The organism is Mesorhizobium sp. M0590 (assembly GCF_040320905.1).
GTDB lineage: Bacteria > Pseudomonadota > Alphaproteobacteria > Rhizobiales > Rhizobiaceae > Mesorhizobium.
Genome location: NZ_JAMYQN010000010.1, coordinates 53,263 through 110,001, shown reverse-complemented (window position 1 = coordinate 110,001; position 56,739 = coordinate 53,263). Strand labels below are relative to the sequence as shown.

Genomic DNA, 56,739 nt, shown 5'->3' with positions numbered 1-56,739 from the left:
CGACAGGGGAAAACTCGTTCATGGCTCACTCCTTGCCGTCCGGCAGGACGTGAGCCTGTCGGGTCACGTCAAGCGGACGGCGGTTTCGTTCGACTGTGACTGTCGCCAGGCATGGCGCGGTGACCTTTCTGCTCGCGGGTTTGAGTTGAGATTCTGCAAGCCGGCGCAACATAGGAGCGCGCCTTGCCGAGTCAAACGCGAGAGCGGGTTAAAGCGGCGGCAAACCGACTGGATCGCGAGACTGTGATCGGGCGACGTGGCAGGCTGGCTGGATGCCGGCAGTGGTGCCCGCGGCTATCTCTGCTTCAGCCGGCGGGGAAAGCGCAGCCATTTGTCCTCGGCCGGCCGCGTCGGCTGCGTGAGGATGGTGGTGAGCTCTACCGGCAAGCTCGGAACCAGCGGCTTCTTGGTGGCGACGCCGTCGGCGATCGCAACCACGCTGTGGTAGAATTCGGTGCCCGCGAGCGATCTCGGCGGCGTCGCCTCATGCATGATCGAGATCACAGTTGCATCAGGGCAATTGTCCTTGATCGCCTGATGGAAGGCGATCCGTCCATCGGGGTCGAGCGCGCCGGTGGCTTCATCGAGGAACAGCAATCCCGGCTGCTGCAGCACGATGCGGGCGACAACCAGCTTCTGTTTCTGCCCACCCGAGAGAACCTGATCCCAGATCTTTCCTTCACGACTCTCATCGGCCAAATGCTCGATGAAATCGCCGAGGCCGGCCTTGTGCAGGGCGGATGCGACCTGCAGGTCGGCGTAATCATGCTCGGAACCGGGCAGGCAGACCAGTTGCTTCAACGAGACCTGCTGCAGCTTCACCTCCTGGGCGGCGTAGAAACTCCTGACCCCTTCCGGGAAGACGATGGTACCGCGGCCATAAGGCCACAGCCCGTTGATCGCCTTAATCAGCGAGGTCTTGCCGCAGCCGGATTCGCCCTTGAGGAAAGTCCACTCGCCACGCCGGAAGCGCAAATTTGCAGCACTCAGGAAGGGCGTTGCGTCCTCGCCCTGATGCGCCAGTTCGAGCTTCTGGATGGTCAGGCCGAAAACCGGGTTTTGGCGGTCGTAGCGAAAATCGGAGCGGCCGGTCTGCTGATAAAATTCCTGCGGGTGCTGGACGTTTTCGATCGCCTGCGCCAATTCAATGACGCGCAAGCTGTTGGCGCGCAACGTGGCAAGACTTGGCATGACATGGATGAACCACGAACATTTGCTGATCAGCGCGTTGACCTGTTCGGAACCTGTTATGTAACCCTTGAGGTCGAGGCCGTTATGGATGAACGGCACAAGGCCAGGCCCGAAGGCGACAATTTTGGCACCGACAAAGTTATAGACCGATTCGAATCCCGAATAGATGGTGTTGACGATGTTGAACTTCGACCAAGTCCTATCGATGTCGAGATAGAGCCGGCTATGTATCGTCTTCTGCACGACTTCGCCTTGCGAGGCCGCCACATGAAAGCTGCGGCGCAATAACGTGATCAGTTCGCCCCGATAGCTGCCTTCAGCCTTCTGCATCCTGATGTTGAGCCACTCCAGCATTCCGCCGATTTTGACTGCGATCCAGGTGTTGAACGGCACGTAGAGAGCGACCGCCAGCAGAGCAAGCACGACACTCCCGTAGCTGCCGAGGAACTCGAGTCCTTTTACCTCCACAGAATTTGCCAACAAAGCTCCACCGACAAAGTAGAGCGAGGTAAAGACACTGAATACGCCCATGGCAAGCCCAATAGCGCCGCCTGTCATGTCCTTGATCGATTCCTGCACGCGCTGGTCGATGTTGTCGGGCGCTGCCGTGCCGGACGAGCCATGCTGGGCGTGGTAGTGTGAATGGTTGGGGTCGAGTAGCGCCGCATTGAAGCGGCTATCTAGCCAGCCGCGCCATTTGCGATGCAATGTCGCCGATACAAACTTGCATGTACTGGTAATGCCCATGTCCTTGAGCACGACCAGCAGCACGAGCAGGCCGGCATTGGTCAGCAACGTTTTGAGCGGCGTGGTATTCGCGGCGTCGTGAAAAAAAGCGATTGAGGTATATAGTTCAGCCGCCGCCACGGTAAACCAGACGTCGGCTTTGCTAGAGAGCCCTGTCAGCAAGCCTATTACCAAGGTGAGCGTCCAGGCTTCGACCCACTTGTCCGAGAACCAGTAGGCCCGCATCAGTCCCCAGAAGCTGCGCATCGACGATACGGGCGTCAGGGGCGACTGCCTTGCGGCACCGCGGAGCCATTTTTCCGATATTGAATGTCGCGTTGGTCTATCGACCCGAATCACTATCCCGCCCAAACGATTTTTCTTTTGTTACGGACAGTAACACCAATTGATCATTTTCCATTAGCTTTTCACCAGTCGCAGGTGGCTTAGCTCGCCGGCCGTTGCAGTGGAGCAACAGAATGAATGATCACGGCGCTATGTCGTCATGCTTCGAGAGGCGGAATACCAACGCAATTTCAAATAGTTACTTGCCTGCGCCGGAGCAAGTAGAGACCTTCCCCTGGGGAAGGTCTTCACACAGCTTTGTGAACATAGAAGCGCCGTCCAGCGGTCGATCTTCACAGCCTGACTCGCCTTCACGGCCAGTCCGGCCTCGTCGGCGGCCAGAACGTGACCGTATGATTCGTGGTTGAAGCCGCCTTGTCAGGACCCGTAGTCGGCCAAGCAATGACTTTGCCGACACAGTCCAGGATGAAGATCAATATCAATTAGCCCGTGCCTTTTTAAGAGCGCGCACAAACCGCGTTTGACAAACACGCGCTTCGGATTGAACCTGCCGGACGCATCCAGGTTTGAACCGGGGGGAAGTTCGCCATGCTTGCACGGACATTTTTTGTCGCGACGCTCGCAACATTTTTCTGGCTGCCGCAAACATATGCCGGCAGCCAGACCGTTCCCGCAAACGCCGAGGGACAGATCGAGTTCAACACGCCGTCCGGCAATATTGGCTGCATCTACACGCCGAACGGCGGCACCAGCACCTACGAGCCACAGGATGGCGGACCGGAACTGAGCTGTTCGCGCGTCGAGCCCAGCTACGTCACCGTCATCCTCGGCCCGAAAGGTCCGGCGACGCTGATCAAGAATCCGGGCGAGCAAGGCTGCTGCGGCGGCGTCACCAGGCTGGCGTACGGCGCCAGCTGGAGTAAGGGCCCGTTTTCCTGCCAGTCATCCACCAAGGGATTGACCTGCACCGGCAAGCATGGCCATGGCTTTTTCATCAGCAAGGCCAAGGTGACGGTGAAGTAGCCCGACTCAGTTCGCTGTTTCCAGTTCGCCGCGTGCCTTGGCCGCGGCGACCTGGCGGAGTGCATCGGCGAGCGTATCGGCGTCCTGGGCGCCCATCACCGCATATTTGCCTTCAAGCAGAAAGCACGGCACACCCGATATGCCCATGCGCGAAGCGGTGGCGATTTCGGTGCGCACCGCCTCGACATCGGCGTCGGTCGGCAGAAGCGTTTCGACCACGGAGGCATCCATGCCGGCTTCGCGCGCGGCTTCGATCAGCACGGCATGATCGCCGAGATTGGCGCCTTCCTCGAAATTCAGCTGGAACAGCCGACGCACCACCCGGTTCTGAATGGCCTCGCCGGCCGTCCCGGCCCAGCGAATGAGACGGTGCGCATCCAGCGTATTGGGCGCGACCTTGATAGCGTCGAAGGCGAAGGAAATCCCTTCAGCCTCGCCCAGCGGCTCGATCCGGGCATGGATTTCGCGGATGCGTTGCTCGCTGCCGAATTTCGCCACCATATAGTCGCGGCGGTTCTTGCCTTCGGGCGGGATTGTCGGGTCGAGTTGGAAGGGCCGCCAGTGTATGTGAACGTCGATATCGACGGCGGCAATCGCCTTGTCGAGCCGTTTCTGGCCGATAAAGCACCAGGGGCACACGACGTCGGAGACCACATCGACGGTAATCGAGTTCTCGTCGTTCATCTTGATCTCCTGTTGTGAAGAGGTCACTTCGGTTTGCGCCACCAGGTCGGCAACTGATAACCGTATATGGGCGTCTTTTGCGGATGTTCCAGATAGTTCCAATAAGCGAGCCATTGCTGGTTGTTGTGCTGCGTCGGCACCATGTAGTTGCCGGAGATCAGCAGCCGGTCGAGAACGCGGACGGCGGCGACGGAGTCCTCCTTCGAACGAGCTCTCAGCATCGCCTCGATCGCCGCATCCACCGCCGGATCGGCGACGCCGGCGAGGTTGAACGATCCTTCGGCCTTGGCGGCAGCGGATCCCCAGCGCCCGGTTTGCTCGATACCGGGCGACAGCGAGTTGTTGAAACCGGTCGAGCCGACCAGCACCTCGAAATCGAAACGCTGCTTGCGCGACTGGATCTGATCACCGTCGAGGCTGCGGATGCCGACATCGATGCCGAGCTTCTCAAGGGTGCGCTGATAGATAGCGGCAAGTCGCTCTTCGTCCTGCGAGGCGGTCAGGATCTCGAAACCGAACGGCTTTCCCTCGGGATCGAGCATCGCGCCGTCCTGCACCGTATAGCCCGCGCCCTTCAGCAGCTCGAATGCCGCCTTCAGCACCTTGCGGTCCTGGCCGGAGCCGTCGGTAACGGGCGGCCTGTAGGTGCCGTCCATGACATCTGCGGGCACGCGGCCGGGGTAGGGGGCCAGCAGGGCCTTTTCCTTTTCGCTGGCCGGGTGGCCGAGCGCGGACAGTTCGGAATTCTGCCAAAAGCTCATCGTGCGCGTGTATTTGCCGCCGAACAGATTCTTGTTGGCCCATTCGAAATCGTAGAGCATGCCGAGCGCGCGCCGCACGACCGGATTGGAAAATTTCGGCAGCCGCGTGTTGAACAGGAAACCGTTGACCACCGGCGGAATGCCGGTATCGAAAGTTTCGGCGATGACCTCGCCCCTGTGGAAGGCCGGAAAATCGAGATCGCGCTCGCGTTTGACCGGGTCGCTGTCGTCGTCGATGGCGCAGATGCCTTTCTTGAACGCTTCCTGCTTGGCGTTGGCGTTGAGGAAATATTCGATGGTGATCTGGTCGTAATTGTCGAAGCCGCGCTTGGACGGCACGTCCTTGCCCCAATAGTCCGGATTGCGCTTGAACACGATGCGCTGACCGGGCACGACTTGCGCCACCGTGTAAGGCCCGCTGCCGATCACCGGCTTTAGCGTCGTCCTGTCGAAGGTGTCCTTGTTGAAGGCGTGTTTCGGGATGATCGGCGTCAGCGCAATGATCAAAGGAAATTCGCGGTCGGCCTTGTCGTTGAAGGTGAAGCGCACACTGCGGTCGCCGGTCTTTTCGAGCTTGGCAATCGCTTTCATTCGCTGGCTGTAAGGTGGGCGGCCCTTCTCGGTGAAGACGTCATAGGTAAACAACACGTCTTCCGGCGTCACCGGCTCGCCGTCCGACCATTTGGCGTTGGGATCGAGGTGGAATTCGATGCTCTTGCGCTCGGGATCCATGTCGGCGGTATCGGCGAGCAGGCCGTAGAGACTGAAGGCCTCGTCGTAGTTGCGCTGCATCAACGGCTCGAAGACAAGATTACCAAAGGCTTGATCCATCATGCCGCGCGCGGTGGTGCGCAGGCTTCTCAGGATGAACGGATTGAGATTGTCGAAGCTGCCGACGACGCAATAGGTAATGCTGCCGCCTTTCGGCGCGTCGGGATTCACATAGTTGAAATGCTTGTAGTCGGATGGCAGCGCCGGCTCGCCCTGCATGGCAAGCGCGTGCTTCGGTTCCGACAGGCCCGGCTGCAGGGAAAGGCCGACAAACAACATTGTGGCGATCAGCCAAACGACAACGCGGCCCATGACTGTCTCCTTCCCGATTCGATGCGCAGCATACATGAGCCGGTCGTGCACCGGCCAACCCCTTGAGCCTATCCCTCGGCCAAGATTCGCGAGACCCGGGCTGGATTCGGCACCGCTTGCAGTGTAACACGCCGTCCGAAGTCATTCTGTTGCCTCATTTCGGCAACAGGTAGCTGGACCACACGGCATGAAAAAAGCCGGTTCCGGGATCATTTGAGAGGAATGCACGACATGACGAGCCTGAACAGCAACGCGTACCGCCTGTCGGTCATGGCCGCTGGCGTAGTCGGCATTCTGGGCGCCGGGATTCCCGCTGCTTCCGCGCAGCAGCAACAGCAGATTCCGCAAGGCTGGTTCAAGGCCTGCACCAAGCAGGAAGACGTCGACATCTGCAATGTCCAGAACATCACCACCGCCGGCAACGGCCAGCTCATCACTGGCGTCAGCCTGATCGAATTGAAGGGCAAGGTGAACCGCAAGGTGTTCCAGGTGACGGTTCCGACCGGCCGTCTCGTTCCTCCCGGCATCGGCCTCCAGATCGACGGCGGCAAGGCGCAGAAGCTCGACTATGTGATCTGTTTTCCGGATCGCTGCGTGGCGGAAGTGCCGCTGACCGATCAGCTCGTCGCGTCCTTCAAGAAAGGTTCGAACCTGACGCTGACCTCGGTCAATTTCCAGAACCAGCCGAACCCGATCAAGATCGCGCTGACCGGCTTCAGCGGCGCCTTCGACGGCCCGCCGCTGCAGCAGTCGGACATCGAGGACCGACAGAAGAAGCTCCAGGAGTTCGTCGCCAAGAACAATCAGGACTTTGCCAAGAAGCTCAAGGAAGAGCAGGAAAAGGCGAAGGCCGCCAACTGATCGACGGGTTTTCGAACCAACAAAAAAGCGGGGGCTTATACCCCGCTTTTTTCGTTTGGACCGGCTGTTTGTCGGGTCCAGCCATGTCTCAAGCCTGTCCCAGTCCAGCCAGATTCCGACTAAGTCAATGTCTCAATTGGTGCTTCGGCTCGTAGCGCCCGTCCGGCTTCTTGTCGAACATTTCACCAATCTGCGGATGCCGGACCGGTTCGCCCGACCGGTCCTCGAGTAAATTCTGCTCGGACACATAGGCGATGTATTCCGTTTCGGAATTCTCGGCGAGCAGATGATAGAAAGGCTGGTCCTTGCGCGGCCGCACGTCAGCGGGGATCGCCTCGTACCATTCGTCAGTATTGGCGAATTGCGGATCGACGTCGAAAATGACGCCGCGGAACGGAAACAGCCGGTGCCGAACCACCTGTCCGATCGAGAATTTGGCTGTCTTCATCGCACTCACCACTTGAACTTCTTGAACGCCACGCATCCTGGAACACGCAAGGAACGCTCCAGGACTTTAGATTCTTACGCACCGGTCCGGCAAAGATTGGCCCAGACCTTAAGGTCGACATCGTCATTATTTGGCGCAGACGCCGCGTCAATTCAATCCCGATCCCCTTGATGCCGGGTTGAGCATCGCGAGATGCGGATCAAGGGCGGTGGCCAAGATCGCTATCGCTCAGCCGGTTTTCGCAATCCGCCAAAAAACGCCGCAAAACCGCTGCCGGGTCGAAGACCCTCGCGCATGAAAAACGCCCGTAACGGCGCAAACCCCTCAAGCGCGCCAAGGCCAGCGCTGCGCACCATCTGAGCCGGCAGCATGTCGGAAAGCAACGACATGTTGAGCAGGTTGACCGCGCTGCTGCGCGCCAGAATGTCCGGCCGCCGCTTGAAATCATAGGCTGCAAGCGCCTTGGCGGCGCCCGGGTCCGCGCGGTTTCTGCTTGCGGCACCAATCAGGTCGTCGATGTCCCGGATGCCGAGATTGAGGCCTTGCGCGCCAATTGGGGGAAACACGTGGGCGGCTTCACCGACAAGTGCCACGCGGCGCTGCGCAAACCGCCACGGGCTCACCGCTGAAAGTGGGTAGATCTGCCGGCCGGGCTCAACCGACACGCGGCCCAACATCGATTGCATTCGCTGTTCGACCCGCGTCGAAAGCTCGGCGTCGTCGAGTGCTGCAAGGTCCTTGGCGATATCGGGTTCGAGCACCCAGACAAGGCTGGACCGGTTGCCGGGCAGGGGAACCTGTGTGAACGGACCGGTCTCGGTGTGGAATTCGGTCGAGGTGAAGGCATGGTCGCTGCGGTGACCGAAATTGAGCACCAACGCCGCCTGCGGATAGGATCGGATCGAGGTCCGGATGCCGGCTGCCTCGCGGGCCGGCGACTGACGGCCATCGGCGGCAACTGCCAACGATGCCTCAACCTCGCTGCCGTCGGCGAGAACGGCATGGGCATGGTCGGCATCGAGGCGCCATGCCTCCACCATCGACTTTCGCCATTCGATGCCCGAATGCGCGACAGCCTCGGCTAGCGTGCGGTTGAGAACGCTGTTGGGCAAGTTCAGCCCGAATTGCTCTTCGTTGATCTCGCTGGCGCGAAAGGTCACTGTCGGGCTGCGGATCAGCCGGTTGGTTGCGTCAACGATACGCATCACCTTGAGCGGCGCTGCGTGCGGCCTGATTCCGTCGAAGATCCCTAGCCGTTCGAACATCTTCAGGGCAGGGTTCATCAAGGCTGTCGTACGGCCGTCGGGGCCGGCTGCATCGGGTCCGACGAGCGTCACGGGAAAGCCCGCCTCGGCAAAGCCAAGCGCCGCGATCAGCCCCGCAGGGCCGCTGCCGGCGACCAGTATCCGTGCTGTTTCCCGATGGTTCAAATTCGGCTTCCGGATTGCGAGGTGAGGCCCGTCCGACCTGCTGGTCCATATAGGTCAGGTGATGCGGCTTGATCAACGCGGCGATTCGGCCCATTCGGTTGCCATGACCGGCCAACAAGACGATTTCAGCCACCTCGACGGCACCGGCCGCGCGATGGCGAGCGTTGCGCGCAGCCCTCGACTGACGGTGAGCGTCGTTGCCGGCATGGGCATCGCCCTTGCCTGGCTCCTTCTCGGCGCAATGGCAGTTCGTGGTGCCGTAAGCCGGCTCCCGGGCACCGATGCACCCGGCGACACGATGCTGGGGAACCTGCCGCAACTGCCGCTGCCGGATTTCCTTGCGCGTTTCTTCGCCCTTTGCCTTGCGCCGGCGCCGCTTCGCGCAAGCGTAGGCGCGCAAGGCGGGGCACTCACCGCGATGTGGCTGTTGATGGCCATCGCGACCATGCTGCCCTCCGCGGCGCCGATGATCCGCACCTATTGCGAGATCGCAGATACCGCCAGGATCAAGGGGGAACCCGTTGCCCATCCGCTGATCCTTGTCGCTGGATATTTGAGCGTCTGGCTTGCCGCCTCGGCAATATTCGCTGCCCTGACGCTCGCAGTCCATGCATTCGTGTCATCCGGGCAGATGCTCGATCCGCTGCTTGGAATTGCCGGAGCAGCCGCGCTGTCGATCGCTGGTCTCTATCAGTTCAGCTGGCTGAAGGAAGCCTGTCTGGAGAAGTGCAGAAATCCGTTCTCGGTCCTGTTCGCCAACTGGAGCGCCAGGCCCATTCGCATTTTCCGGCTCGGTATGGAGCAGGGCCTGTGGTGCCTTGGATGCTGCTGGGCGCTGATGCTGGTAATGTTTGCCGTCGGTGTGATGAACGTGTTCTGGATGGCGCTGATCGGCTTGTTCAGCCTGGTCGAAAAACAGACGGCAGGCAATCTGCCGACGCGGTTGGGCGGTGCGATACTGCTTGTCTGGGCAGCCGCGCTACTAGTAGTCTCGGCATGAGGGGGAGAATTCGATGACAGATCAAAACTGGGCAATGAAGGGAGAGCTCATCCTTTCCTGCAATTGCACGGTTTTTTGCCCTTGCGTTCTGTCGCTCGGCAATCATCCGCCTACGGAAGGCTATTGCCAAACCTGGGCGGGGTTCCGGATCGATGCCGGCCATTTCGGCGAGTTCGACCTGTCCGGTCTCAATCTTGGGCTGGTCATGGAAATCCCCGGTTATATGAGCCGCGGCAACTGGACGGCGGGCCTGTTCATCGACAAGCGCGCCTCGGTTTACGCTGTGAAGGGACTGACGAAGATATTCACCGGCAAGGCCGGTGGAACCACATCGCTGCTCTCCATCCTGGTCGGACAGTTCCTCGGCGCCGAGCAGGTGCCGATCACCTACGAGACGCGTGCGAAAACACGCATCTTTCAGATACCGAAGATCATCGATGGTGCGGTGACGCCAATCACCGGCAAGGATCGCGACAAGGATACGGTCATCAGCAATTCGGAATACTGGATTGCGCCGGAAATCATCGTCGCCAAATCCGACAAGAGCAAAATGCGGGCCTTTGGCCGCAACTGGAACTTTGCTGGCCGTTCGGCCGAAATCTGCAAGCTGGACTGGCGGGGCCCGTGAGCAAGAAGACGACGGCCAGGAAAATCGCCGACCGGATTCCGCGGCCGAAGAAGAAAGTCACATGGCCTCAGGCGCGGGCGTTCTCGGTCCATCTCTTGACCGCGTCGGGCTCATTCCTGGCGTTTCTGTCGCTAGTGGCAGCAAGCGAGCAGCGCTGGACGGCAATGTTCTGGTGGCTGGGGCTGGCGCTTTTCGTCGACGGCATCGACGGGCCGATCGCCAGGAAGCTCGATGTCAAGGAAATCCTGCCGACTTGGTCGGGCGAACTGCTCGACAACATCATCGACTACGTGACCTACGTGTTGATTCCGGCCTTCGCGCTCTATCAGCGCGGCTTCATGGGCGAGCGCCTGTCGTTCCTGTCGGCGGCGATCATCGTGGTGTCGAGCGCAATCTACTATGCCGATACCGGCATGAAGACGAAGGAGAATTTCTTCAAGGGATTTCCGGTCGTCTGGAACATGGTGGTGTTCACGCTGTTCGTCATCGAGCCCGGACAATGGGTTTCTTTCGCCGTGGTCGTGGTGGCCGCCATTCTCACCTTCGTGCCGATCAATTTCATCCATCCGGTGCGGGTGAAGCGGCTGCGGCCAATCAATCTCGGCATGACGCTGCTTTGGTGCGCTTTCGGCGCGCTGGCGCTGGCGCAGGCCGCACTTGCCTCCTTCTACGACCAGATCGGCGTGCTGGGCGAGCAGGTCAGCGATTTCATCAAGTTCGGGATTACGTTCACCGGGCTTTACCTCGCCTGCATCGGCGCTATCATGCAGTTCTTCCCAAATCTCGGCGCCAAGCCGGATAAGAAAGCCTGATCCCAAGAGAGCCAGAAAATGTCCAAAGCGATCCGCATCCATGCCCATGGCGGCCCGGAGGTCCTGACCTATGAGGATGCCGATCCCGGGCAGCCGGGCTCGGGACAGATCCTGGTCAAGCATACCGCGATCGGTCTCAATTTCATCGACGTCTATTATCGCTCTGGCCTTTATCCGCCGCAGGGCGGATTTCCGCTGATCCCTGGCGGCGAGGCGGCCGGCGTGGTCTTGGATGTCGGCTCGGATGTCGACTGGCTCAAACCCGGCGATCGCATCGCCTACGCCGTGACGACCGGCGCCTATGCCGGGCAGCGTGTGATCGCCGCCGACCGCGTGGTGGAGGTGCCCGACGGCATCAGCGACGAACAGGCCGCAGCCATGATGCTAAAGGGCATGACCGCCGAATATCTGTTGCGCCGTACATTCAAGGTGAAAGCCGGCGACACGATCCTGTTTCATGCGGCGGCCGGCGGTGTCGGGCTGATCCTCGGCCAATGGGCCAAGCATCTCGGCGCGACAGTGATCGGCACGGCGAGTTCCACCGACAAGATCGAGCTCGCCAAGGCGCATGGCTTCGACCACGTGATCAACTATCGCGAACAGGATTTCGTGGCCGGCGTTGCCGCTATCACCGGTGGCAAGAAATGCGACGTTGTCTACGATTCAGTCGGCAACGACACATTTCCAGCCTCGCTCGATTGCCTGCGGCCGCTCGGCACTTTCGTCAGCTTCGGTCAATCGTCTGGGCCGATCCCGCCCTTCAGCATCTCGTTGCTGGCGCAGAAGGGCTCGCTGTTCGCAACGCGGCCGACGCTGTTCGTCTATAATGCCAGGCGCGAAGACCTCGAGGTTTCCGCCGCCGCCTTGTTCGACGTGGTGCTCAGCGGCGCCGTCAAGATCAAGATAAACCAGCGTTACGCGCTCAGCGAGGCCGGCAAGGCGCATTCCGATCTCGAAGGGCGCCGGACCACCGGGACAACAATACTTATCCCTTAGGCGCGGCAGTTTCGGGCCGCCGACGCCGCCGTTCTTGCGAACTGCTCTTTACCGCTTGAGTTTCCGCTGAAATTCTTGAAGCTCTTTCAAGTCGTGAGGCGCTTACCGTAGAGAGCAGCCCGCGCATACGATGCTTGCGGGAACACTGAACATGTCTGGCAAACCAGATGGAGGCACCGTGAGTGCAGATCAGGACGGCGCAAAGCTGCTTGAGGTTCGCGGCCTCACAAAGATATTCGGCACGTTGACGGCGTGCGACCATGTCGATCTCAACATCGCCAAGGGCGAGATCCATGCGTTGCTTGGCGAGAACGGCGCCGGCAAGTCGACCCTGGTGAAAATGCTGTTTGGATCGCTTGAACCGAATTCCGGCGAGATTTTCTGGAATGGCCAGGCGGTCAGGATCACCAGCCCCGGCACCGCAAAAAAGCTCGGCATCGGCATGGTTTTCCAGCATTTTTCCCTGTTCGAAGCGCTGACGGCGGCGGAGAACATCGCGCTGTCGCTGGATGACGGCTCGCCGATCAGCACGATCGCGGCCAAGGCGAGGGCGCTCTCCTACAGTTACGGCCTGCCTCTCGATCCGCTATCGCTGGTCGGTGATCTGTCGGTCGGCGAGCGTCAGCGTATCGAAATCATCCGCTGCCTGCTGCAGACGCCGCAACTCATCATCCTCGACGAACCAACTTCGGTGCTGACGCCGCAGGAGGCCGATAAGTTGTTCGAGACGCTCGAACGGCTGCGTTCGGAAGGAAAGTCCATCCTCTACATTTCGCACCGGCTGGAAGAGGTCAAACGGATCTGCGACCGCGCCACCGTGCTGCGTCACGGCAAGGTGGTCGGCCATTGCAATCCGCGCCAGGAAACCGCGTCTTCGTTGGCGCGGATGATGGTCGGCAACGAGGTGCAGGCCGTGGTGCGGGCGCCGGCCGAGGGTATCGAGACCGCGCCGGCGCTGCTTCAAATCCGCGAACTCACCCGCAAGCCGGCGACCCCGTTCTCGATCCCGCTCAGGAACATCAATCTTGAAGTCCGCGCCGGCGAGGTGATCGGCATTGCCGGTGTCGCCGGCAACGGCCAGGGCGAATTCTTCGAATCCGTTTCCGGCGAGGTGCTGCAGCAGGATGCCGGCTCGGTCCGCATCCGCGGCAAGGATGCCGGCGGCCTCACCATCACCGGCAGGCGTCTGATGGGCGCTGCCTTCGTCCCGGAAGAGCGGCTCGGCCATGGCGCAGCACCGCGCATGAAGCTTTCGGAGAACCTGCTTCTGTCGCGCCACGCCACCGATGGCAAGATGTTTGTCGGCGCCGGTGGAATGGTCAAGGGCGATGCGATCCATACCGCTGCCCAGCGCATCATAAAGGCGATGGACGTGCGCAAGAGCGCGCCGGATCCGGAGGCTGCGGCTCTTTCGGGCGGCAATCTGCAGAAATTCATCGTCGGCCGCGAACTCGACCGCCGGCCGAGCGTCTTGGTGGTCAATCAGCCGACCTGGGGCGTCGACGCGGGTGCGGCGGCCCACATCCGCCAGGCGCTGATCGAACTGGCGCGCAGCGGCTCGGCGGTGCTGGTGATCAGCCAGGACCTCGACGAGCTGTTCGAGATTTCCGATGCGATCACGGTCATGCACAATGGCGAATTGTCGAAGCCGCTGCCGATAGCTGAAGCGACATTCGAGAAGATCGGGCTGCTGATGGGCGGCGCCGAACCCGGGCATGCCGAACATACGCTGGAGACGGCTTGATGCGCCTCGAACTTGTAAAACGCCCGCAGCGCTCGATGCTGTTTTCGGCACTCTCGCCTTTCATCGCTTTCGTTTTGACGATCATTGCCGGTGCCATCATGTTCGCGCTGCTCGGCGTCAACCCGTTGACTGCGTTCCGCATCTACTTCATCGAACCGATCAGCCAGGTGTGGCAGCTGCATGAGCTGGCGATCAAGGCCGCCCCCCTGATCCTGATCGCGGTCGGACTGTCGGTCTGCTACAAGGCCAACATCTGGAACATCGGCGCCGAAGGCCAGTTCATCCTGGGCGGCATTGTCGGCTCGATCATCCCCGTGCTGTTTCCGCAGTTCGAAGGCCCATTGGTGCTGCCGCTGATGCTTCTGCTCGGCATGGTCGGTGGGGCCGCCTATGCTGCAATCCCGGCACTGCTGAAGACGCGCTTCAACACCAACGAGATCCTGACCAGCCTGATGCTGGTCTATGTCGCCCAGCTCTTCCTCGATTGGCTCGTACGCGGGCCGTGGCGCGATCCGCAGGGCCACGGTTTCCCGCAGACCATCCAGTTCAACGACTCGGCCATACTGCCGGAACTCCTCCCGGAATCCGGCCGGGCAAACTGGGGATTTGTCTTCGCGCTGATCGCGGCGATACTGATCTGGATCCTGATGAGCCGTATGCTGAAAGGCTTCGAGGTCCGCGTGCTCGGCTCAAGTCCGAGGGCAGGGCGCTTCGCCGGGTTTGGCCTTAACCGCATGGTCTTCTTTGCCTTCCTGCTGTCGGGCGCACTGGCCGGACTTGCAGGGATTTCGGAGGTCTCGGGAGCCATCGGACAATTGCAGCCGGTGATCTCGCCCGGCTACGGATTTACCGCTATCATCGTGGCATTTCTCGGCCGGCTCAATCCGCTCGGCATCGTCGCCGCAGGCCTTGTGCTGGCGCTGACCTATCTGGGCGGCGAGGCAGTGCAAAGCGCGCTCGGCATCTCCGACAAGGTGGCGCGCGTGTTCCAGGGCATGCTTTTGTTCTTCGTGCTCGGCTGCGACACGCTCATCCATTACCGCATTCGCCTGACCGGCTTTTCCGCGCCGAAGCTCAAGGCAGCGCCGAAGCTGGAGGAAGCCCGCTGATGGACATCACCGTCAACATCCTCTTGACCATCGCGACGGCGGCGACGCCGCTGCTGATCGCGGCGATCGGCGAACTGGTGGTCGAACGTTCGGGTGTGCTCAATCTCGGCGTCGAAGGAATGATGATCATGGGTGCCGTCGGCGGTTTCGGCGCCGGCTATCTCACCGGCTCGCCTTGGATAGGGCTGTTGGCGGCAATCACCATGGGGGCAGTGTTCTCGCTGCTGTTCGCCGTCATGACGCTCTCGCTGGCCACCAATCAGGTGGCCACCGGCCTGTCGCTGACACTGCTCGGCCTCGGCCTTTCCGGCATGATGGGAACGAATTTTGTCGGCCAGCCCGGCGAAAGGCTGCCAAACCTCGATATTCCCGGCCTGACCGCAATCCCGGTCGTTGGCAGGCTGCTGTTCGGCCAGGATCCAATCTTCTACATGTCGATCGCGCTGACCGCCGCCGTCATGTGGTTCCTGTTCAAGACCCGCACCGGGCTCACGCTGCGCTCGATCGGTGACAGCCACACATCCGCCCATGCGCTTGGCATCCACGTCATCCGCTACCGCTATCTCTCAGTGATTTTCGGCGGCGCTTGTGCCGGCCTCGCCGGCGGTCACCTATCGCTGGTCTACACACCGCAATGGGTGGAGAACATGACCGCCGGCCGAGGCTGGATCGCGCTGGCTCTGGTCGTCTTCGCCTCCTGGCGGCCATGGCGGGTGCTGGCCGGCGCCTATATTTTCGGCGCGATCTGGGTTGGCCAGCTTCACGTCCAAGCCATAAATCTGCAGGACTTCGTCGACGCGCCCTGGTTGCTCTACAAGTTAATTGCGTTCTTAAAATCGTTTCCCTCGCAACTGCTTTCTTCGCTGCCCTATCTGGCAACCGTCGTGGTTCTCGTTCTAATCTCGCGCAACAAGCGTTTGACGATGATGAACACGCCGGCCTCCTTGGGCCAGCCATTCGTTCCGGATCGTTGACAACAAAAAGACGGAAGCTCCAAGGCTTAACTCAGAGAGGTAACACAATGAAAAAACTGCTTATTGCCCTGATGGCGACGACGGCCGCATTGTCGCTGGCGGCATCAGCCCAGGCGGCGGACAAGCTGAAGGCGTGCTGGGTCTACACCGGCCCGATCGGCGATTTCGGCTACTCCTACCAGCACGACCAAGGCCGCCTCGAGGTGGAAAAGGCACTCGGCGACAAGGTCGAGACCGCCTATCTCGAAAACGTCTCCGAAGGCCCCGATGCCGACCGCGCCTTCGAGCGCCTGGCGCGCGAGGGATGCAAGATCATTTTCGGCACGTCCTTCGGCTTCATGGACCCGGAAGTGAAGATCGCCAAGAAATTCCCCAAGGTGATGTTCGAGCACGCCACCGGCTACAAGACGGCCGAAAATCTCGGCATCTACAATGCGCGTTTCTATGAAGGCCGCTACGTGCTTGGCCAGATCGCCGCCAAGCAATCGAAGTCGGGCGTCGCCGGCTACATCGTTTCCTTCCCGATCCCGGAAGTGGTGATGGGCATAAATTCCTTTATGCTCGGCGCACAGTCGATCAACCCGAACTTCAAGGCGAAGATCGTGTGGGTGAACTCCTGGTTCGATCCGGGCAAGGAGGCCGATGCTGCCAAGGCATTGTTCGACCAGGGCGCCGATATCATCGTCCAGCACACCGACTCGACCGCTGCCTTGCAGGTGGCGGAGGAGCGCAAGCTGCACGGCTTCGGCCAGTCCTCAGACATGATCAAGTTCGCGCCGCACGCGCAGCTGACCTCGCTGACCGACGAGTGGGGTCCCTACTACATCAGCCGGGTCCAGGCGGCGCTCGATGGCACCTGGAAGCCCGACAATGTCTGGCTCGGTATTAAGGACGGCGCCGTCAAGCTGGCGCCGTTCACCAACATGCCCGACGACGTCAAGGCGATGGCCGAAGCCACCACCAAGAAGATCGCCGACGGCTGGAACCCCTTCACCGGGCCGATCGCCAAGCAGGACGGCACACCTTGGCTGAAAGAGGGCGAGGTCGCCGACGACGCCACGTTGCTCGGCATGAATTTCTACGTGAAGGGCGTCGACGACAAGCTGCCGCAGTAGGTGGTCGGAAACATATCGAACGAAAGGGCGCCGCGCGGCGCCCTTTTCATTTTGGACGGAATATCAGACTGCTGAGCCGTAAAGGTCGTAAGCGTCGGCGCGCTCGATCTTGACCGTGACGATGTCGCCGGCGCGCATTGGCCGCCGCGACTGGATATGGACCGAACCGTCGATTTCGGGCGCGTCGTATTTCGTCCGGCCCTTGGCCGAATTGCCATGCGCCTCGTCGATCAGGACCGGCAGGCGCTTGCCAATTTTCTTGGTTAGCTGCGTTGCCGAAATCTTCTGCTGGCGCTGCATGAAGCGGTGCCAGCGGGCTTCCTTGATCTCCTGCGGCACTTGCTCGAGGCCGAGCTCGTTGGAGCGGGCGCCTCTGACCGGCTCGTATTTGAAACAGCCGGCGCGGTCGATCTTGGCCTCGTCCAGCCAGTCGAGCAGCATCTCGAAATCGTCATCCGTCTCGCCGGGGAAGCCGACGATGAAGGTGGAGCGGATGGCAAGGTCCGGGCAGATGTCGCGCCAGCCGCGAATACGCTCGAGCGTCTTTTCGCCATGAGCGGGCCGGCGCATGTTCTTCAGCACCTGCGGCGAGGCGTGCTGGAACGGAATGTCGAGATAGGGAACGATCTTGCCTTCGGCCATCAGTGGGATGACGTCTGCGACATGCGGGTAGGGATAGACATAGTGCATGCGCACCCAGACACCGAGCTTGCCCAGTTCTTCCGATAGATCGAGGAATTTCGCCCGCACTTCGCGATCGCCGAACATGCTGGTCTGGTATTTGATATCGATGCCGTAGGCGCTGGTATCCTGCGAGATGACGAGGATCTCCTTGACCCCGGCCTTGGCCAGCTTCTCGGCTTCGCGCAACACGTCGGCCGCCGGCCGCGATACGAGGTCGCCACGCAGCGCCGGGATGATGCAGAAGGTGCAGCGGTTGTTGCAGCCTTCCGAAATCTTGAGATACGCATAGTGGCGCGGCGTGAGCTTGACCCCTTGCGGCGGCAAAAGGTCGATGTGGGGATCATGGCTCGGGGGGGCAGCCTCATGCACCGCCGCCATCACGCTTTCATAAGCTTGTGGTCCGGTGATGGCGAGGACGTTCGGATGTCTTTCACGGATGACGTCCGGCTCGGCGCCGAGGCAGCCGGTGACGATAACTTTGCCATTCTCCGAAAGTGCGGAGCCGATGGCGTTGAGCGATTCGTCGCGAGCCGAATCGAGGAAGCCACAGGTGTTGACGACGACCAGGTCGGCGCCGTCGTGCTTGCGGGCGATCTCGTAGCCTTCGGCGCGCAGGCGGGTGATAATGCGCTCCGAATCCACAAGGGCTTTCGGGCATCCAAGGCTGACGAAACTGACTCGAGGGGCGGACATCTAAGCTTTTCCGGATTTTCAGGATTGGCGGCGCAGTATCACACTTGTCGCGGCATTGGTATGGGCAGCGGCTGCGGCGAAACGCAACCGCCAGCGTCGCCGAAGGCTCGCCGAAGCTGAAAGGCCGACCGATGAGAATTCGAGTCGGCGTGTCAGCTCACCGCACTGCTGACATGCGGCAAGACTTCCACCGCGCCCCGGTAGATCATATCGAGTGCGACATAGAAGATGATCAAAAGGCCGATATAGGCGATCCAGCGATGGCGGTGCAGCAGCTTGGCGATGAAGCTCGCGGCAAGGCCCATCAGCGCGATCGACAGGACGAGGCCTATCACCAGCACCTGGAAGTGATCGCGCGCCGCGCCGGCGACCGCCAGTACGTTGTCGAGCGACATCGACACGTCGGCGATGACGATCTGCAATGCCGCCTGACCCAAGGTCTTCTTGCGCGCCTTGCCGGCCACCATATCATCGCTGTTGATATCGGAATTGGACAGCGCTTCGGTCGCCTCCACCTCGTCGGCATACGACGTGCGCAGCTCGCGATACATCTTCCAGCACACCCACAGCAGCAAGATGCCGCCGGCCAGCAGCAGGCCGACAATCTGTAACAGGGTGACGGTGATCGCAGCAAAACCGATACGCAGCACCGTCGCCGCCACCACGCCGATGAGAATCGCTCTCTTGCGCTGCTCGACCGGCAAGCCCGCCGCGGCCAAGCCGATGACGATGGCGTTATCGCCTGCAAGCACGAGGTCGATGGCGATGACCTGGAGCAGGGCAGAGAAGCCCGCGGCAGTGAAAATTTCCATCGACTGGAAGTCCCTTGCTGGTTGGCCGACCGTTCGCGTCGAATGCCTGGAGGGCCTAACGTGTATGGTTCCCGCGCGTCAAGGGACTGGTTGGAACAAGGCCGGCAATATACAGAGTTTGCGACGATCGGCCCGAAACACCGGCAAAATGCGGCCACAGGTCGCGAATGCCTAGTTATAGAGATTGTATTTGGGCCAGTCGCTTTCCGGAATTTCATCACCGATCCGATAGCGGAGCTGCAGGACTTCCATATGGTCCGGCGCTGTTTCGCATTTGAATTTCAGCCGGTACCACTGTCCCTTGCTGCGAAACGCAGCACCCGGGCTCTTGATCGCATCGGCGCCCATTTCGGGCGTCGCAAAAGCGTAGGCGACGACACGATCGGCTTTGTATTTGTGGTCGTCGCGGGTAATCCGGTCGAGAATTTCGGCGTCGCATCGCTGCTCCAGCCGGGTTTGCGGATCGAGTTTCAGCAGGCCGGCGCGCAATGCGCTGTCCATTGCGCTGGCCGGCCAAGCCACTATCGTCCATGCGAGGACCGCAGAAAATAGTTTATTCATGGGCGGGAGAAGCACCATATTCGGGCGGAGAAATCAACCCGACGAAGCGCGGCTGCGCGGCGGGTGACAGTCTTCGCTTTGTGGCAGGTTGTTGATTACGCAATAGTATCACCGGTACTTTGGTATCGTTGCCACGATCAGCACCTGTCGCATTTCAGCGACGCGAGAGGTGGTGCGCTGCATGGGGCAGAGCGGCGGTTCTCCCCGAAGCGGACCGGCCTGTTAGACCCAGGCAGTCGAGAATCCGACGAGCGGAAAACTCGACGTCATGCCTGCAGGATTGAAGAAATTGGCCGGATATGGCGGAGGGAGTGGGATTCGAACCCACGGTGGGCTTGCACCCACGCCGGTTTTCAAGACCGGTGCCTTAAACCGCTCGGCCATCCCTCCAAGGTGATTTTTCAATCACTTAGGATATCGCGAGAGGAGCGGGTTCGAGCTGTCGGTACCGGATTGGCACCAGGACGTTCCCCGACCGGTTCGCGCTCCATTCCTGTAAAGCCGCATTCAACGCCAAGTCAACCGTGGCGGCCGCACCTTTCGGCGCGATCCAGGACGGTGAGCAGCGTCATGGCGAGCTGTGTTTGTGCTGAGTGTGGAAAATCGTTTTTAAAACCCGCACGGACTATTAATCGTTGAGCGCTGATATGTGGAGCGCATTAGGCACATGTAAGTAAATCGTATTCTGGAGTTGATTTTGGCCGTACTTGGCGCTCTCCCGCCCGGTCTTCGCTGTAGACCAATCCGCGAAACCGACTGGGAGGGAGTGGTTGATTGCCTGTGCAGGGGCTTTCCGGCGCGTAACCGGAGTTACTGGATACACGCTCTGACCCGTTTGTCGCAGCGTCCTGCGGTTGCCGAGTTCCCACGATATGGCTTTGTTTTGGAGCATGCCGGTCGGATCGTCGGCGTTGTGCTCACCCTTTATGCTCGCTACCAGGGGCCAGAGGGCGACGAAATCCGCTGCAATCTTTCAAGCTGGTCAGTCGATGCAGAATTCCGTCCTTATGGCGCCATGTTGGTTGTGGCGGTTCTCAAGCGGAAGGACGTGACCTACACGAACATTTCGCCGGCACAAGCGACATTGAAAGCCAACCGGGCGCTAGGCTTTCGGCTCTTCTCCAGCGGACAATTTACCTTCTTGCCGGCTTTAAGTTTGACGCAGCGGTCATGTCGCGTAGTCGAAGTGCGTCCCGATCTCCCGGAATTGGCGATGCTGCCCGAGAGTGAGAGGTACATACTCTCGGAACACGCCGCGCTGGGCTGCCTGTCGTTGATCTGCATTTGCGACGGAGCAGCGTTCCCCCTGGTATTGATGCCGCGCCGAATGTTGCACGGTGTTATCCAGTGCCATCAGGTCATCTATTGCCGCTCGCTTGCGGATTTGAGCCGCTGCGCCGGTGCGATGGGGCGCTTTCTCTTGCGAAGCGGAATCCTGGTTTGCTTTGTCGACGCCAAGGAGCCGATTCCAGGTTTGGTGGGATGGTACCGGCCCAACAAGGGGCTGAAATACTTCAAAGGTCCCAGACCACCCGCACCTGGAGATCTGACGTTCACCGAACTTGTGATATTCGGTCCCTGAATCTGCGCTCGCAGACACGCCAAGCCAGGGGCAAAGTGCGCCACGAACGGCGTTTCTGATCGATAAGCGATGATTTTCATGCCGATCAGCGAGGCGGTCCGTGCCACAATCTCGCCCGGTTCCGACCACAATCGGTTAATACGGTGATAAACAATTCCTGCGCACAAAAAGGATTGGGGTAGGGCGTCGCCGGCGTTTCTGGAGTGGGTGCTTTGGCATCGCTGACGTTCATGCTGCGGTGCCTTCGTCGATGCTATAGGGGATAATCAAAATATGCAGACCACGGCGCGCCCGCGTCTTCGTCGCGCTTCCGCTTTCGCGCTGTTTGCCTTGTCGGCAGCCTTTCTTGCAGCATGTGCCGGGCCGCAGCAAAAGGCGATGGTCAACAAGAAACCTCGCTCCAAGGAATATTTTTCCGAAGCCGAATACGGCGTGAAAGCCAGCCCGCGCGTCATGTTCAAGACGTCTCGCGGACGCGACCAGCTCGGCAAGCCCTATCAGGTGCGCGGCAAGTGGTATTATCCGAAGGAAGACAAACGTTACGCCAAGGTTGGCCTCGCATCCTGGTACGGTGAGGCCTTCCACGGCCGGTTGACCGCCAACGGCGAAGTCTACGACATGGCAGATCTGACGGCGGCGCATCCGACCATGCCGCTGCCGAGCTATGCGCGGGTCACCAACATGAAGACCGGCAGCTCGGTGATCGTGCGCGTCAACGACCGCGGACCCTATCATGATGGACGCATCATCGATGTGTCGAAGCGCGCTGCTGAAATGCTCGATTATGCCAACATCGGTACGGCCGAGGTGAAGGTCGAATATGTCGGCCGTGCGCCGCTCGAAGGCAATGACGGGCAGTATCTTGTGGCTTCGTATCGTCCAGGCAACAGGGCGCCGGATCCGTCGGACGGCCTGCCCAGCGGTGTCATGGTCGCGATGAATGGGCCGTCGCCAAGCCTGCCGGTGAGCGCTGCTGCCGTGCCGTTCCCCGGTCAGCTGACGAATTCCGGGCAGGGATCCGATGCAGGGCCTGTCATGGCAGTGCAAGCATCTGCTTTGGGAGACATTGTACTGCCCGATTTCGGCCCGATCGTGCCGGAGCGCCCGGAGATCAACCTGCCGGCGCAATCGCCGTTCACCGTGGCGTCGCTGTCTTACGCGGACGAGCGCGTGCAACGCGCCTCCAACGCGTTTGCCGAGCTGGATGGCGCCGGCATGTCGCCCGCCGAAATTCTTCAATCGTGGAAGCGGCAAGCTCCTCCAGCCGGTCCGCCAACGGACTATGTCGCGGCGGGTTCATTCGAGAATGCCGCCGAAGCGGAGCGTGTGGCGGCCCAGCTTTCCAGCTTCGGCAAGACCGAGATCCAGCGCTCGGAACTTGAAGGCAAGGACTGGTACTCGGTCAACCTCTTTGCCGACGGTCGTGGCAGCCTGGACGAGATGCTGCAGGCAGCGTGGTCGCATGGTGCGCCGGATGCGCTTGCGGTACGCAACTGAGCTCGGGGCTGCCTGGTTTTTTCGTGCGCGATTGATACGCCAGGCAAAAGCCTGATAGCTTCTGCCAACCTGCAAAAGCGCCGGCTCACTGGGCGAACCTGATGAAATTTTTTCAGCCTTTCACTGGGCTCATAACGCTCTGCCTGCTGATGCTCTCGCTTGTGCCGGCCTCAGCACAGCTTTTCGAGACCAAGGCCGCGCAGGCCTTCATGATCGATGCCGAAACCGGAACCGTGCTGTTTTCCAAGGACGCCGACAGGTTGATCCCGCCGGCCTCGCTGGCCAAGCTGATGACGATGGAAGTGGTCTTCGACGCCATCAAATCAGGGCGCATGACGCTCGAAGACACCTTCGTGGTGAGCGAGAACGCCTGGCGCAAAGGCGGCGCTCCTTCGGGGACATCGACCATGTTCGCCAAGCTCAAGTCGACGATCCGGCTGGAAGACCTGATCCAGGGCGTGACCGTGCAGGCGGCCAATGACGGCTGTATCGTCATCGCTGAAGGGATGGCCGGGTCCGAAGCAAACTTCGCAGCGCAGATGACCGAGCGTGCCCGCCAGATCGGCTTGCAGAAATCGACTTTCGTCAATTCCACCGGTCTGCCGGCCGATGGGCAGCAAACGAGCGTTCGCGAACTCGCGCTTCTGGCGCTGCATATCTGGCGCAACTACCCGGATCTCTACCGCTATTACGGCCAGAAGGATTTTACCTGGAACAAGATTTCCCAGAGGAACCGCAATCCGCTACTGGCCATGGACATAGGCGCCGACGGGCTCGCGGTCGGTGCCAGCGAGCAATCCGGGTTCGGCATTGTCGGCTCGGTCAGCCACAACGGCACAAGGGTGATCGCGGCGATGAGCGGCCTGGCAAACGACCGTGAGCGTGCTGAGGAAGCGCGAAAGCTGATTGACTGGGGCGTTCGCTCCTTCGAGAAGACTGAAGTATTCGCCAAGGACGAAGTGGTTGGCGAAGCCCAGGTCTTTGGCGGCGCCAAGTCCGGTGTCGCGTTAAAGGCAAAAGGACCGGTGCAGATCTTCCTGCCGATCACCAACCGCGACAAGCTCACCGCCAGGATCGTCTATGACGGACCGGTGGCAGCGCCGGTGGAGGAGGGGCAGCCGGTGGGTACGCTGCGCGTCTGGATCGGCGATACGCTGAGCCAGGAGACGCCGCTGTTTGCCGCCGAGTCGATCGGTGTCGGTTCGCTGCCGCAGCGCGCGCTGGGCGCCGCCAAGGAACTGGCCGTCGGCTGGCTGCGTTAGCACCGTCGCGGTGGACCTTTTTTCCCGCCGGGACTATACGGTCCCCGAAGTATGGACAAAGGCTTTGGCGCGCGGATTTTTCATCACTTTTGAAGGCGGCGAAGGAGCAGGCAAGTCGACGCAGATCGAGCGGCTGGCAAAGAAGATGCGCGCCAAGAAATACGATGTGCTGGTGACACGTGAGCCGGGTGGCTCGCCGGGCGCGGAGGCGGTCAGGCATGTCCTGCTTTCAGGCGCAGCCGAGCCGTTCGGCCCCAAGATGGAAGCGCTGCTTTTCGCCGCTGCGCGTTCCGACCATGTCGAACAGGTCATCCGGCCGGCAGTCGAGCGCGGTTCGGTCGTGCTTTGCGATCGTTTCATGGATTCCTCGCGCGTCTACCAGGGCGTCACCGGCGGCCTCGACCCGGCATTCATGGACGCATTGGAGAAGGTCGCCATCAACGGCATGGTGCCGGACATGACACTGATCTTCGACATCGACCCCGCCGAGGGCCTGAGGCGCGCTACCGCCCGGCGGGGCAGCAGTGACGGACCGGACCGCTTCGAGAAAGAAACATTGGCCATCCACCAACGCCGGCGCGAGGCGTTTCTCGCGATCGCCTCAGCTGAACCCGAACGCTGCGTTGTCGTCGATGCCTCAGCCGACCTAGATGCGGTGGAGGATGTCGTTACCGCCGCGGTCTTCGCGGCTCTCGAGAGGATGATGCCGGCGCAAAGAAGGCAGGCGGCGCCAGCATGATTTTCGAACGCATCGCGCCCGAACAGCACGATACGCTGGACGGGGTGCCCGAGCCATCCGAGACGCCGCGTCTTGTCGGTCACCTGCAGGCGGCCAACATGCTCGCCACCGCTTACCGCTCGGGAAAGCTGCCGCACGCACTGATCTTTGCCGGACCGGTTGGCATCGGCAAGGCGACGCTGGCCTTTCACCTGGCGCATCATCTGTTGAAGCACCCGGCCTTCGAGCAGGCGCCGGAAAGCCTTGCCGTTCCAGATCCGGCTTCGTCGCTGTTTCGACAGATCGCCACCGGCGCGCATCCTTCGGTGCTGCATCTTACACGCCCGGCGAACGACAAGACCAAGAGCTTCAAGACAGTGGTCACGGTCGACGAAATCCGCAAGGTCAGCCGTTTTCTGTCGCTGACCTCGCACGACGGCAGCTACCGGGTGGTTATCGTCGATCCCGCCGACGACATGAACACCAATGCTGCCAATGCCTTGCTGAAGAATCTTGAAGAGCCACCCGCGCGCACCTTGTTCATCCTCATCGTCCATGCGCCGGGCAGTCTGCTGCCGACGATCCGGTCGCGCTGCCAGATGGTGCGGTTGGCGCGGCTAGATGCCGAGAGCTTGATGACGGTTCTGGAAGGCATCGAGCCGCCGCCACCGGAGGATCCTGGGGCGCGCGCGGCGCTGGCGGAGCGGGCAGGGGGCAGCGCGCGCAATGCGATCCTGTTGACGCAGTATGGAGGGCTCGAAATCGCCGCCACCCTCGACGCCCTGGTGATGTCCAAGAAGATAGATGTCGCAGGCGCCTACCGTCTTGCCGAGGCGGTCGCCGGCCGCGACCAGGCAATCCCGTTCGAGATATTCAATCGCCGCGCGCTTGATCTGCTGTCGGCCGGCGCCAGCCAGGCCGCGCTCGCCGGCGATCTCGCGCGGGCCAAAACGCTGTCGGATACTTGGCACGAGGCTTTGAACGCTATATCTGAAACCGAGACCTACAATCTCGACAAAAAGCAGCACGCCCTGACCATGATCGACCGCCTGAATTCTGCAATGCGAATGTGACGGCCGCTGGCGTGGCTTTGAAGCCCCTGAGTATTGATCCCAATCAATCGCAGGAACTTCGAAGCCACCACATTGGCGTCGGATGGCAATTGCCGTTTCGATGCGATATCTCACCGCGACATCTTTCATTCAGACATTCATGACGGCTCATCCATGGCACGCGAAAAATACTACGTCACGACGGCTATTTCCTATCCGAACGGCAAACCGCATATCGGCCATGCCTACGAGTTGATTGCCACCGACGCGCTGGCCCGCTTCCAGCGGCTCGACGGTAAGGACGTCCTCTTTCTCACCGGCACCGACGAGCACGGCATCAAGATGCTGCAGACGGCGAAGAGAGAAGGTATTTCAGCGCGCGAGCTGGCTGACCGCAACTCGGCCGATTTCGAGCGCATGGCCGTCGCGCTCGATGCCTCCAACGACGATTTCATCCGCACCACGGAAAAGCGGCACTACAAGGCCTCGCAGGCGATCTGGAAGGCGATGGCCGCCAATGGCGACGTCTATAAAGGCGGCTATGCCGGCTGGTACTCGGTGCGTGACGAAGCCTATTACGGCGAAGAAGAGACCGAGGTGCGTGCCGACAATGTCCGCTATGGGCCGCAGGGGACGCCGGTCGAATGGGTCGAGGAAGAGAGCTACTTCTTCCGGCTGTCGGCTTATCAGGACAGGCTCCTTGCACTTTACGAAAACCAGCCCGATTTCGTCGGTCCTGCCGAGAGGCGCAATGAGGTGATGAGCTTCGTCAGGTCCGGCCTGAAGGACCTATCGATCTCGCGCACCACGTTCGACTGGGGCATCCCGGTGCCGGGCGACGAGAAGCATGTGATGTATGTCTGGGTCGACGCCTTGACCAACTACATCACCGCCGCCGGCTATCCGGATCCGGCCAATAAGAGATGGTCGTTCTGGCCGGCAAACGCGCACGTCATCGGCAAGGACATCGTCCGCTTCCACGCGGTCTACTGGCCGGCTTTCCTGATGTCGGCTGGCATCGAATTGCCGAAGCGCGTGTTCGCGCATGGTTTTTTGTTCAACCGCGGCGAGAAAATGTCGAAGTCGGTCGGCAACGTCATCGACCCGTTCGCGATGATCGAGCACTACGGCCTCGACCAGGTGCGCTATTTCTTGCTGCGCGAAGTGCCGTTCGGCCAGGACGGCAGCTACAGCCATGATGCGATCGTCAACCGCACCAATGCCGACCTTGCCAATGGCCTCGGCAATCTGGCGCAGCGCTCGCTGAAGATGATCGCCAAGAACTGCAGCGGCGCGGTGCCAAAGCGCGGCGAACTGACCGAAGCCGACAGCGCCATCCTCGACCAAGCGGTGGGGGCACTCGCCGTCGCGCGAAAGGCGATGGCGGATCAGGGCATCCATTTGGCGCTGGCGGCGATCTTCGGAGTGGTGGCCGAAGCTGACCGCTATTTCGCCTCTCAGCAACCCTGGGCGCTAAGCAAAAGCGATCCAGAGCGTATGAAGACAGTTCTGTGGACGACGATCGAAGTCGTCCGGCGCGTGACGCTGCTCTGCCAGCCCTTTGTTCCGGGGTCGGCTGCTAAGCTGCTCGACCTGCTGGCGGTGCCGGCAGACAACCGTGACTTTGCGCATGTCCACGCCGACTATGCGCTGGTGCCCGGCACGGCATTGCCCGCGCCGGAGGCGGTCTTTCCGCGTTACGAAAAGCAGGACGCGAACGCCTGATGCTGGTCGACAGTCACTGCCACCTCGACTTTCCGGATTTCGCCGAAGAGCGGGCGGCCATTGTCGCCCGCGCCCTAGCGGCCGGCATCGGCCGAATGGTGACGATCTCGACGAGGGTGAAGCGATTTAACCAAGTGCTTGAGATTGCAGAGACTTTCGATGAGGTCTATTGCTCGGTCGGCACCCATCCGCATAATGCGGCCGAAGAGCTTGACGTCACTGTCGATGATCTGGTGCGGCTCTCTGCTCATCGCAAAGTGGTGGCGATTGGCGAGGCCGGACTCGACTATTTCTACGATCATGCGCCGCGCGACGCACAGGCGCAGGGCTTTCGCACCCACATCGCTGCGGCGCGCGTGACCGGTCTGCCGCTGGTCATTCATTCGCGCGACGCCGACGACGACATGGCTGATATCCTCGAAGAAGAAACGGGGAAGGGCGCCTTCCCCTTCATCCTGCACTGTTTTTCGTCGGGGCGCCGGCTGGCCGAGATCGGCGTGGCGCTCGGCGGCTACGTCTCGTTTTCCGGCATCCTGACCTTCAAGAACTCCGCCGAGCTGCGCGCCGTCGCCGCCGATGTGCCGCGCGACCGTCTGCTGGTCGAAACCGACGCGCCATACCTTGCGCCGATCCCGTTTCGCGGCAAGCGTAATGAGCCCGCCTATGTCGCGCATACAGCCAAGGTGCTGGCCGAGACGATCGGCTTCAGCGAGGCCGAGATCGCTAATATCACCACGGATAATTTCTTCCGGCTGTTCAGGAAAATGCCGCGCCCGAGCGCGCCGGGCGCCTGACGCATGAGCGACCGGTTACGTCTTACCATCCTCGGCTGCGGCTCATCGCCGGGCACGCCACGCATCACCGGCGACTGGGGCAATTGCGATCCCGCGAACCCCCGGAACCGGCGCACGCGCACCGCAGCGCTCGTCGAGCGGATCGCGGCGAGTGGCGCCCGGACCACGGTCGTCATCGACACCGGCCCGGATTTCCGCGAGCAGATGCTGCTGGCATCGGTCAAGCGCATCGATGCGGTGGTCTATACACATCCGCATGCCGACCATATCCACGGCATCGACGATTTGCGCGGCTTCGTGCTCGAGCAGCGCCACCGGATCGACATCCATGCGGATCAGGCTACCATGCTGCGCCTACGCGAGGCGTTCCGCTACTGTTTCGAAACACCGAAAGGCAGTTCGTATCCGCCGATCGTCAACGCCCATATCATCGACCACCACAGGCCGGTGGTGATCGCAGGCGAGGGCGGCGCCCTCACCCTCGAACCGCTGCTGCAGCTCCATGGCGACATCACCTCGCTGGGTTTCCGCATCGGCGGGCTGGCCTATTGCCCTGACGTCAGCGACTTTCCGGAGGCGACCGCCAAGCGTTTGCGCGGGCTGGACATGCTGGTCATCGACGCGCTGCAATACACCGTCCATCCGAGCCATCTGTCGCTTGGCCAGGCGCTTGGCTGGATCGAAAGACTGGCGCCGAAGAACGCGGTGCTGACGCATATGCATGTGCCACTCGACTACGCTACGGTAATGGCCGAGACGCCGGCCAACGTCGAGCCTGCTTATGACGGCATGACGATCGAAATCCCTTACGAATCAGCGTGAAAGACTAAGTTTTTACGGCCTGGGTTCCCGAGTTGGATCTCGCGAGGTGCTATCTTCACGTCACATCCAATCGGCCAAGCTAGTTCCATAATCTATCTTATGCGACTACGCCTATAGCATCCGTTGGCGGCGAGATCGGGCGGTCACTCTTAGACATTCGCGACAGCGCTGTGGGGCAACGGGCATGCTAGGGTTGCGAATCATGAACACACTCCCACTGCTTGCAAGTCTTGCCCTCACCCTCGCCTGCGCGCTCACTGGCGCGCGAGCGCAGGACTTTGATCGTGCGCCAGGCGAGAACGACCTGGCTTTCGCCAAACGTGTTGTTGGGTTCGCCGACAATGCTGATCCGCACACCACAGCCGTGAGCTGGAACGGCCTCCAGACACTCTTCGTCGATTACCAGACTACTGAGGAATATCCGGAACGCCCACTCGTCGCGCTACAACGGCTAGCTGACAACAGATATCGCGCAATCCAGGTCACGATCGGTGAACAAGAGGGCGACACACCGGACATAGCGCTCGGCCTCGCCAACGCCGACCACGACCCGGCAAAGGAACTGATCGTGATACTTTCCTGGGCTCAGATGCACTACGATGTCGAAGGGACGCTCTACGAAGTTCGCATCTTCGATGGCCCCAAGCCAGGCCAGAAGGCGCTGACTCAATTGAAAGCGAGCCGGAAGTTCGATACCACATGCGACTGCCATTGGCGCGACGGCGCAACGAAGCACTTCCGCTTCAAGACGATCGCGGCGGTCAAGGCTGAACTGAAGCGCCTGGGCTATTAGCCGCCGGCGGACGATCGCGGCGGTCAAGGCTGAACTGAAGCGCCTGGGCTATTAGCCGCCGGCGAGGGCTCGCTTCCCGGATGTTGCCCTTGCCACCTCGCCGATGCTGACCCGCAATCGTCACCAGCGCCAGCACAGGCACAGGCTGGGTCGCTCGTCAGAACTCCATATCACCGAAGTCACCGCCATTATCGGAGCTGGAATCGCCTGCCTGATCGGCTTCGTCCGGCTGCGGCGTCGGCTGTTCAGCTGCCTTCGCTTCGCTGCCGCCAAGCACGCCGGCGATCGCGTTGCCGAGCAGCACGCCGCCCGCCACGCCCATCGCGGTCTGCGCGGCGTCGGCAAGAAAACCGCCGCCTGCCCGTTGTGGCGTGTCCTGCGGCCCTTCAGTTGCAACGGAGGCGGTGCGCCCTACCCGCGGAACCGAGCCTGAGCGCCTGCCGCCGCTGCGGCCGAAGAAGCCGCTGAGCGGTCCACCGCCGGCCGGCTGCCGCGCCTGCTCCTCCAGTTCTTCTATGCGCGCCTGAGCTGCGTTCAGGGCCTGCTCCTGCACCACGATCGTCTGGGCCATGTAATATGGCGCCCCAGGCTGCTGGGTGATCTGGTCCTGGATGAAGCGCTCTGCTTCGGCATCGCGCGGCGGCGCCTGGCGCTCGGCGCTTGCCAACTTCTCGAAGAGCTGTCCGATCGCTTGCTGATCGTTTCTGTCCAGGATGTCCAACTCCGGTCTTGGTTCAACGCCGGCTATTCGCGCTCGCCGGTGAAGTTCAACAGCAGTTGGAAGATGTTGATGAAGTTCAGATAGAGCGAGAATGCCCCGAAGACAGCGAGTTTCTGCTGTGATTCCGCGCCGAAGTTTTCCGCATACTGCTCCTTGATCGTCTGGGTATCCCAGGCGGTGAGGCCGATGAAGACGGCGATGCCGATCACAGAGATCGCGAATTGGAGCGCGGTCGAGCCCAGGAAGATATTGACGATGCTGGCGATCACCACGCCGATCAGGCCCATGATCAGGAACGACGAAAACTGCGTCAGGTCGCGTTTGGTCGTGTACCCGTAAAGGCTGGTCGCGCCGAACATGGTGGCGGCGATGAAGAAGGTGCGTGCGATGCTGGTGCCGGTAAAGACCAGGAACACGGAAGCCAGCGACAGGCCCATGACCGCGCAGAATGCCCAGAACATCGCCTGGGCGCCGCCTGCCGACATCGCCTGCATCCGAAACGAGAACAAGAGCACAAAGGCCAGCGGGGCCAGCATCACCACCCATTTCAGCGGTGTGGAGAAGATCGGCACGTAAAGAGCGGGCGTGGAAGCCACCACGAACGCGATCACGCCCGTAACGACGAGGCCAAGGCCCATATAGTTATAGACGCGCAGCATGTGCCGGCGCAGGCCTTCATCGTAGACGGCTCCGGCTCGGGCTCCGGCCCCGATATATCCGAGATTGTTCATGTGGTTCTCCTTCTTGCAGGTCGATCAGTAAAGCGTTTTGGCGAGGGCTTCGGCCGTGCGATCGAGACCGCCGACATCGCTGCGTCCGACGACCGCGTAGGCGACCTCGCCGATCTGGAAATAAGCCGAGGAAACTTCGCCCGAGGGAACGACGGTCGGCTTGACGACGTCGAATGTTCCGGGCCTGATCGCGAACAACGAGACCAGCCCCATCTCTTTCGTCTCGATAGCCATCTCGACGCTCGGTCCGAATTGCGATGGATAGATCTGCACGTCACGGACCGTCCAGTCCGCTGGCAGCGATGGCATCACGATCGCCGTCGCGGCGCGGATTTCGTCGGCATTGTAGCCGGGTGCTTCGGGTTGCGACGACATCGCCTCGCGTACGAGCGTCGTGCGGTGCGCCCGGACCGCGTCCTCCACATAGGCCGGCGGATGGGTCGAAGCGACGACTTCCGTCACCGATATCGGTCCGATGAGCCCGTTCGCAAGCCAGCCGGCAGCGACGAAGACAGCGACTGCCGCAACTCGCTGCAAAGCACCAAGGACGCGGCCGCGCGCCAATCCCCGCTCCAGCCGCCGTGCAGCATCGGCCGTCGCGGGCCGCGCCATGCCTTTCGATCCGGCAAGCGCCACGCGCAATTCGTCACGCATCCGTAAGTCGAACATCACCCGCGCGGCGGCGTCCGGGCGGGCCGAAAGGAACGCCTCGACCTCGATGCGACGAGCCACGTCCAGCTGATCGTCGACATAGGCGTCGAGATCGGCGTCGGTCACGGGATCGCGCAGTTGGTTCATGATCCACCTCCGACGATCTTCAGATGGCCTTTCACGCGTGCCGGCACCGCGTCCTCCATCTCGCGCAGGGCCGCACGCGCCCTGCCGATGCGCGACATCAGCGTGCCAAGCGGCACGCCACTCACCTCAGCGGCCTGGCTGTAGCTAAGCCCCTCGATGGCGACGAGATGCAACGCCGAACGCTGCTCCTCCGGCAATTCGAAAAACGCTTCGCGCACCTGCGCCAGACGGACCGAATGTTCCTGCGGAGCCTGGACATTCGCCTCGGCGAGATAGCCGGCCTGTTCGATGCGCATTGCTTCGGATTTGCGGGACCGCAGACCGTCGATGAATGCATTATGGACGATCGACAGCAGCCATACGCGAAGATTTCCGCCGGAGTGGAAGCTGCCGCGTCGCTCATAGGCACGCACCAGCGCATCATGCAGCAGATCCTCTGCATCGGCGCTGTCGCGCGTCAGCGAGCGTGCATAGCGGCGCAGCGAACCGAGCTGTCCCAGAATATCGAAGCGTGGCATCGGCCGTTTCATGTCCTGTTTACGGAGCAGGTCGGGATGTTAATCCCGCTCTCCCCGAAATTTTCTTACGGCTCGCCGCGTTCTCGTCCTGGGAGATATCGGGCCCGCTCTCGCCCGCCAGATAGTATCGGCCGCCCTCGAGGCAAACCGGCGCCGAGTTGGCGCATATGAAACTGCTGGCAAAGTACGGCCGGTTTGCGTATCACTCCGCCGCCAACGGAACCTTATCGATGTTCGAAAATCTCCAGCCCGCGCCTGCCGACAAGATCCTGGCCTTGATCGGTCTCTATCGCGCCGACCCGCGTCCCGACAAGGTCGATCTTGGGGTCGGCGTTTATAGGGATCGCGACGGCAAGACGCCGGTGATGCGCGCGGTGCGCGAAGCCGAAAAGCGGCTGCTGCAGGGCCAGGATACCAAGACCTATCTCGGCCTTGCCGGCGATACCGCCTTCAACGCGGCGATGGCCAGGTTGGTGTTCGGCCCAGCCGCCGACATGACGCGCATTCGTGCGGCGCAGGCGCCGGGCGGCTCCGGCGCGCTGCGGCTGGTTGCAGAGCTGCTGAAAAGGACCCGCACCGACGCGATGGTCTGGCTGTCGGATCCGACATGGCCGAACCACATGCCGGTGATGCGCGGCGCTGGCCTGCAGACACGCGAATATCCCTATTTCGACGCTGCTTCTGGTGCGGTTCGCTTCGACGACATGCTGAATGCATTGAGAACCGCGAATCCCGGCGACGTCGTATTGTTGCATGGCTGTTGCCATAACCCGACAGGCGCCAATCTAGACATCTCGCAATGGGCTGCCATTGCCGATCTTGTCGTTGAGCGCGGCCTGCTGCCCTTTGTCGACATCGCCTATCAGGGCTTTGGCGAGGGACTTGATGCGGATGCCGCCGGCTTGCGCCTTCTGGCGGCAAAAGTTCCGGAAATGGTCGTTGCCTCCAGCTGCTCGAAGAACTTTGCCGTCTATCGCGACCGAGTCGGTGCAGCGCTGATCATGGCGAAAGACGGCGCGCAGGCGGATTTGGCGATGGGCCAGATGCTGTCGGCGGCGCGCGCCATGTATTCGATGCCGCCGGACCACGGCGCGGCGGCGGTGCGCATCGTGCTTGAAGACCCCGCATTGCGTTCCGACTGGGAGGCAGAGCTTGAAGAGATGCGGCTGCGCATGCTGCGGCTGCGCGTCCAGTTCGCCGAGGCGCTGCGGCGGCAGTCCAACTCCGACCGTTTCGATTTCGTCGCCAGCCATCGCGGCATGTTTTCCCGGCTTGGCCTGTCGGAAGCGCAAGTCGAGCGGCTGCGCGCCGAGCATGCCATCTACATGGTCGGCGACAGCCGCATCAACGTTGCCGGCCTGCCCGAGGACGGCATGGATGCGCTCGCCAAGGCGATAGTCTCCGTGCTCGACTGATGCTTTTGCTAACTAGGATCTTCCGGAAACCGGCTTCCACTTTCGTATCATGGTCTGGCGGCCCATCTGTGGACAAGGCACCCTCACCGGCTGAAGCCGTTGGCCGCACAGCCGTGTACAGGATAGCGTTTCCCAGATGAAACCCTCGAAAGACATTTCCCGACTGATCGAGATCATGGCAGCGCTGCGGGCGCCGGAAACCGGTTGCCCGTGGGATATCGAGCAGGACTGTTCGACAATCGCGCCATACACGATCGAGGAAGCCTACGAAGTGGCGGACGCCATTGCGCGCGGCGACCTCGACGATCTGCGGGATGAACTCGGCGATCTCCTGCTGCAAGTGGTCTACCACGCGCAAATGGCCGAGGAGGCCGGCGAATTTTCATTCGGCGATGTAGTCCAGGCCATCACCACAAAAATGATCCGCCGCCACCCCCATGTCTTCGGCGACAACAAGGCGCGCAGCGCCGGCATGGCCAAGGGCATGTGGGAAAAGATCAAGGCAGAGGAAAAGGCGGAGAAGCGCAGTGCTCGCCTCACCCGTGGGCTCGACCCGGAAGACCATGGCAAGGGCTTTCTCGACAGCGTGCCGGTTGCCCTGCCCGCACTGACCCGAGCGCTCAAACTGCAGGAAAAGGCCGCCCGCGTCGGCTTCGACTGGAGCGAGGCGGCACCGATCCTCGAAAAGATAGAGGAGGAGATCGGCGAATTGCGAGAAGCGCTGGCCAAAGGCGACACTGCGCCGATCAAGGACGAGTTCGGCGACATGCTGTTTGCGGTCGTCAATCTCGGCCGGCACCTCAAAATTGATTCCGAAGCGGCACTCAGCGGCACCAACGAAAAATTCCGGTCGCGCTTCCACTATGTCGAGCGGACGCTGCAAGCGTCGGGAAACAGCCTCGAAGAGGCGACGCTGGACGAGATGGAAGCGCTCTGGCAGCAGGCAAAAAGCGCGAAGTAAACGCCTCTACCCGTTGTTTTGACGGCGCAATCGGCTTTCGATCTCCTGCCGAGCGTTGTGTGTAGCCTTGAGCGCGACGGTTACGCTGCCATCCTCATTGTCGTCGCGCGAGATGATGTCGCCGTTGCGGTAAAGCCAGTCGACGACGCCGAGTTGGTCGGGCTTGAGTGTGACGGTGAACGTCTCCAGTTCGCCCGACATCATCGTCTCGATGATCGCCTTCAGCGCATCGATGCCCTCGCCGGTTATCGCCGATATGGCGATCGGCGGTGCCTTCTTGCCGTCAGCACCATCGGCAAGCAGCCGCGCCCGGTTGCCCTCGTCGAGCCGGTCGATCTTGTTCCATACTTCAATGACGCGCTTGCTATCGCGGGCATCGACGCCGAGATCGGCAAGGATGCGCTCGACATCTTCGGCCTGCGCGGCCGTATCGGGATCGGAGATGTCGCGCAGATGAATGACGAGGTCTGCCTCGACCACTTCCTCCAGCGTCGCCCTGAAGGCCGCGACCAGATGCGTTGGCAGGTCGGAAATGAAGCCGACCGTATCGGAAAGGATGATCGGCGTGCCGTGCGGCAGGCGCACGCGGCGCAGCGTCGGGTCGAGCGTGGCAAACAGCATGTCTTCGGCCAGCACCCCTGCTCCGGTCATCCGGTTGAACAGAGTCGACTTGCCGGCATTGGTGTAGCCGACGATCGCTACCACCGGAAATGGCACCTTCTTGCGCTTGGCGCGGTGCAGGTCGCGGGTGCGGCGCACAGTTTCGAGCTCGTGCTTCAGCTTGGTGATCTTGTCCTGCAGCACACGCCGATCCGACTCGATCTGGGTCTCGCCAGGGCCGCCGAGAAAGCCGGCGCCGCCACGCTGGCGCTCGAGGTGGGTCCAGCTCCGCACAAGGCGGCCTTTCTGGTAGTTGAGATGGGCAAGATCGACCTGCAGCGTGCCTTCCTTGGTGCGGGCGCGCTCGCCGAAAATCTCCAGGATCAGCCCGGTGCGGTCGAGCACCTTGGTGTTCAACTCTTTTTCGAGGTTGCGCTGCTGTACCGGGGTCAGCGGATGATCGACAATGACCACTTCCGCGTGGCCCTCTTTGACGATCTCAGCGAACTCCGCCACCTTGCCGCTGCCGAGCAAGGTCGCCGGGCGTGGATCGTTGACGGTCACCACCGCCGTGTGGACCAGGTCGAGGTCGATCGCGCTGGCGAGGCCGACGGCCTCGTCGCGACGAGCCTCGGCGGAACGGGTCAGGCGGGGGCGGTTGGTGTCGTCGTCGCCACGAGGCTGCCGGGTAAGCACCGGCACGATAACCACCGCCCGGGTCGGGCCGTTGGCCTCTGTCCCGGTCTGATGTGCTGGTTTTCCGCGAACGCTGCGGTCCGCGTCTTTCTCACGTGCCAATCAGGCGCCCTGGCTTTCCTCACCATCGAACATCTGAACCGGCTGGCTCGGCATGATCGTGGAAATAGCGTGCTTGTAGACAAGCTGGGAATGGCCGTCGCGACGCAGCAGAACGCAGAAATTGTCGAACGAAGTGACCACGCCGGTCAGCTTCACGCCGTTGATGAGAAAGATGGTGAGTGGATTTTTGCTCTTGCGAACTGAATTCAGGAACAGGTCCTGAAGATTTTGCGATCGTTCCGCCATTGTTCTTGTCTTTCGCCGATCCCCTTCGGTTTGCAGGCCAATGCGCCAAATTAGCCGGCACATGTCAAGCACGCAAACACCATCTTGCCGTCAGTAACGACAAGCAGAACGAGATATATTGATGTTCATTCCATCTGTGCGGTTATCAGGCTGGACTTTTTTCCGCAACGTCAAAAAAGGCCTGCCGTAATGAAACTGTTAGCGAGCCCGGGTGGCCGTTGGCGACGGGAGCGCCATCGATCGCCACCACCGGCATGGCAATCGTGGTCGCGGAACTGATGAAAACCTCGCGCGCGGCCTTGGCTTCGGCCACCGAAAAACCGCGCTCCTCGATCTTCAGGCCGAGCTTGGCGGCCACGTCGAACAGGGTCGTACGGGTGATGCCGCGCAGGATGCCGTGCTCGGCCGGCCGCGTCACCAGCACGCCATCCCCGGTGATGATCCAGGCGTTCGACGATCCACCTTCCTTGACGGTGCCGTCGACATCGACGAACCAGGCCTCCTGAGCGCCGGCTTCCTTGGCTTTCTGCTTGGCCAGCACGTTCGGCAGCAGGCCGACCGACTTGATATCGACCCGATCCCACCGGTTCTCCGGCACTGTGATAACCCGGATCCCGCTCTCGGCCCGCTTCGCGGCAGCTGCAGGATCGGCTTTTTTGGCGGTCACCACCAGCGACGGCTTCGTGTCCGCCGGCGGGAAGAAAAACTCGCGGCTGGCGACGCCGCGTGTCACCTGGACATAGACCAGGCCGTCGACGACATGGTTGCGGCGCACCACCTCGCGCATGACGAGCGGCAGCACGCCGCGCGTGATCGGCCAATCGATCGAGAGTTCGGCAAGTGAGCGGTTCAATCGGGCGAGATGGCGCGGCATGTCGACGATGAAGCCTCGTGCCACCTCGCAGACCTCGTAGACGCCATCGGCGAATTGATAGCCACGGTCCTCGATATGCACGGAAGCTTCGGCGTGAGCGACGTAGCGCCCGTTCACATAGGCAATGCGCGGCATGGCTAATCCCTGAGAGAAGTCCAGCTTTCTTATGCGATTCCAAGACCGCCGTAACCGATAATTGCGTGGGCCACGACTGGTTTGACTGTCAGACGCCCAGCGACTTCAGCTTGCGGTGCAATGCAGAGCGCTCCATGCCGATAAACTCTGCCGTCTTCGAGATGTTGCCGCCAAAACGGTTGATCTGGGCAATCAGATAGTCCTTCTCGAATTGTTCGCGCGCTTCCCGCAGCGGCAGCGCCATTATGTGCTGATCGGATTTGTTTGGAGTGCGCGGCATGACGTCGCCGATCTCGGCAGGCAGGAGATCGGCGGTGATCGGCGCATCGACATCGTCGCCGCGCGCGAGGATCATCAGCCGCTCGACATTGTTGCGCAACTGGCGAACGTTGCCCGGCCAGTTATGCGCCTGCAGCACCGCCAGCGCGTCGTCGCCGATGCGGCGCGGCTTGATGCCGGCCTGGCGAGCGATCTGCTTCATGAAATTGTCGACCAGATAAGGAATGTCCTCGCGACGCTCGGCCAGTCCCGGCACCATGACCGGAACCACGGCCAGGCGATGATAAAGGTCCTCGCGGAAACGGCCGTCGGCGATCATGGCTTCCAGGTTCTGCGAGGTCGACGAGATGATGCGCACGTCGACCTTGACCCGCTTGGTGCCCCCTACCCGCTCGAACTGCTGTTCGACCAGCACGCGCAGGATCTTGTTTTGCGTCTCGCGCGGCATGTCGGCCACTTCATCGATGTAGAGAATGCCGCGATGGGCTTCCTCCAGCGCGCCGACCTTGCGTTCGACGCCGTTCGATTCGGTGCCGAACAACTCGATCTCCATACGCTCAGGCGTGATGCTGGCGGCGCTCAGCGTCACAAACGGTGCACTCTTGCGCGCCGACAGTGCGTGGACGGCGCGCGCCGCCAGTTCCTTGCCCGAGCCGGAGGGGCCGATAATCATGACGCGGCTGTTGGTCGGCGCGACGCGCTCGATGGTCTGGCGCAATTGGCTCATTGCCGATGACATGCCGATGAGGTCGAAAGTCTCGCCGCTGCGCAGCTTGAGATCCGAAACCTCGCGTCTCAATTTGGAGGTTTCGAGCGCCCGTTCGGCAATGAGGATCAGCCTGTCGGCCTTGAATGGCTTTTCGATGAAATCATAGGCGCCGCGGCGGATGGCCGAGACTGCCGTTTCGATATTGCCGTGGCCCGAGATCATCACCACCGGCAGGTTCGGGTGCATCGTCTTGATCTCGTCAAGCAAGACAAGGCCATCGAGCCGCGAGCCCTGCAGCCAGATGTCGAGGAAAATCAGCCTGGGTGCCCGGTCGGCAACCGCCGCAAGCGCGCTGTCGGCGTCAAACGCCGTGCGTGTTTCGTGACCTTCGTCGCTCAGGATACCGGCGACGAGTTCGCGGATGTCTTCCTCGTCATCGACGATGAGAATATCAGACGCCATTACCGACCTTTTCAGTTTCTTTTTCGTGTTCCGTCTTGCCCTCGCCGCGTACCGGAACGGTGGCGGCAACCGGCAGGATGATGCTGATCATTGCACCCCGCCCATCGTGGAAGTCCGCTGGTGCATCGTGCAATTCGAGTCGCCCGCCATGGTCCTCCACGATCTTCTTGACGATAGCGAGGCCAAGCCCGGTGCCTTTCTCGCGTGTCGTCATGTAAGGCTCGAGCAAGCGCTGCCGGTTTTCGCGCGGCAAGCCCCTGCCGTTGTCGATGACGTCGATTCGAATCGCGCCATTCTGACGCCCGGCTTGAATCCGGATTATGCCGTGCGGACGATCCTCTGCATCAAGTCCGTCGATGGCTTCGGCAGCATTCTTGATGACGTTGCCGAAAGCCTGCGCCATCAGCCGGCTGTCGAACGTGCCTTTGAGCGGCTCATTGCCGAAGACGCGCTCGAAAGTGATGTCGGCCCGGCTCACTTCGACCAGGAACGAGGCTTCGCGCAACGAATCGCGCAGATCGATGGCCTTCATTTCCGGTTTCGGCATGCGGGCGAACGCCGAGAACTCGTCGACCATGCGGCCGATGTCCTCCACTTGCCGGATGATGGTGTCGGTGCATTGATCGAAAACCTCACGGTCCTCGGTGATGACCTTGCCGTAACGGCGCTTGATACGCTCGGCCGAAAGCTGGATCGGCGTCAGTGGATTCTTGATCTCGTGGGCGATGCGTCGCGCCACGTCGGCCCATGCGGAGGAACGCTGTGCCTGGACCAGATCGGTAATGTCATCGACTGTAACGACGTAGGATTTATCCTCCGAACCGTCGTCGCCGGCTTCGATCGTGATCTGTACGTTGAAGGTCCGTTCAGTGCCGGCACGATAGAAGGTGACCTGTTCGCGATAGACCGGCTTGCCCGACTTGCGGCCGATCTCGAAGACGCGGCCGACATGCGGCAGCACGGCGGAAAGGTTCTGCCCAAGCGCTGCCGTGGCGGATATGGCCAGCATCGTTTCGGCCGAACGGTTGACGATGGTGACGATGCCATATGGATCGACGCCGATGACCCCGGCGGTGACGCCGGCAAGCACCGCCTCCGAAAAGCGTCGCCGCTCGTCGATCAAATCCTTGGCCGACAGGATCTCGTTGCGCTGCGATTTCAGCTCCATCAGCATCTTGTTGAAGGTGTCGCCGAGCGAGGCGACGTCGCCGTCGGAGGGGCGGACTGGCACGGCCACATCGAGATTGCCGGTAGCGACCTCGTCGGCCGCGCCGATGAGCTGACGAATCGGCCGCACCAGGCGGTCGGCCACCGCAATGCCGGTCCAGATGGCGGACAGGATGATGATCAGCGTCAGCGACAGATAGGGAAGCGCGAAAGCCACTTGCGAGGTGCGGCGATTGTCTTCGAGACCGCGATATTCGGCGGTGTTGGATTTGACGATCTGCCGCGCCTTTATCACCTCGGGATCGACGAGGCGAATGGTGTAGAGATAGAGGCCGTCGATCTCGCGCAGCTTGACGATGGCACCCATGATGTTGCGGGTGCGCGGTTCTATCAGCACCGGCTTGCCGTCGGCAGCGCTTGCCACGGCGCCCTCAGGCGGCTCCGGCATGGCAAAGTCCGCGTCGGTCTTGGCGCTCATAACGAAGGAACCATCGGGCTTGATGAGTGCTGCGTGCGCCAGCGAGCGTCCCACCGCCTCCTTGTTCATGAGGTCGAGAAAACCGGTACGATCGAGGCCGTAAAGCGTGCGCGAAGCGTCGAGGTCGTAAGCCATCGACAACGTCGTGCCCTGAAGATTTCGCGCGTTTTCCTGCACATAGGCGTCAGCGATAGACAACGACGAATTGACGATCGTCTTGGTGCGGATCTCGAACCAGCGGTCGAGGCCGATGTCGAGCGTGATCGACGCGATGATCGCCACCATGATCGCGGGGATGGCCGCGACTAGCGCAAACATCGCCACTATGCGCACATGCAGGCGCGACGCAGCCTTGCCATGCCGTCGTGCCATCAGGATGCGATGCACCTCGCGGCCGACCAGCAAGATCAGAAACAGCACGAACGCCGCATTAAGCGCAATCAGCGCCAGCGTCGTCCTTGCGTCGGGCGTGATCGGCGTGGCGCCAACGAGAATGGCGAAGGAGATCGCCGCCGTCACCAGCGCACCGGCAATGGCGACCACGCCCGGCAGCGCAAGCAGCCGGCGACCGTCTCGCGCGCCCGTATTGCTGAAAAGCGATTTGCTCAGTGTCGGTGCGTGCAGGGCCATGTCGCCGTCTAGAGCCAGTGATTGCGTCGGATGTATGCAACGCATTGTGGCGATTATGCAACAAGTGTGGCCGAGACGGAAATCTTTCGGCAATCGATCCCCTGGAAAGCGCTCGTAAAGGGATTCGTCTAGACCTGCCTGGACGATTTGTAGACGTTGACGCCGAGTTCGCGAATCTTTTTGCGCAGCGTGTTGCGGTTGAGCCCCAGCAATTCCGCAGCCTTGATCTGGTTACCGCGCGTTGCGGTCATCGAGGCGAGGACCAGCGGGTATTCGACCTCGGAGAGGATTCGCTGATACAGCCCGGCCGGGGGCAAGTCGCCGGCAAACGAGGCAAAATAGCGTTGCAGGAAATGCTCCACCGCCTGGCCGATGGAAAGGTCGTCGGGAATGAGGTTGCCGCCACCTGGAACGACAGGCCTTTCGCCGGTCTTCAATTCCGCCTCGATGATCTCCGCGGAGATCTCGTCCTGCGAATACAGTGCGGCCAGCCTGCGGATGAGATTTTCGAGTTCGCGCACATTACCGGGCCATGGGTAGCGCTTCATCAGCTCGATGCCGCCGGTGGAAATGCGCTTGGTCTGCAAGCCTTCACTGACGCCGAGCTTGAAGAAGTGGCGGACGAGGTCCGGAATGTCCTCCGAGCGCTCGCGCAGCGCCGGCAGCCTGAGTGGCACAACGTTCAAACGGTAGAACAGGTCCTCGCGGAAAAGCCCCTGATTGATCAGCGTGCGCAGGTCCTTGTTGGTGGCAGCGACGATGCGCACGTCGGTCTTGATCGGCGTGCGGCCGCCGACCGTGGTGTATTCGCCCTGCTGCAGCACACGCAGCAGCCGCGTCTGCGCTTCCATCGGCATGTCGCCGATCTCGTCGAGGAAGAGCGTGCCGCCTTCGGCCTGCTCGAAACGGCCAGTGGAGCGGTTCTGTGCGCCGGTAAAGGCGCCCTTCTCGTGCCCGAATAGTTCCGATTCGATCAGGTCGCGTGGGATCGCCGCCATGTTGATGGCGACGAAGGGGCCACCACGACGACGGCCATATTCATGCAGCGCGCGCGCCACCAGTTCCTTGCCGGTACCCGATTCGCCCGAGATCATCACCGTCAGGTCGGTCTGCATCATGCGCGCCAGCATGCGGTAGATGTCCTGCATGGCCGCCGAGCGGCCGACCAGCGGCATCGTTTCAGGCGGCTCGTCGGCACGCGTATCGATCTTAGGCCGCCGCGGCTCGGAAAGCGCGCGGTTGACGATGTTGAGCAGCTCCGTCAGGTCGAACGGTTTCGGCAGATATTCATAGGCTCCGGTTTCGGAGGCCCGGATCGCAGTCATGAACGTGTTCTGCGCACTCATGACGATGACCGGCAGTTCCGGTCGCGCCTTCTTGATGCGCGGTAGCATGTCGAAGGCGTTCTCGTCGGGCATGACAACGTCGGTGATGACCAGATCGCCCTCGCCCGCCGCCACCCAGCGCCACAGCGTCGAGGCATTGGAGGTGACGCGCACGTCGTGACCGACGCGCGAAAGCGCCTGGTTGAGGACTGTGCGGATGGCCGCATCGTCGTCAGCGACGAGAATATTGCCGCGAACGGTCATTTGCGGTCTCCTTCACCGTCGTCGTCGGTGCCAAACTGAGTTTCTTTCCACGCCGGCATCAGGATACGGAAGGTGGTCCCGCGCGGCGTCGATTCGCATTCAATGATGCCGCCATGCTCGCCGACGATCTTTGCGACCAGCGCCAGACCGAGACCGGAGCCGTTCGGCTTGGTGGTGATGAAGGGATCGAACAGGATCGGCAGGATATCCTCGGAGACACCCGAACCGTTGTCGCGCACGCAGAATTCCAATGGCAGCGACACGCGGTCCTGCGTTCCGGGCACGGAAACACGGATGCCCGGGCGGAAGGCGGTCGACAGCATGATCTCGCCCTGCGGATCGCTGCCGATCGCCTCGGCGGCATTTTTTACCAGATTGAGGAATACTTGGATGAGCTGGTCGCGATTGGCAAAGACCGGAGGCAATGATGGATCATAATCCTCTAATATCTTGATCCTCTTGGCAAAACCGTTCTTGGCGATTGCTTTAACATGGTCGAGCACGACATGGATGTTGACAGGGTAGCGGTCGATCGGCCGCTCGTCCGAAAACACCTCCATGCGGTCGACCAGCGAGACAATGCGGTCGGTCTCGTCGGTGATCAGCCTGGTCAGTGCGCGATCCTCGTCGGACGCCGACAGTTCAAGCAGCTGCGCGGCACCACGAATGCCCGACAGCGGGTTCTTGATCTCATGGGCAAGCATCGCGGCAAGGCCGGTGACCGATCGCGCCGCGCCGCGATGCGTCATCTGCCGGTCGATCTTGTCGGCCATTGAGCGTTCCTGGAACATTACCACGACGGAGCCTGGAAATTCCGTCACAGGCGCGACGTAGAGATCGACCACCTTCTCGATGCCGAGCCGCGGCGACGACACGTCCACCCGGTATTCGTTGACTGGCGCCCGGCGCTCGCGCACCTGGTCGACAAGCGTCAGCAGCGGGCTGCCGAAAGGAATGAGCTTGTGCAGCGTGTTGCGGGCGAGCATCGTGGCGCTCGACCGGAAAAAATCCTCGGCATCGGCATTGGCGAAGGTGATGAAACCTTGCGGATCGACCATGATCACCGGCCGGCGAATGGTGTTGAGCACAATATGCGCGGCGTCCGCCATATCCGTGCTCTGTGTGACGGTGGCGTTCATGCCGCACTCCGCAGGTTTGCCGCCTCGGGAGCGCTTGAGAACATGTCGCGCAGCAAGGCAACGACACGCCCAGGCTCGAAGGACGTGAGTATGGCCTTGCGCCGGTCGTCGCTTGTCGCGGCGTGGCGGTCGAGATACCAGCCGAGATGCTTGCGCGCCTGGCGCAATCCGCTTTCCACGCCATAGAGCGTCAGCATGTCTTCGTAATGGCCAATGACGTAGTCGCCCAGCGCTTGCGGGCTGGCCGGCATGCCGGCTACCCGCTCGGCCAGCGCGGCCGCTACAATGCTGCCGGCCGTCCAAGGCGCGCCATAGTGCGCGCGGCCGATCATCACCGCGTCGGCGCCGGACTGGTCGAGGATCGACGCTGCCTCCGCCGGCGAGCCGACATCGCCATTGGCAACGACCGGGATCGAGACGGCCTGCTTGACGCGTGCGATGGCACGCCAGTCGGCCTTACCCTGATAGAACTGGCAACGCGTGCGGCCGTGTACCGTCACCATCTTCACCCCGGCCTGCTCGGCGCGTCGCGCCAGCATCGGCGCGTTGAGCGCGCCTTCGTCCCAGCCGAGCCGCATCTTGACCGTGACCGGCACGTCGACCGCGCCGACTACCGCTTCGATCAGCGACAGCGCGTGGTCGAGGTCTCGCATCAGTGCCGAACCGGCATAGCCGCCCGTCACCTTCTTGGCCGGACAGCCCATGTTGATGTCGATGATGTCGGCGCCTTCGCCGGCTGCGATTCGCGCGCCCTCGGCCATGTGCCCCGCCTCACGGCCGGCAAGCTGGACCATGTGGACAGGCAGCCCGGAATGACGGATGCGCAGGCCCGAGCCAGCCCTGCCCTTTGCAAGCTCCCCGCTCGCCACCATTTCCGAAACAACCAGCCCGGCGCCATGCGCATGGGCGCGCTGCCGGAACGGTTCGTCGGTAATGCCCGACATCGGCGCGAGAAACACGCGGTTGCGGATTCTCACGCCACCCACATCCAGCGGCGAAGCCAATTTGGTCACATCAGGCATGCACAAAAACCAAGCACCTTCGGTTGCTGCACATTCTCTAGCCAGAATGATGGCAATGTGCAACGCGCAATGTCGTGATATTAAGGCGCATTTGGGAAAATACGGATCGCCGCACCGCATCAATCCTGGGTCTTCCGAAAGCGATACCACTTTTCGGGATCATGCGCTAAGCGTCTCGGCATGAGAGATGTCAACGAAAAGCAAGCTGCGGACGACAAGGTCGCGGTGGTCATCGTTGCCGCCGGCCGCGGCGCGCGCGCCGGACAGGCCAAGGGGCCGAAGCAGTACCAGCAGATTGGCGGCGGCGCCGTTATCGCACGCACGCTCGACGCCTTTCTGACGCATCCGAAAATTGGAGCTGTCGTCGTTGCTATACATGCCGAAGACGACGCGCTTTTCCGCCGCGCCGCCGGCGCGAACGCCGACCGTGTCGTCGCGGTGATCGGCGGTACGTCACGCCAGGAGTCCGTCCGGCTTGGACTGCTGGCGTTGAGAAGCCATGCGCCGGGCCGGGTCCTGATCCATGATGCGGCTCGGCCGTTTGTCGATGCGGAACTGATAGACCGTACGATCGCCGCCATTGAAGAGCGCCAGGGAGCGCTGCCTGCTTTGCCCGTTGCCGATACGCTGAAGCGCGAAACGGCCGAAGGCATGATCGGCGAAACAGTGTCCAGGGCCGGGCTCCATGCCGCACAAACACCGCAAGGCTTTCCGTTCTGGCCGATCCTGGCCGCGCACGAAAAGGCTCATCATCTGGGCAAGGCGGATTTTACCGACGATGCGGCAATCGCCGAATGGGCGCATATTCCGGTGAAGATCGTTCCCGGCTCGCCGGACAATGTCAAACTGACCTGGGCACGGGATATTGCAATGGCGGATCAGCGGCTTTCCAGCGCCCCACGTTTTCCCGACATCCGAACCGGCAATGGCTATGACGTCCATGCGTTCGAGCCCGGCGACCATGTCACCCTGTGCGGCGTCGCCATTCCACACGACAGGAAGTTATCCGGCCATTCGGATGCCGATGTCGGTCTCCATGCCTTGACCGACGCCCTGCTGGCCACCTGCGGCGCCGGTGACATCGGCACGCATTTCCCGCCCTCCGACCCGCAGTGGAAAGGGGCCGCTTCACGCATCTTCGTCGAACACGCGGTGAAGCTGGTGCGCGAGGGCGGCGGGCGCATCGCCAACGCCGACATCACCCTGATCTGCGAGGCGCCGCGCGTTGGCCCGCATCGCGAGGCCATGACCGAAACGCTTTCTGCAATGCTGCGAATTTCGCGCGACCGCATCTCGATCAAGGCGACAACCAATGAGAAGCTCGGCTTCGTCGGCCGTGAGGAAGGCATAGCGGCCATCGCGACCGCCAGCGTTGTATTTCCAGGGGATGTCCCCGAGTGAGCAATAGCGATCTCGCAGATGCCCTGCTTCAGGCCTGCCAGCAGCGCGGCATCATGCTGGCGACGGCGGAGAGCTGCACCGGCGGCATGATCATCGCCGCGCTGACCGACATCGCCGGCTCTTCCGCGGTGGTCGATCGCGGCTTCATCACCTATTCCAACCAGGCCAAGACCGAGATGCTCGGCGTCTCGGCCGCTACGCTCGAAGCGCACGGCGCGGTCTCGCGCGAGACTGCGGTGGAGATGGCGGCCGGGGCCTTGGCGCATTCGCCGGCCGGTCTCGCGCTGGCGGTGACTGGCATCGCCGGTCCGGGCGGCGGCTCGGCGGAGAAACCTGTCGGCCTGGTCTGGTTCGGCGTTGCCGTGGCTGGCCGGCCGGTGGTCAGCGAATGCCAGCTGTTCGCCGACAAGGGCCGTGATTTCATTCGCCGGGAGACGGTCCGACATGCGCTTGAACTGGGTCTGCGCGCGCTCGCCGCGGATCAGGCTGTCGATGGCGCGCCGTAGATGATTTCGGCACGTTTCTCGAACGCCTCGGAGAACATGCGGAAGGCGCGGTCGAACATGGTTCCCATGAGCGCACCCAGAATGCGGCTCTTGAACTCATAATCGATAAAGAAACAGACGTTGCAACCGCCGCCGTCCGCCGGGTCGAAGCGCCAGACATTGCTGAGATATTTGAACGGGCCGTCGATATATTTGACGTCGATGGCGTTCTCGTCAGGCTTCAGCAGCACCTGCGTGGTGAAAGTCTCGCGGATCGCCTTGTAGCCGATGCTCATGTCCGCGATGAGCAGGGTGCGTCCGTTGCGTTCCTTGCGCGAACGAACCGTAAGTGCCTCGCAAAGCGGCAGGAATTGCGGATAGGATTCGATATCGGCAACCAGAGCGAACATCTGTTCCGGCGTATGCGCGACGCGGCGATGGGCTTCGAATTGTGGCATGAAACCAGTGTGTTAGGCGGACTTCCTGAGAAACGCTTCGCGCGCCGCGCGCAACCTGGCAAAGTCGTCCCCGGCATGGTGCGACGAGCGCGTCAGCGGGCTCGACGCTACCAGCAGGAAGCCCTTGGTCCTGCCGATCGTCTCAAAGGACTTGAATTCCTCCGGCGTGACGAAGCGGATCACCGGATGGTGCTTCTTCGACGGCTGCAGATATTGGCCGATGGTCATGAAGTCGACATTGGCCGAACGCAAATCGTCCATCAGCTGCAGGATTTCGTTCCGCTCCTCGCCAAGGCCGACCATGATGCCGGACTTGGTGAAGATCGAGGGGTCGAGTTCCTTGACCCGCTGCAAGAGCCTGATCGAGTGGAAATAGCGCGCACCCGGCCGAACAGTCAGATAGTTCGACGGAACGGTCTCGAGATTATGGTTGAAAACGTCCGGCTTGGCCGCCACGACGATCTCCAGTGCACCGTCCTTGCGCAGGAAATCGGGCGTCAGGATTTCGATCGTCGTCGACGGGGTTGCTGCCCTGATCGCACGGATGACATCGGCAAAATGCTGGGCCCCGCCATCGGCGAGATCGTCGCGATCGACGGAGGTGATGACGACATGGCTCAAGCCCATTTGCTTGACCGCATGCGCGACACGCGCCGGCTCGTCGGGATCGAGTGCGGTCGGGATGCCGGTGGCGACATTGCAAAAGGCGCAGGCCCGCGTGCAGATCTCGCCCATGATCATGAAGGTGGCGTGCTTCTTCTCCCAGCACTCGCCGATATTGGGGCAGCCCGCCTCTTCGCAAACCGTCACCAGTTTGTGAGACTTCACGATTTCGCGCGTCTCGGCATAGCCTTTCGACATCGGCGCCTTGACGCGGATCCAGTCAGGCTTGCGCAGTACGTCCTGATCCGGCTTGTGCGCCTTTTCGGGATGCCGCAGGCGCGGCGCATTGGCAATCGTGTCGAGGACGGTGACCATGTGAAACCCGGCTCATTGGCAAGCGCTTGTCCAGCGCTCGCTCTACCCACGTCATCTAGGACTTTTCGGCGAAAAGAAAAAGGCCGCGATCACGCATGCCGCGGTGGCCTTTTTCGCATAGCAAGTGCCGACAGAGGTTAGCGGCGCACCAGTCGTCCGACCGCAATCAGAATGCAGGCGCCGATGAAGCCGGTGATCAGATAGGCTATCCAGCCGACGCCGAAGATGCCGATGTTCAGGGCCTGCAAGATGGCGTTCAACACGATTGCGCCGACAATGCCGAGAACGATGTTCATGAGGATGCCGGTATTGCTCTTCATGACCATCTCGGCGAGCCATCCCGCCAGGCCTCCGATGATGATGGCTGCAACCCAGCCCACGCCGTTCATTTCCATATGCCCTCTCCTTGTATGATGGATGATGCCTGCGAAACGAATTGCTCTGCCGTCGAGTTCCTTTGTGTCTTCCGTGTGAGACTCGCCCAACTAATTTATCATGCATTCAGTGCGCGGCCATAGGCGTCGAGCACACTCTCCTTCATCATCTCCGACAGCGTCGGGTGCGGGAAGATCGTGTGCATCAGCTCCTCCTCGGTGGTCTCCAGATTCATCGCCACGACGAAGCCCTGGATCAGTTCGGTTACTTCTGCGCCGACCATGTGGGCACCCAGCAACTGGCCGGTCTTCTTGTCGAAAATGGTCTTGACGAAGCCTTGGTCCTCGCCGAGCGCAATCGCCTTGCCGTTTGCCGCGAACTGAAAGCGGCCGACGCGGATGTCCTTTCCGTCGGCTTTCGCTTTGGCTTCCGTCAGTCCGACCGAGGCGACTTGCGGATTGCAATAGGTGCAGCCCGGGATCTTCAGCTTGTCGATGGCATGCACGCCGGGGAAATTGGCGATCTTTTCCACACAGACCACGCCCTCATGCTCGGCCTTGTGGGCGAGCATCGGCGGTCCGGCAACGTCGCCGATGGCGTAGACGCCCGGCACATTGGTCTTGCCGTAGCCGTCGACGACGACGCAACCGCGGTCCGTCTTCACGCCCAGCGTCTCGAGGCCGAGGTTCTCGATATTGCCTTGTACGCCGACGGCCGAGATCATGCGATCGGCGGTGATCTTCTCGACCTTGCCGTCCTTCATCTCGACATGCGCGGTGACCGAGTTAGTGCCCTTCTCGACCTTGGTCACCTTGGCTTCTAGGATGATCTTCATGCCCTGCTTCTCGAACTGCTTCTGCGCGAATTTCGAGACCTCGGCGTCCTCGACCGGCATCACGGCCGGCAGCAGTTCGACCACCGTCACCTCGGCGCCCATGGTGCGGTAGAACGAGGCGAACTCGATGCCGATGGCGCCCGAGCCCATCACCAGCAGCGATTTCGGCATCTCTTTCGGCACCATCGCCTCGAAATAGGTCCAGATCAACTTGCCGTCAGGCTCGATGCCAGGCAGCGCGCGCGGCCTGGCGCCGGTCGCCAGGATGATGTGCTTGGCGCTATAGGTGCCCTCGCCCTTGACGCCCTTGGGCGCCGGCGGCTGCGGCTCCATTGGCTTCTTCGACGATTTCGACACGACGATCTCGCCAGGTTTGGTCAGCTTGGCTTCGCCCCAGATGACGTCGACCTTGTTCTTCTTCATCAGGAAGCCGACGCCGCCGTTGAGCCGCAGCGAGACCTTTCGCGAGCGATCGACGACGGCGGCTGTGTCGACCCCGACCTTGCCATCGATCTTCAGGCCGTAGTCCTTCAGATGATCCGAATAGTGCATGATCTCGGCGGAGCGCAGCAGCGCTTTGGTCGGAATGCAGCCCCAGTTGAGGCAGATGCCGCCCAAGTGCTCGCGCTCGACGATCGCCGTCTTGAAGCCAAGCTGGGCCGAACGCACTGCAGTGACATAGCCGCCGGGGCCGGAGCCGATGATGATGACGTCGTAGTTCTCAGCCACGGCTTTCTCCTTCACAATTCCAACATGAGGCGCACGAGCGGCGCCAGCGCTTGCCCGACGTTCCGCGTGTTTTCCGCGTCCAGGTGGACGCCGTCGAGCGGCGTGGTTTTGGCCACCGTGCCGGCATCGAAGAAGCCGCAGCCGGCCTCGTCGGAAAGGGCGGAATATTGCGGCGCCAGCCGCTTTGACGCGTCATCGCCGCCGGCGAACATTTCCTTGAACTCGGCGTTTTCCGTGCGGCTGACTACGGGCGGCGCGACGATCAGGATCTGCGGCGCCGGCCAATCGAACGGGTAATCGTGACCGCGCACGATATCGATCAGGCGTTGCATGCCTTGCTTGGCCGCGACCGGATTACCATGAATCCACGGCTTCATATCGTTGGCGCCGAGCATGATGACGATCAAGTCGATCGGTGCGTGCGTCGTCAGGATTGTTGGCAACAGCCTTGCGCCATTGCGGTCCGCCCCAGCCAAGTGATCGTCGAAGGCGGTGGTTCGGCCATTCAGGCCTTCGGCGATGACCTCGACGCCGCTGCCCAATGCCGCCTGCAGCACGCTCGGCCAGCGATCTTCCAGCGGATGCCGGCCAAGGCCTGCCGCGTCATAGCCCCAGGTAAGCGAATCGCCGTAGCAGAGGACCGTCTTCATGTGCCTGCCCCGCCGAAACCTGGTTGCGAGCGCGCCAATCGCCAGCGCACGAAAAGCCACTGGACCAGCACCGTAGCGATGCCTGGCAGGACGAGACCGGCGACTATGGGAAGATCGCCCGACCACTGGCTCTTGCCTGGGGGCTGGGAGAAAGTCCAGCCGATCAGGAAAACTCCAACGAGCACAAAAAACGCTACCCCTATGGTCGCGGTCAGCTTTGTTGCCCGTCGTGGGTCCGACATGAATTGTGCGATGAAGAATGCGAGCGTCGCGAGGACGGTGACGAGAGCCGAGATCATGAATACAAGGATGTACTCTACGTCGGCATTGGTGGCGACGGCGAGCCACTGCGCCACCAATCCGCCCGCCAAACCGGAAAGAAAGAAGGCAAAAAGGCTGGTGAAGAATTTCCGCACCGCCCTGTTCCCCTCTCTTAAACCAGCATGCCCATCGGGTTTTCGACCATGCGTTTGAAGGCGACGAGCAGCTCGGCGCCGAGCGCACCGTCGACGGCGCGGTGATCGGTCGACAACGTCACCGACATGATCGTGGCGATCTTGATCTCGCCGTTCTTGACCACCGCGCGTTGCTCGCCGGCGCCGACCGCCAGGATCGTCGCATGCGGCGGGTTGATGACGGCAGAAAAATCCTTGATGCCGAACATGCCGAGATTGGACACCGCCGTGCTGCCGCCCTGATATTCTTCCGGCTTCAGCTTGCGGCTGCGGGCGCGGCCGGCAAGATCCTTCATCTCGTTGGAGATGACGGACATCGTCTTTTCGTCAGCACGCCGGATGATCGGGGTGATCAGGCCGCCGGGGATCGATACGGCAACGCCGACATCGGCGTGCTTGTGCTTGATCATGGCGTTTTCTGTCCACGACGCATTGGCATCCGGAACCGCCATCAGCGCCATGGCAAGAGCCTTGATGACCATGTCGTTGACCGACAGCTTGTAGGCCGGCGTTTCGCCCTTCTCGGTCTTCTTCACCGGCGCGGCCGCATTGATTTGCGTGCGCAGGGCCAGAAGTGCGTCGAGCTCGCAGTCGAGCGTCAGATAGAAATGCGGGATGGTGGTCTTGGCTTCGACCAGCCGCCTCGCAATGGTCTTGCGCATATTGTCGTGCGGGATCAGCTCGTAGGAGCCTTCCGCAAACAGTTTGAGCACCTGCTCATCCGACATCGCCTTGGGTGCTGCGGCCGCAGGTGCCGTAGCGCCGGCAGGCGCTGCTTTTGCTGCTGGCGCTGCCTTGGCGCCGCCACTGGAAATTGCGGCATCGACATCGGCCTTTACTACGCGGCCGCGGGGGCCGGAGCCTGTCAGCGCCGCGACATCGACGCCGGCTTCCCTGGCAATGCGCCGGGCCAGCGGCGAGGCGAAGATGCGCTCACCGCTTGCGTGGCCGTTGGCGACCGGCACCGCTTCCGCCTTAGGCGCAGGTGCGGCAGGCTCCTGCTTCGACGCTTCGGGCTTTGATGTTTCAGCTTTGGGGGCTTCCGCTTTCGGAGCCTCAGCCTTGGCCGGCGCAGCGCCATCACCGCTTTTGGCGGCAGAAGCAGCATCCTCGCCCTCGGCAGCCAGCACCGCGATCAGCGCATTGACCTTGACGCCTTCTGTGCCGGCCGGAACCACCAGCTTGGCGACCGTGCCCTCGTCGACGGCTTCGACTTCCATCGTCGCCTTGTCGGTCTCGATCTCGGCAATCACGTCGCCGGGCGAAACTTTATCGCCTTCCTTGACCAGCCACTTGGAAAGATTGCCCTCTTCCATTGTGGGCGACAGCGCCGGCATGGTGATGTTGATCGGCATTTTGTCCTCCCGCCCTGCTCAGCGATACGTGACGGCTTTGACCGCCTCGACGACCTCGCCGACATTGGGCAGCGCCAGCTTTTCGAGGTTCGCCGCATAGGGCATCGGCACGTCCTTGCCGGCAATTGTAATGACCGGTGCATCGAGGAAATCGAAGGCGCGCTGCGAGACCTGATTGGCGATATGGTCGCCGACCGAGTTCTGCGGAAAGCCTTCCTCGACCACCACGAGGCGATTGGTCTTTTTGACCGAGGCGATGATGGTGTCGAAGTCGAGCGGGCGGATGGTGCGCAAGTCGATGATCTCGGCATCGATGCCCATGCCGCGCAACTCCGCCTCCGCCTTTAGCGCGTAGGTCATGCCGATGCCGAACGAGACGATGGTCACGTCCTTGCCGGATTTGTGAATGCGCGCCTTGCCGATCGGCAACACGAAATCGTCCATCTTCGGCACGTCGAAGGAGTGGCCGTAAAGGATTTCGTTTTCGAGGAAGATGACCGGGTTCGGATCGCGGATCGCCGCCTTGAGCAGACCCTTGGCGTCGGCGGCGGTATAAGGCATCACCACCTTCAAGCCGGGAATATGGCTGTACCAGGCGGCATAGCACTGCGAATGCTGCGCGGCGACGCGGGCAGCAGCGCCGTTCGGGCCGCGAAAGACGATCGGGGCGCCCATCTGGCCGCCGGACATATAGAGCGTCTTGGCGGCTGAATTGATGATCTGGTCGATCGCCTGCATGGCGAAGTTGAAGGTCATGAATTCGACGATCGGCTTCAGGCCGGCCATCGCCGCGCCAACACCAACGCCGGCAAAGCCGTGCTCGGTGATCGGCGTGTCGACCACGCGTCTCGGACCGAATTCCTGCAACAGGCCTTGTGTGATCTTGTAGGCGCCCTGGTACTCGGCGACTTCCTCGCCCATGACGAAGACGTCGCCGTCGCGGCGCATTTCCTCCGCCATTGCGTCGCGCAAGGCTTCACGCACTGTGGTCGAGACCATTTCGGTGCCGGCCGGGATGTCCGGATCGGCGGCAATTTCCAACCTGGGCGCAGCGGCAACAGGTGCTGCCGCTTCGCTCTTGGCCGCAGCAGCCGCGGGGGCCGGAGCGGCCGCGGGCGCTTCCGCTTGCGCCTCAATAGCCTCCTCGCCGATACCTTCGCCTGCCTCGTCGATGTCTTCGCCATCGACGGCCAGCACAGCGATCAGCGTGTTGACTTTGACACCTTCGGTGCCGGCAGGAACCACGATCTTGGCAAGCGTGCCGTCGTCCACGGCTTCGACTTCCATCGTTGCCTTGTCCGTCTCTATCTCGGCAATGGCGTCACCCGCCGCGACCTTGTCGCCCTCTTTCTTCAACCACTTGGAAACATTACCCTCTTCCATGGTCGGCGAGAGGGCGGGCATGAGAATTTCGATCGGCATGTCCTTGCCCTCTCGTTAAAGTACGATGTCGGTCCAGAGCTCGGACGGATCCGGCTCCGCGTCGTTCTGGGCAAATTCTGCGGCATCGGCGACAACGTCGCGGACTTCCTTGTCGATGGCCTTGAGCTCGTCCTCGCTTGCCCATTTCTTGTCGAGCAGCCGCGCTTTGACCTGCTCGATCGGGTCACGTTCGGAGCGCATTTTCTGCACTTCTTCCTTGGAGCGGTATTTTGCCGGATCCGACATCGAATGGCCGCGGTAACGATAGGTCTGCATTTCGAGAATGAGCGGCCCGTTGCCGGCGCGGCACCATTCGGCGGCGAGGTCGCCGGCTGCCTTTACAGCGCGCACATCCATGCCGTCGACCTGGATGCCTGGAATCTTGAAGGACGCGCCGCGGTGCGAGAAATCCGTCTCGGCCGACGAGCGCGAGACCGAGGTGCCCATGGCGTAGCGGTTGTTCTCGATGATGTAGATCACCGGAAGCTTCCACAGCGAGGCCATGTTGAAGCTTTCGTAGACCTGGCCCTGGTTCGCCGCGCCGTCGCCGAAATAGGTCAGCGTCACATTGTTGTTGCCGCGATAGCGGTTGGCGAAGGCAATGCCGGTGCCGAGCGACACTTGCGCGCCGACGATGCCGTGGCCGCCGTAAAAATGCTTCTCCTTGGAGAACATGTGCATGGAGCCGCCCTTGCCTCTCGACAGGCCGCTACGGCGCCCGGTCAGTTCGGCCATGACGCCGCGCGGTGACAACTCCATGGCCAGCATATGACCATGGTCGCGATAGGCGGTGATCATCTGGTCGCCGTCGATCAGCGCCATCTTCATGCCGGTAACGACCGCTTCCTGGCCGATGTAGAGGTGGCAGAAACCGCCGATGAAGCCCATGCCGTAAAGCTGGCCGGCCTTTTCCTCGAAGCGGCGGATGAGCAGCATGTGCCGGTAGGCGGCAAGCTCCTGGTCCTTGGTGAATTCAACAGGCTTCGGGGTGGAAAGGCCCGGCATCTTGCCGTCTGATTTGGATTTGGCAGGCGCTTTTCTGGTGGCGGTGGCCATGCATCACTCCCTGTTGGCGTCTCTTGGCGGACAGCGAGGGAGATCAGTTCTCCCACCGATTTGAGGCAGGCTAACATGCAGGGAAGGCTTTCGCCATGCCGAAAACGCATGGCTGTCATGCATCTAAGCAATTAAAATCATTGCAAATATCGCTGATTAACTGAGATCAGGTTATCTTGCGACCGGCAGCATGATGGTGATCTCGTCGGCGTGAGACAGATTAAGCGCCTTGCGCGCCTGCTCGTCCAGCATGTCCTTCTCCAGCGTGCCCTCATGCATCAGCTGAACGCGGCGCTCGAGATCGATCCGGCGCGCCCTGACGGCATCGAGCCTGCCCTGCAATTCGGCAGTCTCAGCTTCGAGCTGATACTTGGAATAGATGCCGAACTCGCCATGATAGGCATGGAAACCGAAATAAGTCAGGAACACCACGCAGAGCGAGGGGATGATCAGCCGGCCGGTGTTTCTTTGCTTGTGCTGGCGTGTCCACATGGTCCGAATCCTCTACGCCGCCTTTGTCGCCCGATTGTGCTTAATGGACGGTTACAGCCTGTTGGAATCAGAGGCTGGAAGCAAAAAAGGGCGGGAATGTCCCCGCCCTCGCCGCCACGGATTTTCTCTCGAAATCAGCTTTTCACGATCGACTTGCCGGCGTATCGCGCCTGCTTGCCGAGCTCCTCCTCAATGCGGATGAGCTGGTTGTACTTGGCCATGCGATCCGAGCGCGACAGCGAGCCCGTCTTGATCTGCCCGCAATTGGTGGCAACGGCGAGGTCGGCGATGGTCGAATCCTCGGTCTCGCCCGAGCGGTGCGACATCACCGCGGTATAGCCGGCCTTGTGCGCGGTCTCGACGGCGTCGAGCGTTTCGGTAAGCGAGCCGATCTGGTTGACCTTGACCAGGATCGAATTGGCGACACCCATGCGGATGCCGTCGCGCAGCCGCGCCGTGTTGGTGACGAACAGATCGTCGCCAACCAGCTGCGTTTGCTTGCCGATGAGATCAGTCAGTATTTTCCAACCGTCCCAGTCATCCTCGGCCAGGCCGTCCTCAATGGTGATGATCGGGTAGTCGGCAGCGAGTTTGGCTAGATATTTGGCCTGCGCCTTCGGGTCGCGGGTTTTCCTCTCGCCTTCATAGACGTAGTTGCCATCCTTGAAGAATTCGGTCGCCGCGCAGTCGAGGCCTAGCGCAACCTCCTCGCCGGGCTTGAAGCCAGCCTGCTCGATCGATTCCATGATGAAGTCGAGCGCGGCCGGCGCGCTCTTCAGGTTGGGGGCAAAGCCGCCCTCGTCGCCGACATTGGTGTTATGGCCGGCGTCCTTCAGCTTCTTTCGCAGCGTATGAAAGATCTCCGAGCCCCAGCGCACGCCGTCGCGTAG

55 protein-coding genes and 1 tRNA gene (2 of these 56 cut by a window edge) are annotated in these 56,739 nt (G+C 61.5%); 23 read left to right on the top strand and 33 right to left on the bottom strand.

Translation table 11 applies throughout. The features are described 5' to 3' along the window. Together mgtE and NKI52_RS18210 are read right to left on the bottom strand one after the other, a co-directional pair. Positions 1-22: the 5' end (the start) of a magnesium transporter gene (mgtE, locus tag NKI52_RS18215; protein ID WP_023675037.1), read on the bottom strand. The gene continues 1,343 nt to the left of window position 1, outside the view; the window shows 22 of its 1,365 coding nt (coding positions 1-22); it begins with the start codon at positions 20-22; the stop codon falls past the left edge of the window. Positions 23-294: 272 nt separating this feature from the next. Beyond that, positions 295-2,184, bottom strand: a complete 1,890-nt coding sequence (locus NKI52_RS18210) for an ABC transporter ATP-binding protein/permease (RefSeq protein WP_352456759.1) — start codon at positions 2,182-2,184, stop codon at positions 295-297. A 627-nt stretch (positions 2,185-2,811) separates the two neighbouring features. Between NKI52_RS18210 and NKI52_RS18205 the strand changes: the two genes are divergently transcribed. Continuing rightward, positions 2,812-3,246, top strand: a complete 435-nt coding sequence (locus NKI52_RS18205) for a hypothetical protein (protein WP_023675039.1) — start codon at positions 2,812-2,814, stop codon at positions 3,244-3,246. A gap of 6 nt (positions 3,247-3,252) precedes the next feature. Here NKI52_RS18205 and NKI52_RS18200 read toward each other — a convergent pair whose 3' ends face one another. Then, positions 3,253-3,930 carry a DsbA family oxidoreductase gene (locus NKI52_RS18200; RefSeq protein WP_023675040.1) on the bottom strand — a complete coding sequence of 226 codons (678 nt, stop codon included), beginning with the start codon at positions 3,928-3,930 and terminating at the stop codon, positions 3,253-3,255. A gap of 23 nt (positions 3,931-3,953) precedes the next feature. After that, positions 3,954-5,774 (bottom strand): extracellular solute-binding protein, encoded by a 1,821-nt coding sequence (locus NKI52_RS18195; RefSeq protein WP_352698880.1) that lies wholly within the window; start codon positions 5,772-5,774, stop codon positions 3,954-3,956. 231 nt (positions 5,775-6,005) lie between these two features. Between NKI52_RS18195 and NKI52_RS18190 the strand changes: the two genes are divergently transcribed. Continuing rightward, positions 6,006-6,635, top strand: a complete 630-nt coding sequence (locus NKI52_RS18190) for an invasion associated locus B family protein (RefSeq protein WP_023675042.1) — start codon at positions 6,006-6,008, stop codon at positions 6,633-6,635. A gap of 124 nt (positions 6,636-6,759) precedes the next feature. Here the strand turns inward: NKI52_RS18190 and hspQ are convergent, their stop codons facing one another. Beyond that, positions 6,760-7,083: a heat shock protein HspQ gene (gene hspQ, locus NKI52_RS18185; protein ID WP_023675043.1), complete on the bottom strand. Its 324-nt coding sequence runs from the start codon at positions 7,081-7,083 to the stop codon at positions 6,760-6,762. 221 nt (positions 7,084-7,304) lie between these two features. Further along, positions 7,305-8,513 carry a UbiH/UbiF family hydroxylase gene (locus tag NKI52_RS18180; RefSeq protein ID WP_352698878.1) on the bottom strand — a complete coding sequence of 403 codons (1,209 nt, stop codon included), beginning with the start codon at positions 8,511-8,513 and terminating at the stop codon, positions 7,305-7,307. A gap of 61 nt (positions 8,514-8,574) precedes the next feature. Between NKI52_RS18180 and NKI52_RS18175 the strand changes: the two genes are divergently transcribed. The 8 genes from NKI52_RS18175 (at position 8,575) to NKI52_RS18140 (ending at position 16,891) form a co-directional block, all read left to right on the top strand. Next, positions 8,575-9,513 carry a DUF2182 domain-containing protein gene (locus tag NKI52_RS18175; RefSeq protein ID WP_352698876.1) on the top strand — a complete coding sequence of 313 codons (939 nt, stop codon included), beginning with the start codon at positions 8,575-8,577 and terminating at the stop codon, positions 9,511-9,513. Positions 9,514-9,526: 13 nt separating this feature from the next. Beyond that, positions 9,527-10,141, top strand: a complete 615-nt coding sequence (locus tag NKI52_RS18170) for a DUF1326 domain-containing protein (protein ID WP_352698874.1) — start codon at positions 9,527-9,529, stop codon at positions 10,139-10,141. A 35-nt stretch (positions 10,142-10,176) separates the two neighbouring features. Beyond that, complete coding sequence (pcsA, locus tag NKI52_RS18165; RefSeq protein WP_502894951.1) at positions 10,177-10,953, top strand: phosphatidylcholine synthase; 777 nt, start codon at positions 10,177-10,179, stop codon at positions 10,951-10,953. Between the two features lie 18 nt (positions 10,954-10,971). Next, positions 10,972-11,949 carry a quinone oxidoreductase family protein gene (locus NKI52_RS18160; protein WP_352698871.1) on the top strand — a complete coding sequence of 326 codons (978 nt, stop codon included), beginning with the start codon at positions 10,972-10,974 and terminating at the stop codon, positions 11,947-11,949. Positions 11,950-12,100: 151 nt separating this feature from the next. Continuing rightward, complete coding sequence (locus NKI52_RS18155) at positions 12,101-13,693, top strand: ABC transporter ATP-binding protein (protein ID WP_502897766.1); 1,593 nt, start codon at positions 12,101-12,103, stop codon at positions 13,691-13,693. Further along, on the top strand, positions 13,690-14,802 hold the full coding sequence (locus NKI52_RS18150) for an ABC transporter permease (RefSeq protein ID WP_352568624.1): 1,113 nt from the start codon (positions 13,690-13,692) through the stop codon (positions 14,800-14,802). The genes NKI52_RS18155 and NKI52_RS18150 overlap by 4 nt, the downstream gene beginning before the upstream one ends. Then, positions 14,802-15,776, top strand: coding sequence for an ABC transporter permease (locus tag NKI52_RS18145; protein WP_352698867.1), 975 nt, complete (start codon positions 14,802-14,804; stop codon positions 15,774-15,776). The genes NKI52_RS18150 and NKI52_RS18145 overlap by 1 nt, the downstream gene beginning before the upstream one ends. Before the next feature lie 47 nt (positions 15,777-15,823). Further along, positions 15,824-16,891 carry a BMP family ABC transporter substrate-binding protein gene (locus NKI52_RS18140; protein ID WP_352568622.1) on the top strand — a complete coding sequence of 356 codons (1,068 nt, stop codon included), beginning with the start codon at positions 15,824-15,826 and terminating at the stop codon, positions 16,889-16,891. Positions 16,892-16,954: 63 nt separating this feature from the next. On the opposite strand, the gene rimO is transcribed toward NKI52_RS18140, so the two are convergent. The 4 genes from rimO to NKI52_RS18120 all read right to left on the bottom strand — a co-directional run bounded on the left by rimO (position 16,955) and on the right by NKI52_RS18120 (position 20,031). Next, positions 16,955-18,268: a 30S ribosomal protein S12 methylthiotransferase RimO gene (rimO, locus tag NKI52_RS18135; protein WP_352698865.1), complete on the bottom strand. Its 1,314-nt coding sequence runs from the start codon at positions 18,266-18,268 to the stop codon at positions 16,955-16,957. 152 nt (positions 18,269-18,420) lie between these two features. Continuing rightward, complete coding sequence (locus NKI52_RS18130) at positions 18,421-19,080, bottom strand: TerC family protein (protein ID WP_023675054.1); 660 nt, start codon at positions 19,078-19,080, stop codon at positions 18,421-18,423. Between the two features lie 171 nt (positions 19,081-19,251). Next, on the bottom strand, positions 19,252-19,659 hold the full coding sequence (locus NKI52_RS18125) for a DUF930 domain-containing protein (protein ID WP_352456770.1): 408 nt from the start codon (positions 19,657-19,659) through the stop codon (positions 19,252-19,254). Positions 19,660-19,941: 282 nt separating this feature from the next. Next, a tRNA-Ser gene (locus tag NKI52_RS18120) sits at positions 19,942-20,031 on the bottom strand. A gap of 307 nt (positions 20,032-20,338) precedes the next feature. Here NKI52_RS18120 and NKI52_RS18115 point away from each other — a divergent pair. The 9 genes from NKI52_RS18115 (at position 20,339) to NKI52_RS18075 (ending at position 29,886) form a co-directional block, all read left to right on the top strand. Continuing rightward, positions 20,339-21,223 carry a GNAT family N-acetyltransferase gene (locus NKI52_RS18115; RefSeq protein WP_352593883.1) on the top strand — a complete coding sequence of 295 codons (885 nt, stop codon included), beginning with the start codon at positions 20,339-20,341 and terminating at the stop codon, positions 21,221-21,223. Between the two features lie 273 nt (positions 21,224-21,496). After that, a complete protein-coding gene (locus NKI52_RS18110; protein WP_352698863.1) occupies positions 21,497-22,720 on the top strand; it encodes a septal ring lytic transglycosylase RlpA family protein in 1,224 nt (407 codons plus the stop codon). Between the two features lie 101 nt (positions 22,721-22,821). Continuing rightward, positions 22,822-23,982, top strand: coding sequence for a D-alanyl-D-alanine carboxypeptidase family protein (locus NKI52_RS18105; protein ID WP_352698861.1), 1,161 nt, complete (start codon positions 22,822-22,824; stop codon positions 23,980-23,982). Between the two features lie 64 nt (positions 23,983-24,046). Then, a complete protein-coding gene (gene tmk, locus NKI52_RS18100; protein WP_352448921.1) occupies positions 24,047-24,721 on the top strand; it encodes a dTMP kinase in 675 nt (224 codons plus the stop codon). Next, positions 24,718-25,773 carry a DNA polymerase III subunit delta' gene (locus tag NKI52_RS18095; protein ID WP_352646063.1) on the top strand — a complete coding sequence of 352 codons (1,056 nt, stop codon included), beginning with the start codon at positions 24,718-24,720 and terminating at the stop codon, positions 25,771-25,773. Before tmk ends, NKI52_RS18095 begins: the two co-directional genes overlap by 4 nt. Before the next feature lie 153 nt (positions 25,774-25,926). After that, positions 25,927-27,477 (top strand): methionine--tRNA ligase, encoded by a 1,551-nt coding sequence (gene metG, locus NKI52_RS18090; RefSeq protein WP_352698859.1) that lies wholly within the window; start codon positions 25,927-25,929, stop codon positions 27,475-27,477. Continuing rightward, positions 27,477-28,271: a TatD family hydrolase gene (locus NKI52_RS18085; RefSeq protein WP_352646059.1), complete on the top strand. Its 795-nt coding sequence runs from the start codon at positions 27,477-27,479 to the stop codon at positions 28,269-28,271. Before metG ends, NKI52_RS18085 begins: the two co-directional genes overlap by 1 nt. A gap of 3 nt (positions 28,272-28,274) precedes the next feature. After that, the gene (locus tag NKI52_RS18080; RefSeq protein WP_352698857.1) at positions 28,275-29,093 is read left to right on the top strand and encodes an MBL fold metallo-hydrolase; all 819 of its coding nucleotides are present in this window, start codon (positions 28,275-28,277) and stop codon (positions 29,091-29,093) included. A 202-nt stretch (positions 29,094-29,295) separates the two neighbouring features. Continuing rightward, positions 29,296-29,886: a hypothetical protein gene (locus tag NKI52_RS18075; protein WP_352593878.1), complete on the top strand. Its 591-nt coding sequence runs from the start codon at positions 29,296-29,298 to the stop codon at positions 29,884-29,886. A gap of 157 nt (positions 29,887-30,043) precedes the next feature. Here the strand turns inward: NKI52_RS18075 and NKI52_RS18070 are convergent, their stop codons facing one another. The 4 genes from NKI52_RS18070 to NKI52_RS18055 are packed head-to-tail and all read right to left on the bottom strand — an operon-like array spanning position 30,044 to position 32,666. Next, positions 30,044-30,607, bottom strand: coding sequence for a DUF2076 domain-containing protein (locus NKI52_RS18070; RefSeq protein WP_245274627.1), 564 nt, complete (start codon positions 30,605-30,607; stop codon positions 30,044-30,046). A gap of 23 nt (positions 30,608-30,630) precedes the next feature. Then, positions 30,631-31,338: a Bax inhibitor-1/YccA family protein gene (locus NKI52_RS18065; RefSeq protein WP_023675065.1), complete on the bottom strand. Its 708-nt coding sequence runs from the start codon at positions 31,336-31,338 to the stop codon at positions 30,631-30,633. Positions 31,339-31,362: 24 nt separating this feature from the next. Then, the gene (locus NKI52_RS18060) at positions 31,363-32,136 is read right to left on the bottom strand and encodes an anti-sigma factor family protein (RefSeq protein ID WP_352698855.1); all 774 of its coding nucleotides are present in this window, start codon (positions 32,134-32,136) and stop codon (positions 31,363-31,365) included. Then, the gene (locus NKI52_RS18055) at positions 32,133-32,666 is read right to left on the bottom strand and encodes a sigma-70 family RNA polymerase sigma factor (protein WP_502897765.1); all 534 of its coding nucleotides are present in this window, start codon (positions 32,664-32,666) and stop codon (positions 32,133-32,135) included. Before NKI52_RS18055 ends, NKI52_RS18060 begins: the two co-directional genes overlap by 4 nt. A 218-nt stretch (positions 32,667-32,884) precedes the next feature. Between NKI52_RS18055 and NKI52_RS18050 the strand changes: the two genes are divergently transcribed. Then, entirely contained in the window at positions 32,885-34,069 is a 1,185-nt protein-coding gene (locus NKI52_RS18050; RefSeq protein WP_352681275.1) for an amino acid aminotransferase, read from the top strand. A 136-nt stretch (positions 34,070-34,205) separates the two neighbouring features. Next, positions 34,206-35,030: a nucleoside triphosphate pyrophosphohydrolase gene (gene mazG / locus NKI52_RS18045; RefSeq protein WP_352698850.1), complete on the top strand. Its 825-nt coding sequence runs from the start codon at positions 34,206-34,208 to the stop codon at positions 35,028-35,030. 6 nt (positions 35,031-35,036) lie between these two features. On the opposite strand, the gene hflX is transcribed toward mazG, so the two are convergent. From hflX to dusB, 8 genes are all read right to left on the bottom strand, one after another. Next, the gene (gene hflX / locus NKI52_RS18040; RefSeq protein ID WP_352698848.1) at positions 35,037-36,428 is read right to left on the bottom strand and encodes a GTPase HflX; all 1,392 of its coding nucleotides are present in this window, start codon (positions 36,426-36,428) and stop codon (positions 35,037-35,039) included. Then, positions 36,429-36,674, bottom strand: coding sequence for an RNA chaperone Hfq (gene hfq, locus NKI52_RS18035; RefSeq protein WP_006202172.1), 246 nt, complete (start codon positions 36,672-36,674; stop codon positions 36,429-36,431). It abuts the gene before it with no gap. 145 nt (positions 36,675-36,819) lie between these two features. Further along, on the bottom strand, positions 36,820-37,683 hold the full coding sequence (locus NKI52_RS18030; RefSeq protein WP_352457488.1) for a D-amino-acid transaminase: 864 nt from the start codon (positions 37,681-37,683) through the stop codon (positions 36,820-36,822). 88 nt (positions 37,684-37,771) lie between these two features. Next, positions 37,772-39,133, bottom strand: coding sequence for a nitrogen assimilation response regulator NtrX (ntrX, locus tag NKI52_RS18025; RefSeq protein ID WP_352681283.1), 1,362 nt, complete (start codon positions 39,131-39,133; stop codon positions 37,772-37,774). Then, complete coding sequence (locus tag NKI52_RS18020) at positions 39,123-41,408, bottom strand: sensor histidine kinase NtrY-like (protein ID WP_352698846.1); 2,286 nt, start codon at positions 41,406-41,408, stop codon at positions 39,123-39,125. The genes ntrX and NKI52_RS18020 overlap by 11 nt, the downstream gene beginning before the upstream one ends. A 128-nt stretch (positions 41,409-41,536) precedes the next feature. Then, entirely contained in the window at positions 41,537-42,997 is a 1,461-nt protein-coding gene (ntrC, locus tag NKI52_RS18015) for a nitrogen regulation protein NR(I) (protein ID WP_254817199.1), read from the bottom strand. Further along, positions 42,994-44,136, bottom strand: a complete 1,143-nt coding sequence (locus tag NKI52_RS18010; protein WP_023675075.1) for a two-component system sensor histidine kinase NtrB — start codon at positions 44,134-44,136, stop codon at positions 42,994-42,996. Before NKI52_RS18010 ends, ntrC begins: the two co-directional genes overlap by 4 nt. Continuing rightward, the gene (dusB, locus tag NKI52_RS18005) at positions 44,133-45,158 is read right to left on the bottom strand and encodes a tRNA dihydrouridine synthase DusB (protein WP_352698844.1); all 1,026 of its coding nucleotides are present in this window, start codon (positions 45,156-45,158) and stop codon (positions 44,133-44,135) included. The genes NKI52_RS18010 and dusB overlap by 4 nt, the downstream gene beginning before the upstream one ends. A gap of 180 nt (positions 45,159-45,338) precedes the next feature. On the opposite strand from dusB, the gene NKI52_RS18000 reads away from it, so the two are divergent. Both NKI52_RS18000 and NKI52_RS17995 read left to right on the top strand, forming a co-directional pair. Beyond that, entirely contained in the window at positions 45,339-46,559 is a 1,221-nt protein-coding gene (locus NKI52_RS18000; protein ID WP_352457491.1) for a bifunctional 2-C-methyl-D-erythritol 4-phosphate cytidylyltransferase/2-C-methyl-D-erythritol 2,4-cyclodiphosphate synthase, read from the top strand. Beyond that, positions 46,556-47,065, top strand: coding sequence for a CinA family protein (locus tag NKI52_RS17995; protein WP_352577851.1), 510 nt, complete (start codon positions 46,556-46,558; stop codon positions 47,063-47,065). The genes NKI52_RS18000 and NKI52_RS17995 overlap by 4 nt, the downstream gene beginning before the upstream one ends. On the opposite strand, the gene NKI52_RS17990 is transcribed toward NKI52_RS17995, so the two are convergent. The 11 genes from NKI52_RS17990 to eno form a co-directional block, all read right to left on the bottom strand. Next, positions 47,041-47,502, bottom strand: coding sequence for a type II toxin-antitoxin system RatA family toxin (locus tag NKI52_RS17990; RefSeq protein WP_352577850.1), 462 nt, complete (start codon positions 47,500-47,502; stop codon positions 47,041-47,043). The genes NKI52_RS17995 and NKI52_RS17990 overlap by 25 nt on opposite strands. Before the next feature lie 12 nt (positions 47,503-47,514). Continuing rightward, positions 47,515-48,480 (bottom strand): lipoyl synthase, encoded by a 966-nt coding sequence (lipA, locus tag NKI52_RS17985; protein ID WP_352457494.1) that lies wholly within the window; start codon positions 48,478-48,480, stop codon positions 47,515-47,517. A 137-nt stretch (positions 48,481-48,617) separates the two neighbouring features. After that, entirely contained in the window at positions 48,618-48,875 is a 258-nt protein-coding gene (locus NKI52_RS17980; protein ID WP_023675081.1) for a GlsB/YeaQ/YmgE family stress response membrane protein, read from the bottom strand. A gap of 98 nt (positions 48,876-48,973) precedes the next feature. Continuing rightward, positions 48,974-50,419: a dihydrolipoyl dehydrogenase gene (gene lpdA, locus NKI52_RS17975; protein WP_352507415.1), complete on the bottom strand. Its 1,446-nt coding sequence runs from the start codon at positions 50,417-50,419 to the stop codon at positions 48,974-48,976. An 11-nt stretch (positions 50,420-50,430) separates the two neighbouring features. Next, positions 50,431-51,069 (bottom strand): SGNH/GDSL hydrolase family protein, encoded by a 639-nt coding sequence (locus NKI52_RS17970; RefSeq protein ID WP_352698841.1) that lies wholly within the window; start codon positions 51,067-51,069, stop codon positions 50,431-50,433. Beyond that, a complete protein-coding gene (locus NKI52_RS17965) occupies positions 51,066-51,485 on the bottom strand; it encodes a hypothetical protein (protein WP_352698839.1) in 420 nt (139 codons plus the stop codon). The genes NKI52_RS17970 and NKI52_RS17965 overlap by 4 nt, the downstream gene beginning before the upstream one ends. 17 nt (positions 51,486-51,502) lie before the next feature. Next, positions 51,503-52,879, bottom strand: coding sequence for a pyruvate dehydrogenase complex dihydrolipoamide acetyltransferase (locus tag NKI52_RS17960; RefSeq protein WP_352698837.1), 1,377 nt, complete (start codon positions 52,877-52,879; stop codon positions 51,503-51,505). A gap of 18 nt (positions 52,880-52,897) precedes the next feature. Next, complete coding sequence (locus tag NKI52_RS17955) at positions 52,898-54,301, bottom strand: pyruvate dehydrogenase complex E1 component subunit beta (RefSeq protein WP_352698835.1); 1,404 nt, start codon at positions 54,299-54,301, stop codon at positions 52,898-52,900. A 15-nt stretch (positions 54,302-54,316) separates the two neighbouring features. After that, entirely contained in the window at positions 54,317-55,306 is a 990-nt protein-coding gene (gene pdhA / locus NKI52_RS17950; protein ID WP_245274631.1) for a pyruvate dehydrogenase (acetyl-transferring) E1 component subunit alpha, read from the bottom strand. Between the two features lie 222 nt (positions 55,307-55,528). Next, positions 55,529-55,849, bottom strand: coding sequence for an FtsB family cell division protein (locus NKI52_RS17945; RefSeq protein ID WP_023675088.1), 321 nt, complete (start codon positions 55,847-55,849; stop codon positions 55,529-55,531). Positions 55,850-55,983: 134 nt separating this feature from the next. Then, positions 55,984-56,739 carry the 3' portion of a phosphopyruvate hydratase gene (eno, locus tag NKI52_RS17940; protein WP_352698833.1) on the bottom strand. Its footprint extends 519 nt past the window's final position, so the window shows 756 of its 1,275 coding nt (coding positions 520-1,275); its start codon lies off the right edge, out of view; the stop codon is at positions 55,984-55,986.

Excerpts from the sequence above, each read along its gene's own strand:
- NKI52_RS18210 (WP_352456759.1), bottom strand. The coding sequence starts at position 2,184 with ATGCGCAGCTTCTGGGGACTGATGCGGGCCTACTGGTTCTCGGACAAG.
- NKI52_RS18205 (WP_023675039.1), top strand. The coding sequence starts at position 2,812 with ATGCTTGCACGGACATTTTTTGTCGCGACGCTCGCAACATTTTTCTGG.
- NKI52_RS18200 (WP_023675040.1), bottom strand. The coding sequence starts at position 3,930 with ATGAACGACGAGAACTCGATTACCGTCGATGTGGTCTCCGACGTCGTG.
- NKI52_RS18195 (WP_352698880.1), bottom strand. The coding sequence starts at position 5,774 with ATGGGCCGCGTTGTCGTTTGGCTGATCGCCACAATGTTGTTTGTCGGC.
- NKI52_RS18190 (WP_023675042.1), top strand. The coding sequence starts at position 6,006 with ATGACGAGCCTGAACAGCAACGCGTACCGCCTGTCGGTCATGGCCGCT.
- hspQ (WP_023675043.1), bottom strand. The coding sequence starts at position 7,083 with ATGAAGACAGCCAAATTCTCGATCGGACAGGTGGTTCGGCACCGGCTG.
- NKI52_RS18175 (WP_352698876.1), top strand. The coding sequence starts at position 8,575 with ATGCGGCTTGATCAACGCGGCGATTCGGCCCATTCGGTTGCCATGACC.
- NKI52_RS18170 (WP_352698874.1), top strand. The coding sequence starts at position 9,527 with ATGACAGATCAAAACTGGGCAATGAAGGGAGAGCTCATCCTTTCCTGC.
- NKI52_RS18160 (WP_352698871.1), top strand. The coding sequence starts at position 10,972 with ATGTCCAAAGCGATCCGCATCCATGCCCATGGCGGCCCGGAGGTCCTG.
- NKI52_RS18155 (WP_502897766.1), top strand. The coding sequence starts at position 12,101 with ATGTCTGGCAAACCAGATGGAGGCACCGTGAGTGCAGATCAGGACGGC.
- NKI52_RS18145 (WP_352698867.1), top strand. The coding sequence starts at position 14,802 with ATGGACATCACCGTCAACATCCTCTTGACCATCGCGACGGCGGCGACG.
- NKI52_RS18140 (WP_352568622.1), top strand. The coding sequence starts at position 15,824 with ATGAAAAAACTGCTTATTGCCCTGATGGCGACGACGGCCGCATTGTCG.
- rimO (WP_352698865.1), bottom strand. The coding sequence starts at position 18,268 with ATGTCCGCCCCTCGAGTCAGTTTCGTCAGCCTTGGATGCCCGAAAGCC.
- NKI52_RS18130 (WP_023675054.1), bottom strand. The coding sequence starts at position 19,080 with ATGGAAATTTTCACTGCCGCGGGCTTCTCTGCCCTGCTCCAGGTCATC.
- NKI52_RS18125 (WP_352456770.1), bottom strand. The coding sequence starts at position 19,659 with ATGGTGCTTCTCCCGCCCATGAATAAACTATTTTCTGCGGTCCTCGCA.
- NKI52_RS18110 (WP_352698863.1), top strand. The coding sequence starts at position 21,497 with ATGCAGACCACGGCGCGCCCGCGTCTTCGTCGCGCTTCCGCTTTCGCG.
- NKI52_RS18105 (WP_352698861.1), top strand. The coding sequence starts at position 22,822 with ATGAAATTTTTTCAGCCTTTCACTGGGCTCATAACGCTCTGCCTGCTG.
- NKI52_RS18095 (WP_352646063.1), top strand. The coding sequence starts at position 24,718 with ATGATTTTCGAACGCATCGCGCCCGAACAGCACGATACGCTGGACGGG.
- metG (WP_352698859.1), top strand. The coding sequence starts at position 25,927 with ATGGCACGCGAAAAATACTACGTCACGACGGCTATTTCCTATCCGAAC.
- NKI52_RS18085 (WP_352646059.1), top strand. The coding sequence starts at position 27,477 with ATGCTGGTCGACAGTCACTGCCACCTCGACTTTCCGGATTTCGCCGAA.
- NKI52_RS18080 (WP_352698857.1), top strand. The coding sequence starts at position 28,275 with ATGAGCGACCGGTTACGTCTTACCATCCTCGGCTGCGGCTCATCGCCG.
- NKI52_RS18075 (WP_352593878.1), top strand. The coding sequence starts at position 29,296 with ATGAACACACTCCCACTGCTTGCAAGTCTTGCCCTCACCCTCGCCTGC.
- NKI52_RS18065 (WP_023675065.1), bottom strand. The coding sequence starts at position 31,338 with ATGAACAATCTCGGATATATCGGGGCCGGAGCCCGAGCCGGAGCCGTC.
- NKI52_RS18060 (WP_352698855.1), bottom strand. The coding sequence starts at position 32,136 with ATGAACCAACTGCGCGATCCCGTGACCGACGCCGATCTCGACGCCTAT.
- NKI52_RS18055 (WP_502897765.1), bottom strand. The coding sequence starts at position 32,666 with ATGAAACGGCCGATGCCACGCTTCGATATTCTGGGACAGCTCGGTTCG.
- NKI52_RS18050 (WP_352681275.1), top strand. The coding sequence starts at position 32,885 with ATGTTCGAAAATCTCCAGCCCGCGCCTGCCGACAAGATCCTGGCCTTG.
- mazG (WP_352698850.1), top strand. The coding sequence starts at position 34,206 with ATGAAACCCTCGAAAGACATTTCCCGACTGATCGAGATCATGGCAGCG.
- hfq (WP_006202172.1), bottom strand. The coding sequence starts at position 36,674 with ATGGCGGAACGATCGCAAAATCTTCAGGACCTGTTCCTGAATTCAGTT.
- NKI52_RS18030 (WP_352457488.1), bottom strand. The coding sequence starts at position 37,683 with ATGCCGCGCATTGCCTATGTGAACGGGCGCTACGTCGCTCACGCCGAA.
- ntrX (WP_352681283.1), bottom strand. The coding sequence starts at position 39,133 with ATGGCGTCTGATATTCTCATCGTCGATGACGAGGAAGACATCCGCGAA.
- NKI52_RS18020 (WP_352698846.1), bottom strand. The coding sequence starts at position 41,408 with ATGGCCCTGCACGCACCGACACTGAGCAAATCGCTTTTCAGCAATACG.
- ntrC (WP_254817199.1), bottom strand. The coding sequence starts at position 42,997 with ATGACCGTTCGCGGCAATATTCTCGTCGCTGACGACGATGCGGCCATC.
- NKI52_RS18010 (WP_023675075.1), bottom strand. The coding sequence starts at position 44,136 with ATGAACGCCACCGTCACACAGAGCACGGATATGGCGGACGCCGCGCAT.
- dusB (WP_352698844.1), bottom strand. The coding sequence starts at position 45,158 with ATGCCTGATGTGACCAAATTGGCTTCGCCGCTGGATGTGGGTGGCGTG.
- NKI52_RS18000 (WP_352457491.1), top strand. The coding sequence starts at position 45,339 with ATGAGAGATGTCAACGAAAAGCAAGCTGCGGACGACAAGGTCGCGGTG.
- NKI52_RS17990 (WP_352577850.1), bottom strand. The coding sequence starts at position 47,502 with ATGCCACAATTCGAAGCCCATCGCCGCGTCGCGCATACGCCGGAACAG.
- lipA (WP_352457494.1), bottom strand. The coding sequence starts at position 48,480 with ATGGTCACCGTCCTCGACACGATTGCCAATGCGCCGCGCCTGCGGCAT.
- NKI52_RS17980 (WP_023675081.1), bottom strand. The coding sequence starts at position 48,875 with ATGGAAATGAACGGCGTGGGCTGGGTTGCAGCCATCATCATCGGAGGC.
- NKI52_RS17970 (WP_352698841.1), bottom strand. The coding sequence starts at position 51,069 with ATGAAGACGGTCCTCTGCTACGGCGATTCGCTTACCTGGGGCTATGAC.
- NKI52_RS17960 (WP_352698837.1), bottom strand. The coding sequence starts at position 52,879 with ATGCCGATCAACATCACCATGCCGGCGCTGTCGCCCACAATGGAAGAG.
- NKI52_RS17955 (WP_352698835.1), bottom strand. The coding sequence starts at position 54,301 with ATGCCGATCGAAATTCTCATGCCCGCCCTCTCGCCGACCATGGAAGAG.
- pdhA (WP_245274631.1), bottom strand. The coding sequence starts at position 55,306 with ATGCCGGGCCTTTCCACCCCGAAGCCTGTTGAATTCACCAAGGACCAG.
- NKI52_RS17945 (WP_023675088.1), bottom strand. The coding sequence starts at position 55,849 with ATGTGGACACGCCAGCACAAGCAAAGAAACACCGGCCGGCTGATCATC.